General features: G+C 53.1%; 50 protein-coding genes, 2 tRNA genes and 1 pseudogene (2 of these 53 cut by a window edge). 18 read left to right on the forward strand and 35 right to left on the reverse strand.

The features are described 5' to 3' along the window. The 6 genes from serS to lrp all read right to left on the reverse strand — a co-directional run. Positions 1 to 762 carry the 5' portion of a serine--tRNA ligase gene (gene serS, locus MJ923_RS08970; protein WP_240590777.1) on the reverse strand. It extends 525 nt beyond the left edge of the window, so 762 of the gene's 1,287 nt are visible here — the first part of the coding sequence; it begins with the start codon at positions 760 to 762; its stop codon lies beyond the left edge, outside the window. Between the two features lie 17 nt (positions 763 to 779). Continuing rightward, a complete protein-coding gene (gene crcB / locus MJ923_RS08975) occupies positions 780 to 1,154 on the reverse strand; it encodes a fluoride efflux transporter CrcB (RefSeq protein ID WP_240590778.1) in 375 nt (124 codons plus the stop codon). Then, a complete protein-coding gene (locus tag MJ923_RS08980; protein ID WP_240590889.1) occupies positions 1,147 to 2,424 on the reverse strand; it encodes a replication-associated recombination protein A in 1,278 nt (425 codons plus the stop codon). The genes crcB and MJ923_RS08980 overlap by 8 nt, the downstream gene beginning before the upstream one ends. 60 nt (positions 2,425 to 2,484) lie before the next feature. Further along, a complete protein-coding gene (gene lolA / locus MJ923_RS08985) occupies positions 2,485 to 3,096 on the reverse strand; it encodes an outer membrane lipoprotein periplasmic chaperone LolA (protein ID WP_240590779.1) in 612 nt (203 codons plus the stop codon). 23 nt (positions 3,097 to 3,119) lie between these two features. Further along, complete coding sequence (locus tag MJ923_RS08990) at positions 3,120 to 5,936, reverse strand: DNA translocase FtsK (RefSeq protein ID WP_240590780.1); 2,817 nt, start codon at positions 5,934 to 5,936, stop codon at positions 3,120 to 3,122. Positions 5,937 to 6,124: 188 nt separating this feature from the next. Continuing rightward, positions 6,125 to 6,628 carry a leucine-responsive transcriptional regulator Lrp gene (gene lrp / locus MJ923_RS08995; protein ID WP_126166932.1) on the reverse strand — a complete coding sequence of 168 codons (504 nt, stop codon included), beginning with the start codon at positions 6,626 to 6,628 and terminating at the stop codon, positions 6,125 to 6,127. 179 nt (positions 6,629 to 6,807) lie between these two features. Between lrp and ald the strand changes: the two genes are divergently transcribed. Together ald and trxB are read left to right on the forward strand one after the other, a co-directional pair. Then, on the forward strand, positions 6,808 to 7,920 hold the full coding sequence (gene ald, locus MJ923_RS09000; RefSeq protein ID WP_240590781.1) for an alanine dehydrogenase: 1,113 nt from the start codon (positions 6,808 to 6,810) through the stop codon (positions 7,918 to 7,920). Positions 7,921 to 8,104: 184 nt separating this feature from the next. Further along, positions 8,105 to 9,061 (forward strand): thioredoxin-disulfide reductase, encoded by a 957-nt coding sequence (trxB, locus tag MJ923_RS09005; RefSeq protein ID WP_126166930.1) that lies wholly within the window; start codon positions 8,105 to 8,107, stop codon positions 9,059 to 9,061. 210 nt (positions 9,062 to 9,271) lie between these two features. On the opposite strand, the gene rplT is transcribed toward trxB, so the two are convergent. From rplT to thrS, 4 genes are all read right to left on the reverse strand, one after another. After that, complete coding sequence (gene rplT, locus MJ923_RS09010; protein ID WP_126166929.1) at positions 9,272 to 9,631, reverse strand: 50S ribosomal protein L20; 360 nt, start codon at positions 9,629 to 9,631, stop codon at positions 9,272 to 9,274. A gap of 16 nt (positions 9,632 to 9,647) precedes the next feature. Beyond that, positions 9,648 to 9,842, reverse strand: a complete 195-nt coding sequence (rpmI, locus tag MJ923_RS09015; RefSeq protein WP_011759880.1) for a 50S ribosomal protein L35 — start codon at positions 9,840 to 9,842, stop codon at positions 9,648 to 9,650. Between the two features lie 88 nt (positions 9,843 to 9,930). Beyond that, positions 9,931 to 10,470: a translation initiation factor IF-3 gene (gene infC / locus MJ923_RS09020; protein ID WP_126166928.1), complete on the reverse strand. Its 540-nt coding sequence runs from the start codon at positions 10,468 to 10,470 to the stop codon at positions 9,931 to 9,933. Positions 10,471 to 10,473: 3 nt separating this feature from the next. Next, a complete protein-coding gene (gene thrS / locus MJ923_RS09025) occupies positions 10,474 to 12,402 on the reverse strand; it encodes a threonine--tRNA ligase (RefSeq protein ID WP_126166927.1) in 1,929 nt (642 codons plus the stop codon). A 276-nt stretch (positions 12,403 to 12,678) separates the two neighbouring features. Between thrS and MJ923_RS09030 the strand changes: the two genes are divergently transcribed. Together MJ923_RS09030 and MJ923_RS09035 are read left to right on the forward strand one after the other, a co-directional pair. Beyond that, positions 12,679 to 13,527, forward strand: coding sequence for an SDR family oxidoreductase (locus MJ923_RS09030; protein ID WP_240590782.1), 849 nt, complete (start codon positions 12,679 to 12,681; stop codon positions 13,525 to 13,527). 85 nt (positions 13,528 to 13,612) lie between these two features. Continuing rightward, complete coding sequence (locus MJ923_RS09035; RefSeq protein ID WP_126166925.1) at positions 13,613 to 13,813, forward strand: CPXCG motif-containing cysteine-rich protein; 201 nt, start codon at positions 13,613 to 13,615, stop codon at positions 13,811 to 13,813. Here the strand turns inward: MJ923_RS09035 and MJ923_RS09040 are convergent. Beyond that, on the reverse strand, positions 13,807 to 14,418 hold the full coding sequence (locus MJ923_RS09040; protein WP_240590783.1) for a riboflavin synthase subunit alpha: 612 nt from the start codon (positions 14,416 to 14,418) through the stop codon (positions 13,807 to 13,809). The genes MJ923_RS09035 and MJ923_RS09040 overlap by 7 nt on opposite strands. Before the next feature lie 37 nt (positions 14,419 to 14,455). Between MJ923_RS09040 and MJ923_RS09045 the strand changes: the two genes are divergently transcribed. The 4 genes from MJ923_RS09045 (at position 14,456) to MJ923_RS09060 (ending at position 19,102) form a co-directional block, all read left to right on the forward strand. Then, positions 14,456 to 15,817 (forward strand): MATE family efflux transporter, encoded by a 1,362-nt coding sequence (locus MJ923_RS09045; protein ID WP_240590784.1) that lies wholly within the window; start codon positions 14,456 to 14,458, stop codon positions 15,815 to 15,817. A gap of 167 nt (positions 15,818 to 15,984) precedes the next feature. Further along, positions 15,985 to 16,061: transfer RNA gene (locus tag MJ923_RS09050), tRNA-Val, on the forward strand. A 37-nt stretch (positions 16,062 to 16,098) separates the two neighbouring features. Next, a tRNA-Val gene (locus MJ923_RS09055) sits at positions 16,099 to 16,175 on the forward strand. A gap of 212 nt (positions 16,176 to 16,387) precedes the next feature. Next, positions 16,388 to 19,102, forward strand: coding sequence for a bifunctional acetate--CoA ligase family protein/GNAT family N-acetyltransferase (locus tag MJ923_RS09060; protein ID WP_240590785.1), 2,715 nt, complete (start codon positions 16,388 to 16,390; stop codon positions 19,100 to 19,102). Positions 19,103 to 19,167: 65 nt separating this feature from the next. On the opposite strand, the gene MJ923_RS09065 is transcribed toward MJ923_RS09060, so the two are convergent. From MJ923_RS09065 to MJ923_RS09085, 5 genes are all read right to left on the reverse strand, one after another. Continuing rightward, positions 19,168 to 20,193: a GGDEF domain-containing protein gene (locus MJ923_RS09065; protein ID WP_240590786.1), complete on the reverse strand. Its 1,026-nt coding sequence runs from the start codon at positions 20,191 to 20,193 to the stop codon at positions 19,168 to 19,170. A gap of 122 nt (positions 20,194 to 20,315) precedes the next feature. Further along, on the reverse strand, positions 20,316 to 21,926 hold the full coding sequence (locus tag MJ923_RS09070) for a phosphoethanolamine transferase (protein WP_240590787.1): 1,611 nt from the start codon (positions 21,924 to 21,926) through the stop codon (positions 20,316 to 20,318). 165 nt (positions 21,927 to 22,091) lie between these two features. Next, positions 22,092 to 24,185 (reverse strand): prolyl oligopeptidase family serine peptidase, encoded by a 2,094-nt coding sequence (locus tag MJ923_RS09075; RefSeq protein WP_240590788.1) that lies wholly within the window; start codon positions 24,183 to 24,185, stop codon positions 22,092 to 22,094. A 122-nt stretch (positions 24,186 to 24,307) separates the two neighbouring features. Next, entirely contained in the window at positions 24,308 to 24,739 is a 432-nt protein-coding gene (locus MJ923_RS09080) for a MarR family winged helix-turn-helix transcriptional regulator (protein ID WP_240590789.1), read from the reverse strand. Positions 24,740 to 24,759: 20 nt separating this feature from the next. Further along, positions 24,760 to 25,860, reverse strand: a complete 1,101-nt coding sequence (locus MJ923_RS09085) for a cation diffusion facilitator family transporter (protein ID WP_240590790.1) — start codon at positions 25,858 to 25,860, stop codon at positions 24,760 to 24,762. 238 nt (positions 25,861 to 26,098) lie between these two features. Here MJ923_RS09085 and eco point away from each other — a divergent pair, with 238 nt between their 5' ends. Continuing rightward, complete coding sequence (gene eco / locus MJ923_RS09090) at positions 26,099 to 26,656, forward strand: serine protease inhibitor ecotin (protein ID WP_240590791.1); 558 nt, start codon at positions 26,099 to 26,101, stop codon at positions 26,654 to 26,656. Positions 26,657 to 26,787: 131 nt separating this feature from the next. On the opposite strand, the gene MJ923_RS09095 is transcribed toward eco, so the two are convergent. Beyond that, positions 26,788 to 27,315, reverse strand: coding sequence for an LPXTG cell wall anchor domain-containing protein (locus tag MJ923_RS09095; protein ID WP_126166916.1), 528 nt, complete (start codon positions 27,313 to 27,315; stop codon positions 26,788 to 26,790). 10 nt (positions 27,316 to 27,325) lie between these two features. Next, on the reverse strand, positions 27,326 to 28,144 hold the full coding sequence (locus tag MJ923_RS09100; RefSeq protein WP_240590792.1) for a class D sortase: 819 nt from the start codon (positions 28,142 to 28,144) through the stop codon (positions 27,326 to 27,328). Between the two features lie 271 nt (positions 28,145 to 28,415). Here MJ923_RS09100 and MJ923_RS09105 point away from each other — a divergent pair, with 271 nt between their 5' ends. From MJ923_RS09105 to MJ923_RS09115, 3 genes are all read left to right on the forward strand, one after another. Then, complete coding sequence (locus tag MJ923_RS09105; protein WP_240590793.1) at positions 28,416 to 29,093, forward strand: tRNA/rRNA methyltransferase; 678 nt, start codon at positions 28,416 to 28,418, stop codon at positions 29,091 to 29,093. Between the two features lie 36 nt (positions 29,094 to 29,129). Further along, entirely contained in the window at positions 29,130 to 30,722 is a 1,593-nt protein-coding gene (locus MJ923_RS09110; RefSeq protein WP_240590794.1) for a S41 family peptidase, read from the forward strand. A gap of 255 nt (positions 30,723 to 30,977) precedes the next feature. Continuing rightward, positions 30,978 to 32,129, forward strand: a complete 1,152-nt coding sequence (locus MJ923_RS09115) for a DUF3080 family protein (RefSeq protein WP_240590795.1) — start codon at positions 30,978 to 30,980, stop codon at positions 32,127 to 32,129. A gap of 28 nt (positions 32,130 to 32,157) precedes the next feature. Here MJ923_RS09115 and MJ923_RS09120 read toward each other — a convergent pair whose 3' ends face one another. Further along, entirely contained in the window at positions 32,158 to 34,050 is a 1,893-nt protein-coding gene (locus MJ923_RS09120) for a S8 family peptidase (protein WP_240590796.1), read from the reverse strand. A 631-nt stretch (positions 34,051 to 34,681) separates the two neighbouring features. Between MJ923_RS09120 and MJ923_RS09125 the strand changes: the two genes are divergently transcribed. Next, the gene (locus MJ923_RS09125) at positions 34,682 to 35,353 is read left to right on the forward strand and encodes a chitosanase (RefSeq protein WP_240590797.1); all 672 of its coding nucleotides are present in this window, start codon (positions 34,682 to 34,684) and stop codon (positions 35,351 to 35,353) included. Here the strand turns inward: MJ923_RS09125 and MJ923_RS09130 are convergent. Further along, positions 35,350 to 35,661 (reverse strand): hypothetical protein, encoded by a 312-nt coding sequence (locus tag MJ923_RS09130; RefSeq protein WP_240590890.1) that lies wholly within the window; start codon positions 35,659 to 35,661, stop codon positions 35,350 to 35,352. The genes MJ923_RS09125 and MJ923_RS09130 overlap by 4 nt on opposite strands. A gap of 184 nt (positions 35,662 to 35,845) precedes the next feature. Here MJ923_RS09130 and MJ923_RS09135 point away from each other — a divergent pair, with 184 nt between their 5' ends. Continuing rightward, positions 35,846 to 37,912 carry a PhoX family protein gene (locus MJ923_RS09135; RefSeq protein WP_240590798.1) on the forward strand — a complete coding sequence of 689 codons (2,067 nt, stop codon included), beginning with the start codon at positions 35,846 to 35,848 and terminating at the stop codon, positions 37,910 to 37,912. A 114-nt stretch (positions 37,913 to 38,026) separates the two neighbouring features. On the opposite strand, the gene MJ923_RS09140 is transcribed toward MJ923_RS09135, so the two are convergent. From MJ923_RS09140 to MJ923_RS09150, 3 genes are all read right to left on the reverse strand, one after another. Next, the gene (locus tag MJ923_RS09140; protein ID WP_240590799.1) at positions 38,027 to 38,767 is read right to left on the reverse strand and encodes a tRNA-uridine aminocarboxypropyltransferase; all 741 of its coding nucleotides are present in this window, start codon (positions 38,765 to 38,767) and stop codon (positions 38,027 to 38,029) included. Between the two features lie 242 nt (positions 38,768 to 39,009). Then, positions 39,010 to 40,323 (reverse strand): CDP-diacylglycerol--serine O-phosphatidyltransferase, encoded by a 1,314-nt coding sequence (gene pssA / locus MJ923_RS09145; protein ID WP_240590800.1) that lies wholly within the window; start codon positions 40,321 to 40,323, stop codon positions 39,010 to 39,012. Positions 40,324 to 40,333: 10 nt separating this feature from the next. Further along, positions 40,334 to 40,660 carry a DUF1904 domain-containing protein gene (locus MJ923_RS09150; protein WP_240590801.1) on the reverse strand — a complete coding sequence of 109 codons (327 nt, stop codon included), beginning with the start codon at positions 40,658 to 40,660 and terminating at the stop codon, positions 40,334 to 40,336. Positions 40,661 to 40,881: 221 nt separating this feature from the next. Between MJ923_RS09150 and MJ923_RS09155 the strand changes: the two genes are divergently transcribed. Both MJ923_RS09155 and dacB read left to right on the forward strand, forming a co-directional pair. Continuing rightward, entirely contained in the window at positions 40,882 to 41,070 is a 189-nt protein-coding gene (locus MJ923_RS09155; protein ID WP_240590802.1) for a hypothetical protein, read from the forward strand. Between the two features lie 160 nt (positions 41,071 to 41,230). Continuing rightward, positions 41,231 to 42,868, forward strand: a complete 1,638-nt coding sequence (gene dacB, locus MJ923_RS09160) for a D-alanyl-D-alanine carboxypeptidase/D-alanyl-D-alanine endopeptidase (RefSeq protein ID WP_240590891.1) — start codon at positions 41,231 to 41,233, stop codon at positions 42,866 to 42,868. Between the two features lie 142 nt (positions 42,869 to 43,010). Here the strand turns inward: dacB and MJ923_RS09165 are convergent, their stop codons facing one another. The 10 genes from MJ923_RS09165 to aroA form a co-directional block, all read right to left on the reverse strand. Then, positions 43,011 to 44,750, reverse strand: a complete 1,740-nt coding sequence (locus MJ923_RS09165) for an acyl-CoA dehydrogenase (protein ID WP_240590803.1) — start codon at positions 44,748 to 44,750, stop codon at positions 43,011 to 43,013. A 132-nt stretch (positions 44,751 to 44,882) separates the two neighbouring features. Next, positions 44,883 to 45,428, reverse strand: a complete 546-nt coding sequence (locus tag MJ923_RS09170; RefSeq protein WP_240590804.1) for a DUF2058 domain-containing protein — start codon at positions 45,426 to 45,428, stop codon at positions 44,883 to 44,885. Positions 45,429 to 45,462: 34 nt separating this feature from the next. Then, positions 45,463 to 46,275, reverse strand: a complete 813-nt coding sequence (locus MJ923_RS09175; protein WP_240590805.1) for an SDR family oxidoreductase — start codon at positions 46,273 to 46,275, stop codon at positions 45,463 to 45,465. Positions 46,276 to 46,319: 44 nt separating this feature from the next. Further along, positions 46,320 to 47,021: an orotidine-5'-phosphate decarboxylase gene (gene pyrF / locus MJ923_RS09180; RefSeq protein ID WP_240590806.1), complete on the reverse strand. Its 702-nt coding sequence runs from the start codon at positions 47,019 to 47,021 to the stop codon at positions 46,320 to 46,322. A 27-nt stretch (positions 47,022 to 47,048) separates the two neighbouring features. Continuing rightward, on the reverse strand, positions 47,049 to 48,209 hold the full coding sequence (lapB, locus tag MJ923_RS09185) for a lipopolysaccharide assembly protein LapB (protein ID WP_240590807.1): 1,161 nt from the start codon (positions 48,207 to 48,209) through the stop codon (positions 47,049 to 47,051). A gap of 1 nt (position 48,210) precedes the next feature. Then, positions 48,211 to 48,513, reverse strand: coding sequence for a LapA family protein (locus tag MJ923_RS09190; RefSeq protein WP_240590808.1), 303 nt, complete (start codon positions 48,511 to 48,513; stop codon positions 48,211 to 48,213). Positions 48,514 to 48,634: 121 nt separating this feature from the next. Beyond that, on the reverse strand, positions 48,635 to 48,925 hold the full coding sequence (gene ihfB, locus MJ923_RS09195; RefSeq protein ID WP_240590809.1) for an integration host factor subunit beta: 291 nt from the start codon (positions 48,923 to 48,925) through the stop codon (positions 48,635 to 48,637). A 76-nt stretch (positions 48,926 to 49,001) separates the two neighbouring features. Next, on the reverse strand, positions 49,002 to 50,669 hold the full coding sequence (rpsA, locus tag MJ923_RS09200) for a 30S ribosomal protein S1 (protein WP_240590810.1): 1,668 nt from the start codon (positions 50,667 to 50,669) through the stop codon (positions 49,002 to 49,004). A 100-nt stretch (positions 50,670 to 50,769) separates the two neighbouring features. Continuing rightward, the gene (gene cmk / locus MJ923_RS09205; RefSeq protein ID WP_126166894.1) at positions 50,770 to 51,465 is read right to left on the reverse strand and encodes a (d)CMP kinase; all 696 of its coding nucleotides are present in this window, start codon (positions 51,463 to 51,465) and stop codon (positions 50,770 to 50,772) included. Between the two features lie 158 nt (positions 51,466 to 51,623). After that, positions 51,624 to 52,904, reverse strand: coding sequence for a 3-phosphoshikimate 1-carboxyvinyltransferase (aroA, locus tag MJ923_RS09210; RefSeq protein WP_240590811.1), 1,281 nt, complete (start codon positions 52,902 to 52,904; stop codon positions 51,624 to 51,626). A 469-nt stretch (positions 52,905 to 53,373) separates the two neighbouring features. Here aroA and MJ923_RS09215 point away from each other — a divergent pair, with 469 nt between their 5' ends. Both MJ923_RS09215 and tnpA read left to right on the forward strand, forming a co-directional pair. Beyond that, a complete protein-coding gene (locus MJ923_RS09215) occupies positions 53,374 to 54,564 on the forward strand; it encodes an amino acid aminotransferase (RefSeq protein WP_240590812.1) in 1,191 nt (396 codons plus the stop codon). 169 nt (positions 54,565 to 54,733) lie between these two features. Then, a pseudogene (gene tnpA, locus MJ923_RS09220) lies at positions 54,734 to 55,181 on the forward strand (IS200/IS605-like element ISSham1 family transposase). 77 nt (positions 55,182 to 55,258) lie between these two features. Here tnpA and serC read toward each other — a convergent pair. After that, a complete protein-coding gene (serC, locus tag MJ923_RS09225; protein ID WP_240590813.1) occupies positions 55,259 to 56,353 on the reverse strand; it encodes a 3-phosphoserine/phosphohydroxythreonine transaminase in 1,095 nt (364 codons plus the stop codon). Positions 56,354 to 56,464: 111 nt separating this feature from the next. Then, positions 56,465 to 57,671 carry the end of a DNA topoisomerase (ATP-hydrolyzing) subunit A gene (gyrA, locus tag MJ923_RS09230; RefSeq protein WP_240590892.1) on the reverse strand. Its footprint extends 1,499 nt past the window's final position, so 1,207 of the gene's 2,706 nt are visible here — the last part of the coding sequence; the start codon falls outside the window, past its right edge — the gene reads right to left on this strand; the stop codon is at positions 56,465 to 56,467.

A 57,671-nucleotide genomic window follows, 5' to 3' on the forward strand; every position in this document is an offset into this window, starting at 1 on the left:
CAAATCTGCCTCATCGATGATGGAATCACGCACCAGGTTGGTGACTGGAACTTCGGCAGTTGGAATAAGGCTCAGACCCTGACCTTCTTCAGTGGCAGGCTTGGTATGGAACAAATCTTCACCAAACTTTGGTAGCTGACCGGTCCCCAGCAAGCTTTCAGCGTTTACCAGATATGGAACGTAAGCCTCGGTATAACCGTGCTCTGTGGTGTGCAGATCCAACATAAACTGTGCCAGAGCGCGGTGCATGCGGGCTACCTGGCCCTTCATCACGATAAAGCGTGAGCCGGTGATTTTCACAGCCGATTTAAAATCAAGACCATTAAGGCCTTCACCGAGGTCAACATGATCTTTCACGTCGAAATCAAAGCTGCGTGGCTCGCCCCAACGGCGGATTTCTACGTTTTCAGTTTCATCCTTGCCAACAGGCACAGACTCGTCAGGCAGGTTTGGCACTGACATGGCAATGGCATTGATTTCTTCCAGCAGTGCGGCCAACTCAACCTTTTTGGCTTCGAGTTCGGCACCGAGGTTACCTACCTGAGCCATGATGGGAGCGACATCTTCACCGCGGGCTTTGGCCTGACCGATGGATTTGGAGATGGCGTTGCGGCTGGCCTGCAGCTCTTCGGTGGCTACCTGCAGCGACTTACGCTTTTCTTCCAGCGCTTTGAGATGGTCGATATCGAGCGCAAAACCGCGGGCGGCCAGACGCTCTTTGGTGAATTCCAGTTCATTACGGAGATATTTGGTATCTAACATACTTGTTGTCTTTTAAGTTAAACGCGGGAATAAATCAGCTGCTGCCCAAGATACACCACGGTCAGGCAAAGTATCAGGTTCAGAAGCACATTCAGGCTCGCCTTCACAAGCTCACCTTGCTGCATCAGCAGCAGAGTTTCGTTTGAGAAGGTGGAAAACGTCGTTAAGGCACCCAGAAGGCCAATACCTATCAGGGCTTTCCACTCAGGACTAATATGGCTGAGTTCCGCCAGGGCGTATATGCATCCCATCAAAAAGGATCCCGCCACGTTGACGATGAGTGTACCAAAAGGAAATCCACCGCCAAAGAGCTGCAACGTAAGAATCGAGATCGAATAGCGCAAAACTGCACCTATAGCACCTCCTGCGGCGACATAAAGCACATTATTCATAACGTTTTCGCCCACTTTGCTGGTTAAGCGCCTCAAGATTTTGCAGTTTATCTTTAATTCGTTTTTCAAATCCACGCTCAGTGGGCTGGTAAAAACGGCTGTGTTTGAGCGTATCGGGGAAGTAATTCTCGCCGGCGGCAAAGGCGCCCTCTTCATCATGGGCGTAACGGTAGCCTTCACCCATGCCAAGTTCACTCATCAGCTTGGTTGGTGCATTGCGTAAATGGTTGGGCACGGGTGCATTGCCGGTTTCCCGGGCAAGTGCCCGCGCAGCCTTAAAGGCGGTGTAAACCGCATTGCTCTTGGGCGCGCTGGCAAGATAGAGGACCGCCTGAGCAATAGCACGCTCTCCTTCAGCTGGTCCTACCCGATGGAAACAGTCCCAGGCATTCAGGGCGACTGTCATGGCATTGGGGTCGGCATTGCCGATATCTTCTGAGGCAATGGCAAGCAGCCTGCGCGCGACATATAAAGGATCGCCGCCGCCCTCAAGAATGCGACAAAACCAATAAAGTGCGGCATCGGGCGCCGAGCCGCGAATGGACTTATGCACTGCACTGATAAGGTCGTAGTACTGATCGCCGTTCTTGTCGTAACCCGCCGCCTGATGGCCAGCGACTTCACTGAGGAGCTCAACCGTATACTCGCCACCGTCTGGCAGCAAGTCGGCCATCAACTCAATTAAATTCAGCGCCTTGCGGGCATCTCCGTCACAGAGTCTGGCAATGGCGGCCTTAAGCTCCGTGGTCAGCTGTAAACCGCGTTTGCCAAGCCCCCTCGCCTCATCACTGTTAGCCTGCTCAAGAATTTGGCCAACAGCGTCATCATCAAGACGCTTGATAAGATAGACACGGCAGCGCGACAGCAGTGCGTTGTTGACTTCAAAAGACGGGTTTTCGGTGGTTGCGCCAATAAAAATCACAGTGCCGTCTTCAATAAACGGCAGGAAGGCATCCTGCTGACTTTTATTAAAGCGATGCACTTCATCGACAAACAGCAAGGTACGCTGTCCACGGGACTGGGCCACATTTTTGGCCTGCTCGATAGCGGCGCGGATTTCCTTAACGCCTGAGGTGACCGCGGATATGCGCTCCACATGGGCATTGGCATAACGGGCAACGAGTTCGGCCAGCGTAGTTTTGCCGGTACCGGGCGGCCCCCACAGCAGCATGGAGTGCACCTTGCCCGCCAGCAGCGCTTGGCGCAAAGGTTTGCCTTCGCCAAGCAGATGCGACTGACCTATGTATTCTTCCACCCTGGCTGGCCGCATTCTTGCGGCCAGGGGATTAAAGTCGGGGCTGAAATCAAAACTCAGTGACACAGTGCAACCTTAACGCGTGCGCTGATCGTCAATGCTGACGCCTTCAGGAATATCAAAGCTGAACAATTGGCTGTCAGCCTCGCCTATCTGCGCCTGAGCGGACAGCGCGAAATGGCTGGTGCTGCCCTGGCCATCGGTCAGACGGATGTCAGACAGGGTTTGGTTGACAAAGCACACTGATACGGTATTCACAGCGCTCTCTACGCCGGGACGCGGACTGATATCAAAGCAATCGCCTTTTTTATCAATTTGATATTCGCTCCAGCTTTTTTCGTCGCGGTGAACCAACAGCGCCATGGGCGAGGCCTTGAGGATATCTTCCATGTCCAGAATGCTGACTTCCTCGGCAAAGGGGTTATAGACCCAAACCGTGTTGTCCTTGGCCACAATCAGTGACTCATCGGGCGCGGTCAGATGCCAGTAGAAGGCATCCGGCTGATGCAAGGCAATAACGCCTGTGCCTTGCTGGATAAGCTTGCCATTTTGATCAGTGACCTTTTGGCTGAAGTTGGCCTTAATCCCCTGCATCGCATCCAGCCTGGCGGCGAGCATGGCGGCATCATCTGCCTGCGCTGCCAGTGGCAGCAATGCTGTCAAACAAACCCAAATCGATTTTTTCACAGACTAACCTCTTAATAATCCGATTAATTGCGTGGAGGTGGTGGCGCCAATACTTCACGGTTGCCATTATGGCCCTGGGCGCTGACCACCCCGGCCATTTCCATTTGCTCAATAATGCGGGCGGCACGGTTATAGCCAATCTTGAACTTGCGCTGCACGCTGGAAATTGAACCGCGGCGCGACTCAGTTACAAAGGCAACGGCCTCATCGTAAAGCGGGTCGTAGTCTTCATCACCATCTTCCGACACTTCGCCTGGCAACAGCACCTGCTCGCCTTCGCTTGAGCCCTGCAGAATTTCTTCAATATATTGCGGCTTGCCGCGGGCGTGCCAGTCGGCAACCACGCGATGCACTTCATGGTCGTCAATGAAGGCGCCATGAACCCGCATTGGCACCCCTGTGCCCGGTGGCAAATACAGCATGTCACCCATTCCAAGCAGGGTTTCAGCGCCCTGCTGATCCAAAATAGTGCGGCTGTCGATACGGGACGATACCTGGAACGCCATCCGGGTTGGGATGTTGGCCTTAATCAAACCGGTGATCACATCCACCGATGGACGCTGGGTCGCCAGAATCAAGTGGATACCGGCGGCACGGGCCTTTTGCGCGATACGGGCAATCAGCTCTTCAACCTTCTTACCAACAATCATCATCATGTCGGCAAATTCATCCACGACCACCACGATAGAAGGCAGCTTGTCGAGATCCGGCGCTTCTTCATCAAAGCTTTCGCTGGATTTCCACAGCGGATCCTTAATGGCCTCACCGGCCTGTTTGGCTTCGGCAATTTTGGCGTTGTAGCCCTTGAGATTGCGCACGCCCAGCGCCGACATGAGTTTATAGCGACGCTCCATCTCACCTACACACCAGCGCAGTGCGTTGGAGGCTTCCTTCATGTCGGTAACCACTTCACATAACAGATGTGGAATACCTTCATAAACCGACAGCTCAAGCATCTTGGGATCAATCATAATGAAGCGCACGTCATCGGGGCCTGACTTATAAAGCAGGCTGGTGATCATCACGTTCACCCCTACCGACTTACCCGAGCCCGTGGTACCGGCTACCAGCAAGTGCGGCATTTTACCTAAATCGACCACAACCGGCTCGCCGGCGATGTCCTGACCCAGCACCATCGCGAGAGTGCTTGGGTTTTGCTTGAACTTGTCAGAGTCGAGCACATCACGCATGTACACGGTTTCGCGAAACTTATTTGGCAGCTCCAGGCCTACATAAGCCTTACCCGGGATAACCTCAACTACCCTCACCCGCTCTGCCAGCAGAGAACGGGCCAGGTCGCTGGCAAGGTTACTGATTTTCGAGGCCTTCACCCCAGGCGCCAACTCCAGCTCAAAACGGGTAACCACAGGGCCTGGATACACACCCACTACATTGGCGGTAATGTTAAAGTCAGCAAGCTTCACCTCAACAAGACGTGCAACCTGATCCAGCTCTTCTTCGCTGATTGGGTTTTGCTTCCGGTTCGGCACGTTCAAAAGCTCAATACTTGGCAGTGGTGCCATCGGCTTGGCTGGTGCCTGGTCCTGTCCCGGCAAAACCACAATACCGTCAACTATCTTGGCGCCTTCAGACTTGGGCTGCGGTTTTTTAACCGCAGGTGCAAGAGCGCCGCTGGATGCCGACTCGTCAAAGGGAATGTCATCCCAGGGCGGAGTCTCATGATTGGCAGCCAGACTTTCCTTTTCTCTGCCATAAACAGAAATAGCCGGAGCTGCGAGCGCGTCATCATCAAAGTCTGTATCGGCCGCAGTCAGCGGCTTGCTGCGTAGTGCTTCACCGCTATGGCTATTTGTATCTGCATCTGCATGACCATTCACTGAACGTACCGACACTGTCTTGCCATTATGCTCTGCGACGGGGGCACCAAAGGCAGGTTCAACCCGGGTTTGGCCCTTGGCTTTGTTATCGAACTGTTCAGATCCAGTGTCTATATCCAAATCGTCCTGCTCGTCATCTTCATCCTCAAAGACGTCGTCCTGATCGGGCTCATTGCCCTTGCGACCGAAGAAAAAGAATTTACGCTTGGGCTTTTCAGTTTTGGCAGTGTTTTCGTCTGTTTCTTGAGCCTCAGAAACAGCGTCAAGTTGCGATTTTGCTACAGTAGTGGATTCATCTGCATCCGCTTCATTTTCCAGTGCATCGCTCTGCTTGCGCTTAAAGCCTGCAGCAATCGACATAAAGCCCTTGGTGTCTTCTGTTTCACGTGATTTGGCAAGCTTGGAGGGCAGATGATAGAGCGATACGAACAGGCCTGTGGTGCCGCGCCCTGTCATCTCGACAAGTGCAATTAAACTGATGCCGGTAAGCAGAGTAAAGCCGGTTGCGATACTGCAAAGTAGCAGTAAAGTAGTGCCTAACTGATTGAAATAAGGAAGCATTGCAGCGGCGATAACATCACCGGTGACCCCACCCGCAGAGAACTCATAGATGTCGTTGCCATTCATACTGGCCAGAGTCGAAACCCCGAATACAATCAGGATAAAGCCCAGCAGCCGCATGGATACGGAGAAATAGTCAATCTCAAGCAAGCGATGGGATTGTTTGAACAGCAACCAGCCGGTGCCGGCAACCACGAAGGGGGCCAGGAAAGCACTGTATCCGAAGAAATAATAAAGAATATCGGCAATCCAGGCACCAACGGCGCCGCCGAGATTTTGAATGTGGCCCTGATAGTTGCTCTGGCTCCAGCCGGGATCCGAGGCGCTGAAACTGGTTAACGCCAGCAGTATATAGATAGCCAGCATGGAGCAAATGATGAGTCCGCCTTCCAGCAGCCTTTGTAGTCCGCTTAGCGAATGAACGCGATTTCCCTGAGACAAACGAAAAGATCCATAGCAACATTAAAAACAGGTGAAATTAAGATACCAGAATCCTTCGGAAAGTGGAGCACAATTGGGGGTTTTATGGGCAGTTGCACCTGATTGTGAGCAAAAATTCATTCGAGTTCTGAAAAAGCCAACAAAAAAGGGAGCCAGGCTCCCTTTTTATTTGACGGACAGTAACTTAGTTACTTGTCGCCAATATTGTTTACCGCCACTTTGTTGGTCTGCTTCACTTCTTCCATTACCACGTAGGTACGGGTATCGGAAACGGAAGGCAGCTTCAACAGGGTTTCACCCAGAAGCTTACGGTAAGCAGACATGTCGGATACGCGGGTCTTGAGCAGGTAGTCAAAATCACCGGAAACCAGGTGACATTCCTGAATATCGTCCAGCAGTTGAACGGCGCGATTAAAGCGGTCGAACACTTCTGGAGTATCCCGATTCAGGGTGATTTCAACAAAAACCAACAGTGATGCGCCCAAGTAGTGCGGGTTAACCAAGGCGGTATAGCCGTTGATATAACCCTGCTTCTCGAGTCGTTTTACCCTTTCTAAACAAGGAGTTGGACTAAGCCCTACTCGCTTTGACAGCTCGACGTTTGAGATTCGACCATCAATTTGCAGCTCATTAAGGATATTACGATCAATGCGATCCAAGTCTTTTACTGGACTCTTTTTATTATATGCCATATTTTTGACCTTGTTTTATCACTAAAACAACATTTAATTTTACGTATGTCGAAAGTTCAGCAGCATAAACTGCATCAGGAATACTATACTAGATATCCCTGAAATAATCACGTTCAGGTCGCGACAAAATAACAATTATGCCCGCAAAACACGGGTAATTATGCAATTGAGGCTCGAAGATGATAATTGGTGTTCCAAAGGAAATCAAAAACCACGAATATCGCGTTGGCATGGTACCCTCCAGCGTGCGTGAACTGACCCTGCGTGGTCATCAGGTTTTTGTTGAGACCAGTGCCGGTGGTGGTATTGGCTTTTCTGATCAGGACTATATCGATGCCGGCGCCAGCATCCTGGCTACCGCCGAAGAAGTCTTTGCAAAATCCGACATGATCGTGAAGGTGAAAGAACCTCAGGCCGTTGAGCGCGCCATGCTGCGCCACGATCAAATTCTGTTTACCTATCTGCACCTGGCTCCGGATTTGCCACAAACTGAAGAGTTGGTGGCCTCTGGTGCTGTGTGTATCGCATATGAAACCGTGACTGATGACCGCGGCGGCCTGCCACTGCTGGCCCCTATGTCAGAAGTAGCCGGTCGTATGTCTATCCAGGCCGGTGCCATGGCACTGGAAAAATCTGCCGGTGGCCGTGGTATGCTGCTCGGTGGTGTACCGGGTGTTGAACCTGCCAAAGTGGTTATCATCGGTGGCGGTATGGTTGGTACCAACGCTGCGCAAATGGCCGTGGGCATGGGCGCTGACGTAGTGGTTCTGGACCGCTCAATCGATGCACTGCGTCGTCTGAACGTTCAGTTCGGCTCTGCCGTTAAAGCCGTTTACTCTACTGCTGATGCCATTGAGCGTCACGTACTGGAAGCTGACCTGGTTATCGGCGGCGTCCTTATCCCCGGCGCTGCTGCTCCTAAGCTGGTAACCGCCGATATGATCAAGCGCATGAAGCCTGGCGCTGCAATCGTTGACGTTGCCATCGACCAGGGCGGCTGTGTTGAAACCTCACACGCCACCACTCACCAGGACCCAACCTACATTGTTGATGACGTAGTTCACTACTGCGTAGCCAACATGCCAGGTGCCGTTGCCCGCACTTCAACCTTCGCGCTGAACAACGCTACCCTGCCCTACATCCTGAAACTGGCTGACAAGGGTTACAAGGAAGCGCTGCTGGCTGACAAGCACCTGCTGAACGGTCTGAACGTGATGCACGGTAAGATCACCTGTAAAGAAGTTGCCGAAGCCCACAACCTGGCTTACGTACCTTCTACAGAACTGCTGTAATCCAGTCAGTGTTGGAAGACTAAGGGGAGCTTTGTGCTCCCCTTTCTTTTTGGCTGCGGATTGTGCTGGAAACTCTAATAGACATCTTAGATTAGGATCATCTAAGCAGTCGGTAGCTGAACCCTTTACCCCCGTTCGCAAATTTCCTACAATCCCAGCAATTTGCAAAGGCACGGAGAACAAAATGAGCCAAGCCAAACACAGTCAACTGCTGATCCTCGGCTCAGGTCCAGCAGGCTACACCGCCGCAGTATATGCGGCTCGCGCAAACCTGAATCCAGTGATGATCACAGGTTTGCAGCAGGGCGGTCAGCTGACCACCACCACGGAAGTGGAAAACTGGCCCGGCGATCCTGAAGGCCTGACCGGCCCAGGCCTGATGGCACGTATGCAAGAGCATGCTGAAAAATTCAATACCGAAATTCTTTTCGACCACATCAACGAAGTGACCCTCACCGAGCGTCCATTCCGTTTGAAGGGCGACAACGGTGAGTACACCTGTGATGCGCTGATCATCGCCACCGGCGCTTCAGCCAAGTATCTGGGTTTGCCCTCTGAAGAAGCATTCAAAGGTCGCGGCGTGTCTGCCTGTGCCACCTGTGATGGATTCTTCTATCGTAATCAAAAGGTTGCTGTAATTGGTGGTGGTAACACCGCAGTGGAAGAAGCTCTGTATCTGTCGAATATCGCTTCTGAAGTGCACCTGATTCACCGCCGCGACAGCTTCCGCTCAGAAAAAATTCTGATTGACCGTCTGATGGACAAAGTGGCTAACGGCAACATCATCCTGCACCTGGACAAGACCCTGGATGAAGTTGTGGGCGACAACATGGGCGTGACCGGCGTTAAGCTCAAGTCCACCAAAGATGACTCAGTTGAAGAGTTTGACGTGGCTGGCGTGTTCGTAGCCATTGGCCACAGCCCCAACACTGGCATCTTCGAAGGCCAGCTGGAAATGAACCACGGCTATCTCAAGGTACAGAGCGGTCTTAACGGTAACGCCACCCAAACCAGCATCGAAGGCGTATTCGCCGCCGGTGATGTGATGGATCAGCACTATCGTCAGGCCATTACCTCCGCCGGTACCGGCTGTATGGCTGCACTGGACGCTGAGCGCTACCTGGATGCCAAGCACGGCTAAACCTGAGTTTACTGAAGAAAAGCCGGCACCTGCCGGCTTTTTCATGCCTGAATGTTCGCCTGGAGCAGTAGCCCAACTCAGCTAACAGCTGATGTTATTCATCGCAGGCAACAACCTACAATAACGCCCAACGCACAATAAAGCACAGCGTAAAACACAGGCACAAAAAAAGGGACCCTGAGGTCCCCTTTTCACTTACTCAAAAACCAATTACTTGGTCAGAGCTTCTTTAGCCTTTTCAACCAGAGTTGAGAAAACAACTTTGTCGAATACAGCGATGTCGGCCAGGATCTTACGGTCGATCTCGATAGAAGCCTTCTTCAGACCGTTGATGAAACGGCTGTAAGACAGACCATTCTGACGAGAAGCGGCGTTGATACGCGCAATCCACAGTTGACGGAATTGACGCTTCTTCTGACGACGGTCACGGTAAGCATACTGACCGGCTTTGATCACAGCCTGTACCGCTACGCGGTAAGTACGTGAACGGGCACCGTAGTAACCTTTGGCGAGTTTCAGAACCTTTTTGTGACGGGCACGTGCGGTCACACCACGCTTAACTCTTGGCATTATTCAATCTCCTCAATTAAGCGTATGGCAGTTGACGCGCGATTGCTGGAACGTCGACCTTGGCAACAAGACATTTAGCGCGCAGATGACGCTTACGCTTGGTGCTCTTTTTGGTCAGGATGTGACGCAGGTGGGCTTGCTTGCGCTTGAAACCATTGGCGGTTTTCTTAAAACGCTTCGCAACGCCGCGGTCAGTTTTCATTTTTGGCATTACTTCTACTTCCGCATTGGGGGGTTATAAAAAACGTAAGGCGAGCGGCCGCTCATTGCTGGGCGGCCGCTACTTTCGGATTGCCCTACTATTTCTTTTTGGGTGCCAGCACCATGATGGCTTGACGACCTTCCATTTTCGGGAAGGATTCGACAACCGCATACTCTTCCAAATCAGCCTTGATACGGTTCATCAGATCCATACCCAGGTTTTGGTGTGCCATTTCGCGACCCCGGAAACGCAGCGTAACTTTCGCTTTGTCACCGTCTTCAAGAAAACGAATCAGGTTGCGTAGTTTTACCTGATAGTCGTTTTCGTCAGTTCCAGGACGGAATTTGATTTCCTTAACCTGAACCTGTTTTTGCTTTTTCTTCTGCTCTTTCTGGGCCTTAGCCTTATCGAACAGGAACTTACCGTAATCCATTATACGACATACTGGAGGCTCGGCATTGGGGCTGATCTCTACGAGATCGACTCCGGCTTCATCGGCCAACTCCTGAGCTTCACGGATACTGACAATACCGATAGCTTCACCATCGAGACCGCTTAAACGTACCTGTGGAACACCGGTGATTTCATCATTAATTCTGTTCGGGGCCGATTGACGCCCTGCTTTCTTGATCTTTATGACCTATTCCTCCAAGAGTTTTAGACTACGGTGCGAAATTTGCTCTTTTACGCTCGCAACGAAGGCATCGATGGACATCTTGCCCAAATCCTTTCCGTCACGGGTACGCACCGCGATTTCCCTGTTTTCCATCTCTTGGTCACCTACAACCAATAGATAAGGGACACGCCTTAAGGTGTGCTCGCGTATTTTAAAGCCAATTTTCTCATTCCTCAAGTCTTGAGAAGCTCGAATTCCCTGTTCTTTGAACAATTTGACTACTTCTTCAACGTAATCAGCCTGTTTGTCGGTGATGTTCATCACAACAGCCTGCACTGGAGCCAGCCAGGTTGGGAAGCGGCCAGCGTATTCTTCGATAAGAATACCGATGAAACGCTCCAAAGAGCCCAAAATGGCGCGGTGGATCATCACCGGAGTCTGACGGGCATTATCTTCGGCCACATAGGTGGCGCCCAGACGGCCAGGCAAGGCATAGTCGAGCTGCACAGTACCGCACTGCCAGGCACGGTCGAGGCAGTCATGCAGGGTGAATTCAATTTTAGGGCCATAGAAGGCACCTTCGCCCGGCAGAATTTCAAAGGCAATGCCGTTGGCGTTCAGGGCTTCAATCAGTGCTGATTCGGCGCGGTCCCACATAGCATCGTCACCAATGCGCTTTTCAGGACGGGTCGACAGCTTCACCACGATGTTTTCGAAACCGAAGGTGGAGTATGTGTCATACACCATCTTGATACAGGCACTCACCTCTTCCTGCACCTGTTCTTCGGTACAGAAAATGTGGGCGTCGTCCTGAGTAAAGCCGCGTACCCGCATCAGACCGTGCAGCGAGCCTGATGGCTCGTTACGGTGACAGCAACCGAACTCGGCCATACGCAGTGGCAGATCGCGGTAGGACTTGAGGCCCTGGTTGAAAATCTGTACGTGACCCGGGCAGTTCATCGGCTTGATGGCGTACTCGCGGTTTTCACTGGCGGTGGTGAACATGGCTTCTGAGTACTTGTCCCAGTGACCAGAGCGTTCCCACAGCACGCGGTCCATCATGAATGGGCCTTTTACTTCCTGATAGCCATACTGCGACAGCTTGTGGCGGATAAAGGTTTCCAGCTCACGGAAAATGCTCCAGCCGTCGTTGTGCCAGAACACCATGCCAGGCGCTTCTTCCTGCATATGGTACAGGTCGAGCTGCTTACCGATTTTACGGTGATCACGCTTGGCGGCTTCTTCAAGACGCGCAAGGTGAGTATTCAGGGCTTTTTTGTCGCCCCAGGCAGTACCGTAAATACGCTGCAACATCTTGTTGTTTGAATCGCCACGCCAGTATGCACCCGCCACGCTCATCAGACGGAAGTGATGGCAAAAACGCATGTTGGGCACGTGAGGACCACGGCACATGTCAACATATTCTTCGTGATGGTACAGCGCTGGCGTCGCATCTTTGCTGATGTTTTCATCCAGAATGGCCATCTTGTAGCCTTCGCCGCGGCCTTCGAAAGTGTCGCGGGCTTCTTGCCAGCTCACCACGCGCTTCACCACGTCGTAGTCTTTCTTGGCAAGCTCCAGCATACGCTTCTCGAGCGCAGCTATGTCTTCGGCGGTCAGCTTGTGGTCCAAATCGACGTCATAGTAGAAGCCGTTATCAATCACAGGACCAATGGCCATTTTGGTTTCTGGCCACAGCTGCTTGATGGCGTGACCCAGCAAGTGCGCGCAGGAGTGACGCAGAATTTCCAGACCTTCTTCATCACGGGCGGTGATAATAGACAGGCTGGCATCGTCATGGATGAGATCGCAGGCATCTTTCAGCTCGCCATTCACACGACCGGCGATACAGGCCTTGGCAAGACCAGGGCCGATGTCGGCGGCAACGTCGAGAGTAGATACAGGGTTGGCAAACGCGCGTTGGCTGCCATCAGGAAGCGTAATTACAGGCATGTAAAATCCTTATCCAGTGGTGACCCACACCAAGGGCCACATGGGTATTAAAAGAAGAAACGCTCGGTGGGTAAGACAGTACAGGAGCCTTGAGCCTCATCCGGCGCGGTCAAATAGTGTATGTCATTGACGGTATTCATACAAGAAAGCAGCCCCGCTCGGCGGCAATATTCGCTTTGCGGCGCCAAAAAGCCACGTTACCCTTGGGCAAAGACATCACTTAACGTGAACAAGCACATGCTCGTTCAGGGGCAATCACAATCAGGGGCAACCACAATGGCGTTAGCTCAGGCCGTCGACAATAAGGCCACTCAAAACAATCACCAGCATCAATCCCCAAGCGCATCACAGCCGCATCAATGGGCATTGGTCACCGGCGGTGCCAAGCGCATCGGCGCCGCTATTTGTAAAAAGTTGCACTGTGATGGTTTCAATATTTTTATTCATTGCCACCACTCAAAGGCCGAAGCAGACGCCATGGCATTGGAGCTGAACCTATTGAGGCCAAGCTCAGCTGCTGTATTACAGGCAGAGCTTGGCTCAGAAGTGGGGCTTAAGATGTTGGTTGACGGCGTAACTCAGCTACTTGCAGACAAAGCCGGCGTGCTTACTGCGCTGGTCAATAATGCCTCTGTGTTTGCACCTGAAGATGCAGCATGCATTGATGTCGATTTTCAGGGCCCTGCATTTGATGCGATGGCCTCTGTGCTCCAAGTCAATGCCCTCACCCCTTATCTGCTGACCAAGCGCCTTTATTCACAATTGGCTATAAAAGGCGGCGCTGTTGTGAATCTTTGCGATATCCATGGCCGGCGCCCGCTTAAGCGCCATGGGGTATACTCAATGTCAAAGGCCGCGCTGGAAATGGCAACGCTTTCTTTGGCGCAGGAGCTGGCTCCAAAGGTGCGGGTAAATGGTGTTGCGCCGGGAGCAATCCTCTGGCCAGAGAGCCCGGACAGCAATGCCGATGCCGTGGTAAAGCAAATCCCCCTTGGCCGCGCAGGTGAGCCGGATGATATTGCCACTACGGTGAGTTTTTTATTGAAAGCAGGCTACATCAGCGGCCAAATCATAGCCGTGGATGGTGGTCGCAGTGCCAGCGGCTACCTGGGGGCCGTCACCTGATACGACATCGGTAGCTATGATTGAGCAAGATATCGCAAAATAAAACGCATTCGCTAAGGAACGCTTTCACACAGGAGAGCCGTCCATGAGGATAAAGCAGCAAACCATTGCCTGCCCACACTGCGGGCATCATCAACGGATTGAATTGGATGCCACTGCAGGCGATCAGGAGTTTTACGACGATTGCCGCATTTGCTGTAACCCCATCCACATCCGCCTGCATGTGGATGAGGCCAATCGTAAAATCGAGCTATGGGTCGATGGCGATGACGAGCAGCTTTACTGAGCACGCGCCGCCAAGACCCGCTCCACCGTATCCACAATGGCTTGAGTCTGACTGTCGATTTCGATATTCAGTTCAGTACCAACCAGTGCCTGTTTAAGGTTGGTCAGCCTCAAGGTTTCCGGGATGAGGTGCAGCATAAAGCCATCATCAAACACCTCGCCCACCGTCAGACTGCAGCCATTTACTGCAACGAAGCCTTTATAAAGCACGTATTTCATCAGCTCCCTGGGCAGCGTTAACCGTAAGTCACGCTGCTCACCCACATCGGCAACTTCGATGACCTTTGCCTTGGCATGCACATGACCAGACAGTAGATGGCCGCCAATTTCTTTGCCGAAGGTTAAAGAACGCTCAATGTTGATTTGGCTCCCGACCTCCACATTCCTCAGGTTAGTCAGGCGCAGGGTTTCTTCCATTACGTCGAAAAAGACCCTATCATCGACCGTCCGGGTTGCGGTGAGGCAAACGCCATTATTGGCAACACTCGCCCCCGGAATGAGTCCTTCCCTCAATTCTTCTGGCAGGCTCACTGCGAGTGTGTGCATTCCCTCGCGCTTTTCCAGCGCCACCAGTTCACAGGTGGCTTGTACGATACCGGTAAACATTCTTTTTTCGATTCCTTTAAGGCTAAGGCGTTTTTCTATGCTCAATTCGGGCTTTCAGGCCAAACGACTCATTCAACTGGCAACTCCGGTGCTGGTTGCCCAGATAACCCAAACCATGATGGGCTTTATCGACACCCTGATGGCAGGCCGCGTCAGTGCGGTGGATATGGCCGCGGTGGCCGTTGGTACCAGCTTGTGGCTACCGGCACTGCTGTTTGTGCAGGGGCTGCTTATGGCCTTCACGCCGGTGTTTTCCCAGCTGCATGGCGCCAATGACGAAGCGGCAATTCGTCCGCTCGCCTGGCAGGCAGCTTATATTGCCATAATTGGCGCCCTTGGAGTGATGCTGTTTCTCAGCCTGTCGTCACATATTCTGTCCTACATGGAGCTGGAGCCAGAACTAAGGCGACTGTCAGAAGGCTACCTGTTCGGCTTTATGTGGGGGGTACCCGCCTTTGTGCTGTACCAGGTATTAAGAGGCATGAGTGAAGGCATTTCCTACACCCTGCCAACCATGGTGATTGGCTTCGTTGGCCTTGCGGTGAATATTCCGGCTAACTACATCTTTATTTACGGTCATTTTGGTATGCCTGCCATGGGCGGTGCCGGCTGCGGCGTGGCGACCGCTCTGGTGTTCTGGGCCATGTTTGTTGCCATGCTGATTTACATGGCCTGGCATCGCAAGTTTGCCAATCTCTCGCCCCATAAAGGAGTGGACAAACCGAGCGCCTCGACCATGTGGCGCATGACCAAACTGGGCGCACCTATTGCCATGGCGCTGTTTTTCGAGGTCAGCCTGTTTGCGATTATTGCGCTGCTGCTGGCCCCGCTGGGTGCCAATGTGGTGGCCGGACATCAAATCGCGCTCAATTTTTCATCGATTGTGTTTATGCTGCCACTGTCGATAGGGATTGCCGTCTCTATCCGTATCGGTTATTACCTTGGGCGCGATCAGGCCGACGTTGCCGCACTGGTGGCTAAAGTCGGCCTGGCGCTGGCACTCTTTATGGCCTCCATTACCGCGGTGATAACCGTGGTGTTTCGAGTCGAAATCGCAAGGCTTTACAACACCGACCCTGCGGTGGTGACGCTTGCTTCCAGTTTGATGTTTATGGCCGCTTTGTATCAATTATCAGACTCGGTGCAGGTGGTGGCCGCCGGTGCCCTTCGTGGTTACAAGGATACCCGCAGCGCCTTTTACATCACCCTGGTGTCTTACTGGGCCATCGGCATGACCCTGGGTTATACCCTCGCCTACACAGATATTCTGGTACCGGCCATGGGCGCGCACGGATTTTGGTCGGGCCTTATCGCAGGGCTCACCACGGCGGCAATCCTGTTCGCCATCCGATTGAGATATATCCAGAAAAAAGCGCCAGTGTTTAAATTGGCCGACTGACGCGCCAACGGGCTGGATTTGCTGCCCAGCAGCCCCTAAGTTGCGCAGCAAATCACCATTTGAGGCGCTTTGCTGATATTTTTACTTGCATGGCGCCCTTGGCGCCCCTTAATATAGCGCTCGTTCGTTACTGCCCTTGTGTATCAACAGGGGCATCACAACATAATACACCCGTAGCTCAGTTGGTTAGAGCACTACCTTGACATGGTAGGGGTCGGTGGTTCGAGTCCACTCGGGTGTACCACTCTTTCACAGAGTCTAAAAAGTGAAACTCATACAATACACCCGTAGCTCAGCTGGTTAGAGCACTACCTTGACATGGTAGGGGTCGGTGGTTCGAGTCCACTCGGGTGTACCATTTAAACCTGCCGCGGCAGGTTTTTTTGTATCCCGGTTTTATCTCCTACCCGTGCTTGGTACCGATTTCAGCTGGTTTGCAAAGCTGCGACACTCCCCATTGCGTATTAACATCATAATTTCATGATATTTCTCAAGTGAAGCAGACCTTAGCTTAATGTAGACTGTTCACTATACATTGGTCGTCCGCAGCGCCATTAGGATGGAGTCTTCATGAGTCAGCGCACCCTCAATACCCTGTTCAAGCCCTCCTCTATCGCCATCATAGGTGCATCCAACGGCCATAAGCGTGCCGGTAACGTGGTGATGAAAAACCTGCTCGCAGGCGGATTTGCCGGACCCATTATGCCGGTTACGCCAAAATATCAGGCGGTGATGGGCGTACTGGCCTACCCGAGTATCGAGGCGCTGCCAATCAAGCCGGACCTTGCCATCATTTGCACCCGCGCAAGCCGTGTCCCCGGCATTGTTGAAACTCTGGCTCAGTTTGGCTGTAAAGTGGCGATTATCATGGCCTCCGGCATGGCGCAGGAGTTCGATGGCGACGGCCGCAATCTGCTGGAGCTCACCTTAAACAATGCCAAACGCTATGGCATGCGTATTCTTGGCCCCAACAGTTTGGGCATGATGCTGCCAAACGTTGGGCTCAACGCCAGCCTGGCGCACACCTCAGCCCAGGGCGGCAAAATCGCTTTTGTCAGCCAGTCGGCTGCGGTGTGTACCACAGTGCTGGATTGGGCCAATAACAAGGGCATTGGCTTTTCATCTTTTATCTCCCTTGGTGATGCCAGCGACATTGATTTTGACGAGCTGCTGGACTTCCTCGGCCGTGATGGCCGCACCAGCGCCATCATGCTGTACATGGACTCCATCAACGAAAAACGCCACTTTCTTTCTGCTGCCCGAGCCGCAGCGCGCAACAAACCTATTCTGGTGATCAAATCCGGTCGCAGCCGTGAAGGTGCAGGTGCGGCTAAATTACACACCGGCGGTATAAGCGGCAGCGATGCAGTATACGAGGCTGCCTTCAGGCGTGCCGGTATGCTGCGGGTGAATGATTTGATTGAACTTTTTGCCGCCCTTGAGAGCCTGAATCACGGCAACGATCTTAAAGGTGAACGCCTTGGCATTATCAGTAATGGCGGCGGCCCGGCGGTATTGGCGGTAGATGAGCTGATTGGCCGCGGTGGCAAACTGGCGGAGCTTTCCGCGCCCACCGTTGCCGCGCTGGATAAGGTATTGCCGCCCACCTGGTCCGGGCAAAACCCTATCGACATCATTGGTGATGCCGGCGCCAAACGCTATGTGGACGCACTCAATATTTTGATGGACAGCGGCGATGTAGACGCCATTTTGGTGCTGCACTCGCCTTCGGCCCTCGGCGAGAGTGAAGAGATTGCTGAAGCCCTGAGTGATGCCATTAAAAAGCATCCCCACCGCAGTAAACTCAATATTCTCACCAACTGGAGCGGCGAAGATTCCGCCTACCGTGCCCGCAAGCGTTTCACCAAGGCCGGGGTTTCCACTTACCGAACCCCCGAAGGCGCCGTGGGGGCTTTTATGCACATGGTGGAGTATCGCCGCAACCAGAAACTACTGCAGGAAGTGCCTCAATCGATTACCGACAAAGTGCCCCACGATGCCGTGCGAGCCCGCATGGCGATAGGCGCAGCGCTCGCCAAAGGAAAATCTGTGCTGGAAACCCATGAAGCCAGCCCGATTTTATCGGCCTATGGCCTCAACACCATAGACACCTGGTTTGCCAAAGACGATGACGAAGCGGTCGCTATTGCCAGTCGCATCGGTTATCCGGTGGCATTGAAAATTCAGTCGCCGGATATTTTGCACAAATCCGATGTGCATGGGGTCATGCTGAATCTGAGCTCAGAAGAAGATATTCGCCATGCCGCCACGGCCATGATGCAGCGGGTGCATCAGTCCGATCCTGACGCCAAGATAGAAGGTCTGATTGTACAGCGAATGGCGCTGACGGCCGGCGCCCAGGAGCTGCGGGTTGCGGTGATAAACGATCCTGTATTTGGCCCGGCTATCTGCTTGGGTGAAGGTGGCTCTGAGTGGCAGCCCACCAAGGATGCCGCGGTTGCTCTGCCCCCGCTGAATATGGCACTGGCGCGCTACATGGTGATCCAGGCACTCAAGACCGGCAAAATGCGTGACCGCCATCTGCCGGCAGGACTTGATATGCAGGCCCTGTGCCTGATGCTGACGCAAATCTCGCATCTGGTTATCGACTGCCCACAAATTCAAACACTGGATCTCAATCCTGTGCTTGCCGCCGGGGAAACCATTACCCTGCTGGATATTAACCTCAGACTCGATGCCAGCAGCACCGACAACAACAGTCGGCTGGCAATTTTGCCCTATCCCAAGGAGCTTGAGGAAACCGCCACCCTGAAAAACGGCATCGAAGTCATGCTCAGGCCCATTTTGCCCGAAGATGAGCCAAAGCATCTGGCATTTGATAATTCACTGTCCGATGAAGACAGATACAAGCGCTATTTTGGTGCCCGCCAGCGGATGACCCACGAAGAAATGGCGGTACTCACCCAAATCGATTACGCCCGCGAGATGGCCTTTATCGCCACTGCCAGTGACGAGAACGGCGAAGAGTACACCCTTGGCGCGGTGCGGGCCTCCATTGACCCGGACAATACCGAGGCCGAATTTGCCATGGCGGTGCGAAGCGACCATCAGGGCATGGGGCTGGGTAAACTGCTTCTGGAAAAGCTTATTCGCTACTACCTGCAAAACGAAACGGCAGTGCTGACGGGCTTTACCATGATAGAAAACCGTAATATGGCGAATCTGGCACGAAGCCTTGGCTTTACCGTGACCTTCGACATGGACGAGCACCTAATAAAAATGCACATGGATTTGAACAGTTTAAGAAACCAAACCAGCGAATAGCCCGCGCGTTTGCCCATAAAAAAGCCCTCGATTGAGGGCTTTTATTTTGAAAAACACAGAACGCGTTAGTCCCGCGCCAGCTTCACCAGATTGCGGCCGCTGGTTTTGGCATGATACAGCGCCCTGTCGGCCCGGTCGAACAGGGCTTCACCGCTTTCACCGGAGCGAAGCTCTGCTACACCGATGGATACGGTGATTTTACCCAAATCGACCTGTTCTTTGCCCAGGGTCAGCTTTTTGGTGGCGATGCGCTCACGAAGGCTTTCGGCCACCAAACAGGCATTGCTGGCCGAAGTGTCTCTGAGCAGGATCACAAACTCTTCGCCGCCATAGCGGGCCACCATATCGTCGCCTTTTACGCCCATCTTCAGATTGTGGGCCACATACACCAGCACCTTGTCGCCGGCGTTATGGCCCCAGCTGTCGTTAAAGTGTTTGAAATGGTCGATATCAATCACAAGCAGTGAACCTTTGGGTTCATCCTGCATCAGCTGCTGGGTGATTTCCTCTTCGTAGGCGCGGCGGTTATAAAGTCCGGTGAGTTTGTCAGTAACCGAGATCACCGACAGTTCGTTGATTTCAGAGCGCAGATGATCCAGCTCATCGTTCATGCTCTTGAGGCTGGTGTTAATAGAGGCGTGGTCGGTTATCACCTTGTCCACTTCAACCAGCACCTGCTCCACCAGGTTATGCAGTACCTTGGGGTCGCTCTCGTGCTGCAACTGTTGGCCAAACTCTTCGATATTGTGCTGAAAGCTTTCAGAGCCCAGTGACAACTGGCTGATTTTACTGAGCAGGCTGTTAATCAGCATCACGGTTTCAAGCTGGACGTTTTCCAGCACTTCAGGAGCGTTGTTCAGAATGAAGTTGTTGTACAGGCCAACGCACACGTCTTGGGCAAAGGCTACCCTGTTGGCTATCAGGTTGTCGATGGCACTCACAAGGGCCAGATCCTGGCCTAAATAGTACTGATACCAAACGGCATAGTTTTCGGGGGTCACCGGGATCCCGAGTGCCGACATTTGCGGCACGGCCTGGCGCAAAATGCGCGCTGACTGTTCAAGATGTTTACTGTGGCTGGCTGTTGTCATTGTGTAGGTGTCTTCAGTGTCGACCCGGCGCTGCTGTATTACATCATCACAAAGTGTTGGCGGCCGCGGCGTAAAAATCCAGCCTGCGGCGCCAAAAAACCACCCTTATTTTGACGTGTTTTTTACTGGGCACGGCAACGGGCAAAAATGTCCATATCCTGTTGGTAGACGTCCGTTTTCACATTCATCCAACCAAGTAAGCTGTCGAACAGATTGTCATGGGACCAAGGCCCTTTCAAGCCCCTTAAACAATCTTCATCAATTTGATTTTCCTTGATGAATCCTGGTGAGTGCCACACAAACCAGGGAATGCTGATCTGCTCTTTGGGGGCAAACGCATAAGGCGCGCCATGCAGATACAGGCCTTTTTCGCCAAGTGATTCACCGTGATCGGAGATATACATGAGTGCGGTGTCGGCACGGCTCTGCGCCTCAACCAAACGCTTCATCACTTCGGCGATAATGTAATCGCTGTAACGAATGGTATTGTCGTAGGTGTTTACCAGAGCCTCGTTACTGCAGTTCTGAATATCACTGCGGGGGCAGTCCGGTGTGTAAGCCCGGTGTGCCTCGGGATAACGCTGGTAATACGTTGGCCCATGACTACCCATTATGTGCAGCACTACCAGGGTGTCTTTCTCCACGCCCTTTTCAAGCAGGGAATCGAGGCGGCGCAGTAACACTTCATCCAGACAGGATTCGCCGTCGCAAAGCTCAGGCGTATCGTTAAGTGCAATCAGTTCATTGCTGACCCTGTCACATACGCCCTTACAGCCGCTGTCGTTGTCAATCCAGTTAACCTGTATCCCGGCGTGGCTAAGCACATCGATGGCACTATCCTGCGCGCGGGCTCGTCTGGCATCGTACTCTTCACGGCTCATGCGGGAAAACATGCATGGTAGCGACTGAGCGGTGGCCGTGCCGCAGGAGCTCACATCATCAAAAACCACAGGGTTGTAGGGTTTAGTGTGGGCATTGGTGTCTTTTTGATAGCCGTAATACTGATAATTCATCGAGCGGGCGGTTTCCCCCACCACCAGCACAGTCAAGAGCGGCTTTTGATTGCTGTCGATGGTTTCGTTTTTGGCATCTTCCCCCAGAGGCTGATACACCAGTGGGGTTTCAAAGTAGCGCTGATTGAGATACTTACCCGCCGCGCCCATAAAATAAGTCGGCACTATCAGCTGTTTCATATCATCGTTGTTGCGCCCGAACGCCACATAATCCTGATAATAGACGCCAAGAATGGCACCGGCGCAGGCCAACATGGCAGCCATAAACCCAAGCTTGTGTAACAGCTCTTTCCACCACACCCGGTATTCAATGGGCGCTTTGAATATCAGCACCGCAGGCAATATTCCAAGTAAGGCAAAGCCGATGATAGACTCGGCGTTCACGTACATCAGGGCTTCAGCGCTGTGGGTTTCGAAGATGTTTTCCATCATGGCACGGTCAAACACGATACCGTACTTGTACATGCCATAAACCACTGAGGCCGACAGCAGAGTCAGCCCCATGAAAAACGGCTTGGCGAGGTATTTGAAGCTGAACAGCGAGAAGATAAACGCCAGCAGACAGGTCAGCAGAACGGGTAAACTGGCTACAAACAGCCAGTCGATGTAAGACAGCGCCTTGAGCCCTTCGGACGCCCTGATATACAAGGGAATGTTAAGAATTAGCGCGTAATACAGGGCGACAAAAAACGTAAAACGATTTAAACCGATGGACTTCAAACTGACTCTCCCCCAAATAAAGCCCGACAAAAGTGTGCCTATTGTAAACGTGACATTAAAAAATAAAACAAAAGTCTCAGCCCATGGGACAAATGCCCAATAAAAAACCACCGGGCCGACAGCAGCCTCGGTGGTTTTGTTTAGGTGTGAGCCGATCCCCGGCTATTACAACTTAAGCTGCTTCAATAAGTAGGCATACGCCAGGCTATTAAGTTCCGCAGTTTGTTTATTATCTGCCGCGCCGGCATGGCCGCCTTCCATGTTTTCGAAGTACAGCACTTGGTAACCCATGTCTTCCATTTTGGCCACCATCTTACGGGCATGGCCTGGGTGCACGCGGTCATCACGGGTAGAGGTGGTAAAGAACACTTTTGGATATTGAGTGTCTTTCTTCAGGTTGTGGTATGGCGAGAAGGTTTTGATGTAATCCCACTCGGCAGCCACATCCGGGTTGCCGTACTCACCCATCCAGCTGGCGCCGGCAAGCAGTTTGTTATAACGCTTCATATCCAGCAGTGGCACCTGACACACAACGGCATTATACAGGTCCGGTCTGCGGGTAAAGGCGGCACCCATCAGCAGGCCGCCGTTACTGCCACCCTGAATACCCAGGTGTTTAGGCGAGGTGATTTTGCGCTTAATCAGATCTTCAGCAATGGCTTCAAAGTCTTCATAGGCCTTATGACGGTTTTCCTTCAGCGCAGCCTGGTGCCAACCTGGACCGTATTCACCACCGCCACGAATGTTGGCAAGCACATAAACGCCGCCCTGCTCCAGCCAGTTCTTACCTGTGGTGGCAGAGTAGAAAGGACGCAGCGACACTTCAAATCCGCCATAGCCGTACAGCAGAGTTGGGTTGGTGCCATCGAGCTTGATGTCTTTGGCCATCACGGCAAAGTAAGGCACCTTGGTGCCATCTTTACTGGTGGCGAAATACTGTTTGGCTTCAAATTTTGATGCATCGAACTGGGCTGGCATCGCCTTGAGTGACTCACGCTTGAGACTTTCGGCGTTCACACTGTAAAGCGTGGAGGGTTCGAGGAAGCTGGTGTAGGTAACAAACAGATCGTCTCTGTCGCGGCTGCTGTCGAACACGCTGATGCTGCCGTTGCTTGGGAAACCCACGTTTTCACCCTGCCACGCTCCCTTGGCATCTTTACGGTAGCGCACCAGCTTGCTCTTAACGTCTTCAAGCCAGTTCACCAGCACCGCATTGCGGGTAAAGGTAACCTGACTGATAGATGAATTGGCGTCGGGTTTAACAAACAGCGCAAATTCAGGCTTACCGGCCAGCAGTTTGTCGGCCTTGGTATAAACAATGGCGCCCTGCGGGAAGCTCATTGCGCCTTGCTTCATTTCGCTCTTAAGCTCAACAAAGATATCACCTTTAAAGAAGCCCTTGAGCTCGGCATCCTTTGGCAGCGGCAGATCCACCAGCTTGCCATCGACCAGCGCCTTATAGCTGGCTTCATAGAAGGTTTCAGCTTCAGACACCAGCTTGAGCGGCGTTTTATCGTCCCAAATCACGTAGCCAGACGAGGCAACGGAAGCCTTGTTACCGGCATAAACTTCTTTGGCGTCTTTAATGTCGGTTCCACGGGTCCATACTTTCACTTTGCGTGGGTAGCCGGAGTCGGTCCAGGCATCGCCTTCGGCAAAATCGGTACCCACAAACAGGGTGTTCTCGTCAATCCAGCTGGTGCTGGACTTGGCTTCCGGCAGGAAGAAACCCTGCTTGTCGGCGGGGACGAAACTTAAACTGGAGAGGTCAAATTCACGGATTTCAACGGCATCGGCGCCGCCACGGGACAAAGACACCAGGCAACGCACGTTCTTCGGATACTGACAGTCCATGCCCTTGAACACCCAGTTCACCCCTTCGGTTTTGCCCAGGGCATCGATATCCAGCACAGTTTCCCACTTGGGCGCGTCTTTGACGTATTCGGCCATGGTGGTACGGCGATAGATGCCGCGAGGATTGGCTTCATCTTTCCAGAAGTTATACAGGTGATCGCCGATACGGCCGGCATAGGGAATGCGCGCCTTATCGTTAAGAATATCCAGCGCATTGTCTACCAAGGCGTTGTAGCCAGGCACGGCTTTGAGCTCTTCCAAAGAGCGATCGTTTTGGGTCTTTACCCAGGCCAGGGCTTTTTCACCCTCGACATCCTCGAGCCAGATAAAGGGATCGTCGCCTTCGGCGGCAACGTTGAAGGCGAGCAAAGAGGCTGCACCAAGAAGCAATATCCGTTGTTTCATTGTTAGTCCTTATGATGTTGCGGTCGCAATAGTTGTAATAAGGACACTAAATTATCGGAATTTCCGGCAGGCGCAACCGCCTGCCGGGTTCAAGTGTAAAGGTTTGTTTCAATGAGGGCTGGTCAGGCCAGCGTATCGAACTGTTCGGTGAGTTGCCCAAGTAGCCGCTGCAGCGTGGCCTTATCATCGGCGCTGAGGTTGCTGGTCAGTTTGGCAGTCATATCCAGATGTGCGCGGTCGTGCTCTTTAAAGATCTCAAGCCCCTGCGAGGTAAGCGATATCAGCAGTGAGCGCCTGTCCTGTGGATTTGCGATACGCTCAACCAGGCCATCACTTGCCAGCTTATCGACCCGCACTGTCAGGGTGCCGGTACTGATACAGAGTTTCTCGGCCAGATCCGTCATGCGCATCGGACCGTAGAGCCCCAGCAGCTCCAGAGTGTGCATCATCGGCAGTGGCAAACCGCTGCCTTCAACAATATGGTGCTCCCAGGCGGAAAAGCGCTCATAAAATTCAACCAGCAGCTTATTGATGTCCATCTCTTTTGTGCTCATGGGCTTATCCTTGTTTAGGCCTAGTGGCTGCCGCGTGCTTCACAATCGCAGCGATGCACTTCCACGGTCACATGGTGAAAGCCCAGCTCTGATTTAATCCGATTAACGAAATAACTGGCGTCTTTTGGTGTATGGCTCACCACCCCCAGAATACAGGCTTTATGGTCGGCACTAATGCGCCAGATATGCAGATCGCTTATCCCATGGTCCGGCACACTGGCCACCAACGCCTTGATGCGATCGCGCTGGGACTTGCTGCCAGTGGCGTCCAGCAGCACAGGCGCCGTATCACGCACCAAACCTATGGCCCAGCGACCAATGATCACCGCGCCCAGGATGCCGATAAGCGGATCGAGCCAGGTCAAGCCGAGGAACTTGCCTGCCAGCAAGGCACCGATGGCGAGCACCGAGGTCAGCGCATCGGCCAGGACATGCAGATAGGCAGCACGCAGATTGTGATCATGGTGATGGCCGTGATGTTCATGTTCGTGTACATGATGCTCATGACCCTGTGCATCATGGTGATGTGAGTGAGCATGGCTGTCGGCATCGGTGTGGGCATGCAGATGTTGATGCTCGTGCTCGTGCTCGTGCTCGTGTTCATGGGCATGCCCGTGGTCATCAGCGTGGTCGTGATGATGACCATGATGGTGATGGTGATGATCTTTAAGCAAAAATGCACTCAGCAGATTTACAGACAGACCTATGATGGCAACCAGAATGGCTTCATCGAAGGCAATTTCATGGGGTGAAATAAGTCGCATCCCAGATTCAATCACCATAATCAGCGCCACCAACCCCAGAGCCACGGCACTGGCAAAGCCGCCAAGCACCCCAACCTTACCTGTACCAAAGGCAAACGATGGATTGTCTTTGTGTTTAAGCGCATAACGATACGCAAACAGGGTGATTAAAAACGCCGCCGCATGGGTGCCCATGTGCCATCCGTCGGCCAACAGTGCCATAGAGCCATACACGGTACCGGCGAGGATTTCGGCCACCATGGTAACCAAGGTCAGGATCAGCACGATGCGAGTACTGCGCTCGCCGGCATCGTTATGTTTGAAAAAATCGTGGGGGTGCTGCCAATCGGCAACGGAATGGAAAGGATGCGTGTTCATAATTTCACTGCTTGTTGTAGGTTTGACGGCAAAAGGTTAGCGTGGTTTTAGTGTGGATTAAATTAGTTTGAACATCAAACTATTTGAAACGTGAAATAACTCACAGGCTGCAACAGCCAAACAAAATAAAAATTTTTTTCGTGGGCTTTAACCCTTTTTCCGATTAGCCTCGTTTACAGGAATACAGCGGGTATGAATCCCGGCTATTTTTGGGGTCTCCCCTTATCAAGGAGTTATTATGCAAAAAGCCTTTTCTGTAAAAAATCTGATGCTGACCGGCCTTTTTTCTCTGGCAACCCTGTCTGTGGCTAACGCCACTTCCCCTGCCCATCCGGATGGAGTTAATCAGAATATGATCACTGCAGAGCACTTTAATGCCGCCGATTATCAGGCCCGGGACGCCAGCAAGATGTTTCCGGTGCCCGCAGCAGGTATGGTTCAGCACATTCTGACCCTGCCACAGCTTGAAAACGAACAAAACTACATGGTTGAGGTTCAGGTTGGACAAACCAAACTGGTCGACTGCAACAAACACGGCCTGCGCGGTGAGCTCAAAGCCGTTAACCTGCAAGGCTGGGGTTACACCTACTACGAAGTGAACGACATCGCCGACGGCCCAAGCACCATGATGGCCTGTTTCGATAAGGCCAAAACCGAAGCCTTTGTGCGCATTCCCGGTGACCATAAATTTGCCTATAACAGTAAGCTGCCAATGGTGTTTTACATCCCAGAAGGCGCCGAGCTTAAGTACCGTGTATGGCGCGCCGAGACAGTATTCAACACCTCAGGCAACTGAGCATTTAGGCCTGGCACTTAAAAAAGGCCAATAAACAAAAGAGCCGCCCTGGGGCGGCTTTTTTACAGCTGTAATACCAGCCACTTTTACAGACGACGGCAACAAGTACCATTTAAACCGTCGATAACCCCTTATTGGCCGCGGCGACGACGGCCGAAAAGCTGGCCCAATCCAAGCAGCAGCAAACCTGCTGCGCCAAGTGCCGGTACCCAGGAGGCCGTTTTTGGTAACGCTGCAGGTTGGGTTTCTGGCTCAACCGGCGCAACCGGGGTCACCATGGTCACTTCATCCACTTCGAATCGATCGCTCGGTACGTAGAACTCCAGCTCATAGCCACGGGGCAAGGCATCCCAACCAATCATATTGCCGCCGGCATTCACAGTGGCGTTGGGTTTGAGTGATACCGTCTGGCGCTGTTTTGAGCCGTCAGTTTCATACACATCCAGCATGGCTTTATGTGGCTCGCGGTAACGCACGAACTCAGCCTTGAGTTTCACAAACTGTTTGCCGTCTTTTTCAATCACTTCCTGACAGGCGTTGGCCACGCTGGGATACTGAGCCAGCACATCCTGATGCCATACCACGTCACTGCAATCGGCCGCCAGTGCGGGGCCCGCAACCACAGAGGCCAACAGGCCAGCGGCAAGTGTTTTTTTCATGGTTCTTTCCTTATTGTTGGTGGGGGGAAACCTTTTTGGCCCGCACTATGTATCTCTGGGGTGCGCTGCCAACAAAGTAGAATGGATAACAGGTAATGAGGGTGAGCACATCGCTGCTGACGGGCGCCATCACCCAGGTATCCTCGGGCGTGACTATCCAGCTGTCGGTCATTTGATAACGGTGCAGCTGGCCATCTACTGACATCACTTCGATGCTCGCGCCTTTTTTGAGCTGGCCAAGCTTTCTGAAAAAGGAATCCCTGTGACCGGCAATCACCAGATTGCCCTGCTCGCCAAGCCCGGCGGTATGACTGACCCTGGCGACTCCCTTGTTGAGATTGAGCTCTGAGTCGCCATCAAACAGCGCCGCTTCGACATCGATATCATCAATACGGATTTTGCCAATTAGCGCTGGGGGCATCGCCAACGACGTTGCAGAGGATTGGCTTGGTTCGGCGTACCCTTTTTTGCGCGCAGCCGACCAATCGGTCATATCGGGCGGCTTTACAGACGGCGCCGCGGACAGTGGCTTTGAAGAGAGGGCTAGTCCAGAGCTCGCTGTCTCAGACAAAGACTCCGGCTGGCGGGTTCGCTGTGCCCAGGTCTCTAATTCGGTCGGAGTTTCCGAGACGCTTGCCTTAGCTTCAACGTCCGGCAGCGTTTGCATTGCCGCAAGCCGGGCGTTGACCTCATCCAGCGCCGACTCCCCTGCCACCGCTTGATGCAGCTTTGCCGCACCGAACACCAGCAGGCAGCCGATGCCAGCAAGATTGAGCAGCAGCGGCAGCTTGTTCGTCAGAATGTCTGATCCGTTTTTTCTGGCGGTCATATAAAGGCTATTGGGCTAAGGTGCTGTGTTTGTGGGGAATAACTATAAAATTTCACATTTCCGCACAATATGCGCTAACCCGTGGGTTGGAAATCTCATCGCCCACTACATCCGAAAGGAGTAAGTCCTGATAATGAACTGAGCCTCAATACTGAGTCCGGTTTGGATGGCGCGGTTTGGATGATTGGACCCACTGAAAACGCTCGGGCTGGCAGGTGTTTACCGCTATACTCGCTGCCAGGCTTTATTTGTATCGGAGTAAATGCGTTTTATGTTGTCCATTGTACTGGTTGAACCTGCCCGCGCCGCCAATGTAGGCGCCGCCGCCCGAGCCATGAAAACCATGGGATTTAATGAGTTAATTCTGGTTGGCAGTCAGGTTCATTTGGAAGAAGAAGCTCGCTGGGTTGCCCATGGCGCCACCGACATATTGGATAACGCCCGCTGCTACGACAGCTTCGAAGCCCTGAGACAGGATTTTGATCTGCTGATTGCCACCACCGCCAGGGAGCGCGGTAGCCCCCGGACCTTCCTTGCACCCGATGAGCTTGCCACTACCTTAAGTAACAGTGGCGCCGGCTCTCGGGCGCTGGTATTTGGCCGCGAGTCGAGTGGCCTGTCGAATCAGGAACTCGACGCCTGCGACCTTTTCAGTTACGTGCCCCTTGCCGGTGAGTACCCTTCTTTAAACCTGGGTCAGGCGGTCATGGTATACAGTTACGCACTCTCAGGCCTGTCGGGCACCATAGGGCTTCAGCAAGCCGTCGCCGCCGAAGGCCAAATTCAATCGCTCAAGCAAAAAGCGCAGCAACTTGCCGATCTGTTGGCGCTGTCTGAGCAGGATAAACTCAGACCCTGGCTACAAAATGGTATCGGCCTGTTATCAGATCGTGACTGCAAGATGGCGCATCAGTTGATAAGTGATATTATGAAGAAAATAACTAGCTGATTTAAATCGGCAATCGTACGAAAAAGGAGTTTTGAAATGCGGTACTTTACAAAGCATGCGCTTACCCTCGCCCTGCTCGCCGCTGTTGGCGCCTGTTCAGGCGGTGGCGGCACCTCGGATTCAGGAAATAGCGGTAACTCGGGCAACAATGGTAATTCAGGGAGCGACATTACCTGGGTGCAAGGCAGCTTTGCCAGCGAGGATATTTACAAAAACTTCTGCGCCAATCCACGCAGCGGCACAGCCGATAAGTCCGGCAGCGCCTTGCATGAAAAAATGTGGCTGCGTTCCTGGACCAACAACACCTACCTCTGGTACAGCGAAGTGCCTGATAACGACCCCAACAGTTTCGGCGCAGTGATTGATTATTTTGCCCAGCTAAAAACTCCGTTGACCACGCCAAGCGGCGCCAAAAAAGACAGATTCCACAGCGCCATGTCCACCGCTGAGTGGGAAGCCCTGTCCAACTCTGGTGAGGCTGTGGGTTATGGTGTTGAATTCCAGCTACTGTCTGCCAGAGAGCCAAGAAAAATTGTCGCCGCCTATACCGAGCCTGGTAGTGTTGCCACAGCCGCCGGTATTGTCCGTGGCACCGAGTTTCTTGAGGCCAACGGTGTCGTTGTCGCAAACGGCGATGATGTGAATACTCTCAACGAGGCCTTCTTCCCCAGCACCAGTGGTAAAACCAGCACCTTTAAAGTGCGCGATCCCGATGGTACTGAACGCCCTATCTCCATGACCGCAGGTACTGTGGTGCAGGATCCGGTGCAAAACGTGAAAACAGTGGCCACCGCTAGCGGCAAAGTGGGCTATCTGCAGTTCAACAGCCATATCGCCACCTCAGAAAAAGAACTGGTTGATGCCATCAGCACCCTCAAAGCAGAAGGCATTAACGATTTGGTGCTGGACGTGCGCTATAACGGCGGCGGTCTGCTGGCCATCGCCAGTCAGTTGGGTTACATGATTGCCGGCCCGGCTCGTACCAGCAACAAGATATTTGAAAACACCACCTTTAACGATAAGCACGCCAGCACCAATCCGGTGACCGGCCAAGCCCTGGTGCCAATGCCGTTCATTGATACCGGCATCGGCTTTTCCTACACCCAGGGCGTAGCTTTGCCACATCTGGATCTGGGCCGGGTATTTATCCTAACCACATCGGGCACCTGCTCGGCATCGGAGGCCATTATCAATGGTCTTCGCGGTATCGACCTGGATGTGGTGCAAATAGGTAATCGTACCTGCGGTAAGCCTTATGGCTTCTATCCAACCGACAACTGCGGTACCACCTATTTCAGCATCCAGTTCCGTGGTGAAAACAACAAGGGTTTTGGTGACTATGCCGATGGCTTTGAACCTGCCAACACCCCTGTTATGGGCGGTGAGCAGGTGACCGGCTGTTATCTGAACGATGACTTCAGCCATCAGCTTGGCGATCCGAACGAAGCCCTGTTTGCGGCGGCGCTGCAATACCGGGTAACCCAAAGCTGCCCCGCCCCGGCTGCCGCCAGTTTCGCTGTGCAAAAAGCGCCTGCCCAAGACAGCGGCGAAGCCATGAGCGACACCCGTGAAGTGAACCTGTTCAAGACCAACCGCGTATTGACCAAGGTAGAGACCCTGCAGCAGTAACGCGTGTGGTTTGGTACCCTTAAGGTGCCATCAACAAAAGGCAGGGTTTCCCTGCCTTTTGTTTTGGTGAAAGCTGACCTTTGAGTGACACGTTATCTTTAAGTGACACGAATAGACTGGTTTTTAGAACCTTAACTTGGTTCAGGAACCTTGAGTCTGGGGACTTTATTTGGACAAAGTATGATGGCCTTGGCTGGGTTATACACCACACGCTTACGCAAACTATCCGCCTGCTGGCTGGCGTGGGGTATATACATGCCAGTGCTGCTTCTTGTTGGCTGCAGCCCGGCAGATCAGGCGAAAGCGCTCTGGCAGGACTATGAAAATCGCCTCGCCAATGTGTTGGAGGCCGATTTATCAGCGCCAATGCCTAACACAGACAATTCAAACACAACAACGGCTTCAGAAAGCACCCAAACCATATTCAGTCAGCCCAAGTTTAGCCTGCCCATGTTTAGTCAGCCCAGGTTCAGTCAGCCAAGTCGCAGCGAATGGCACGGCGGCATCTCATCCCAAAGCGACTCACCAGACAATGTGGCCAAGCGCATCAGTCCCAACAGCATTGGCCTTTTGGATCTGGCGGCGCTGAACCATTGCCGTCTGGGCGGCCTTATTGCCAATCACAACAGCAGTCTGGGCAAGGTTGCTCAGCCATCCAACCTTGTTATCTACCAGCTTGAATTTATCAAAGCCGCTCCGGACTGCATTAAAACCCTTGGCGATAGTGACCTTAAAGCCGTCTTAAGCGCCGAACTTGCATTTAAGAAGCAAACCGCTGCCAGGCTTTTTGTGTGGTTTTTGGAAAATGAACCCGTTATCCGTAAACGACTTTTTATCGGCAGTGCAAGCCTTGGGGCAAGCAGTGCTAAGGCTGGGCTTATTGAAGCAGAGACTGCCTTTAACCGCTTACTTAAAATCCAGACTCTGATAGCGGATGGTGATTTTGCAGCCTTTAATGGCGAAGAACTGAACCATGCGCTCAACTCGCTGAACCAAAACGAGTTCGGCGTGCGTTATATGGCTGGCATGAAGATGAATATTCAGGCATTGCAGCAACTGAATAGCGTTCTGTCCACCCATCCACTGATGCGCTGTAAACCTGGGCATAATCCAGCAAAGCAGCAAATATTGCTCAACGTGCTGAATAAGTTTTTTATCGGCAAACTGCAGCCCTATCTTGGCGTTTACAGTGAAGCTCAATTCAGACTGGAGCCGACCGTCACGGCCCTATTTAAATCCAGCGCCTGGCAACCACAGATTGATTACTACTTCGGTGAAGATGGCGCACCTTTGCAGCTCAAAACGCTTATCAGGCGCCACATTGGCATTTGGCAGACATTGCAGCAAAGCTGTGCACTCGAAATAAAACCCGGCAGCGCAGGACGCCGGCCGGGTTTGAGTCAATGAAAGTAGCCGTTATAAAAACGGGGCACTATCAATAGTTTGCTTGCAGAGTCACTCCTGAATAGGCGCTGTAACCACGCAGCATCACATGGTAGAAGCCAGACTGGCTGACACTGATGCTGCAGCTTTCGCTGTTTCCGTTTTTGTACGGACGGCAATCATAGGAGCTGGTTGTGGGCTGGCTACCTGCTTTCACGTACAGATCCGCATCGCCACTGCCACCGGCTATCGAAACTGTCAGGCTGCTGCCGGCAGTGGCATACAGCTTGTAGTAAGCCGACGAGCCGGAAGTGCCAGAGAGGTTGGATACAGGTACACCACTTTGCAGGCAGTCAGCATCTGAACAGCTGCCACCGCCGCCACCGCTTGAGTAGCTACCGGTCAGGGTTGCGCCGCTGTAGCTAGAATAGCCACGTACCATCACATACCAGCGTCCGGCCTGAGGGTTACTGAAGTTACAGCTTTCATTGTTGCCATTGAGGTATGGACGGCACTGATAACTGGTGGTGGTGGGTGCCGTACCGTAGCTGACGTACAGATCCCCATCACCGCGGCCACCGGCAAGGGCAATAGCCAACGCCGACTGACCGGCAGGCACATCGATGTAATACTGATTTTCACTGCCCTGGGCACCACTGACACTGACGCCCTGGCCGTTACTGAGCTCGCCACCGGTAGGTGGACAGTTGCTGCCACAGCCGCCATCATCACCCGCCAGTGAATACAACAGCTTGTTTGGCGAACCGGTTTTGGCATCGCTGACCTTGCTGTCGGAGGCACGGCTGGTCAAACGGCTGACCACCTGTGACGGCGACAGCGAAGGGGTTTCATCCAGATACAGGGCCACTACACCGGCCACATGGGGTGACGCCATGGAAGTACCACTGATGGTGTTGGTGGCGGTATTGGAGGTATACCAGGCCGACTTGATGCTGGAACCTGGCGCGTAGATATCCAGGCAGGATCCGTAGTTAGAGAAGCTTGAGCGGGCATCCGAAGAGGTGGTTGAACCCACGGTTACCGCGTTGGCCGCCCGGGCTGGCGAATAGTTACAGGCGTTGGCGTTATCGTTACCGGCAGCGACCACGAAGGTAATGCCCGCCGCTACAGCACTGTTCACCGCATCATCGGTTGCCTGGGAGGCGCCGCCCCCCAAACTCATGTTGGCAACCGAAGGTCCGCTGGCGTTATTTTTCACCCAGTTAATGCCGTTGATCACTCCTGAGTTACTGCCGGAGCCGCTGCAACCGAGCACCCTCACCCCAACCACATTGACGTTTTTGGCCACACCGTAGGCGCTGCCGCCAATAGTACCGGCAACGTGGGTACCGTGACCGTTACAGTCGGTGGCATCCGAGTCGTTGTCGATAAAGTCCCAACCGTGGCTGGCACGGCCGCCAAACTCGTTATGGCTGGTCAGCACACCGGTATCGATTACGTAGGCGGTTACGCCGCTGCCATCGTAGTCATAGTGGTAATTGCTGTTAAGCGGCAGATCGCGCTGATCGATACGATCGAGCCCCCAGGTAGCACCGCCTTGATCCGCCTGCGCTTCAACGGTCGGTTCAACCGACATCAGCTGATCCTGCTCGATGTACTTAACACTTGGGTCTTTAAGCAACTGCTTCACCTGCCCCGGTGTCGCCTTAACCAGTACCCCGTTTAAGGCGCTGCCAAAATGGCTTTTTACCGAGATGCCATAATTGTTCTCAAGACCAAGGGCCTGAGTCATGGCGAAGGATTCAATTGCACCTTGCTGCTGAACATTCAGCACCGAAGGCGTGTTGAAGACCACGATATAGTTGTCCTTGATGGCTCGCTCGCTTGGTACCTGGACGAGCTGGGCCTGATAGTCGTTGGCATAGGCCAATTGACCGGATGCCAAACCCGCGACCAGTATTGCGAGTGCATGTTTCTTATACATTTGACTTTCTCCTTGTTATGTTTTTTGCCTCAGGGCATCAACCAACTTAGAGCAAAAATCATCCACCTCCAGCCTGGAGGCTGTGCTAAAAAGCCAAAAATCGAAACAAGATGTAACACTTGCGTTACAGTTAAAGGTATGACGCACCTATTGTGTGGTTATGTGAATTCAATATGCATTTCATGGGCTTGATGTAGTGCGTTTAAAAGCGTTAGAAAATATTCCCGCTGGGCAAATAGTTACACTCGGGCTTCTGTTAACGTAATATTAACATGCCATTTTGGAATAAGCGTGGCGTTCAGCCTTAGGTTTTAGAATACCTGGCGCTGTTGCTACCAAGGAATGGAATTAGTGGAATTTCACCGTTTTGCCATTATTGGCGCCAAGGTTTCAGATTGGCGGGGATTGGCTTCCGGGCGATGAGGTTACTTCAACGAGCCGCTTGCCCCTTTTGAGGCTGAACTTGGGAAAAGGATTCAAGCGTCTTAAGGTTATCGCTATTATCTTCTGCGGCAATGACTAACATTGATGACCAACAACGATTTACATCAATCATCAGCACAAAGGCCTGCATAAGATGGCCTGAACACAGATTGTCAGGCGTACAAGCCCTTACAGAACAAGGATGAACATGAGTATCCCAAAGTCATTGATTATTAGGATTATCAATCAGTTTGAAACCGGCACCCCGGATGGGAGCTACGATAAGCTGACCATTCAGGATGACGGCATCAATGGCACCTTTCAGATAACCTATGGCCGCACTCAAACCACTGAACAAGGCAATCTCAGGTACCTGCTGGAAATGTATGTGGAGGCCGAGGGCGCCTACAGTAACGACATCCTGCCCTACCTTGAGCGGGTGGGTCGTGAATCCCTGGTGACCGATGGCGAATTTCATGACCTGCTGGTGGCCGCTGGTCGGGAAGATCCCGTGATGCGCGATACCCAGGACAGATTCTTCGATACCTTTTATTGGCAACCTGCCAATGCCTGGTGTCAGGCTCACGGGATCCAAACTGCGCTTGGGCATCTGGTGGTATACGACTCTCAGGTACACTCAGGCGGCATACCGCTGTTTTTACGCAAGCGCTTTACCGCAAGGCCACCCAGTAAAGGGGGCGATGAAAGACGTTGGCTGTGGGCCTATGTGGAAGCACGCCATCAGTGGCTTAAATACCATAAGCGGCCCCTGCTCAGGGCCTGTGTGTATCGCACTCAGTGCTTTATGAATGAGATGAGCCGCAACAATTGGGACTTATTGCAGCGGCCGATTGTCGCCAATGGCCGCGAGATAAGCTAACCCTTGCGGGCCAAATATTGGTTGATGAGCTGGGTCAGCTTGGCATGGAAACGCTCCTCAAATTCGTCAATTTCGAGGGAGAACATTTCAAGGTAACGGTCGGTTTGCTCTTTGGTAAGTTGTTTACTGCCAAGAAAGTAACTCATTTCCGGCAGCGATTTATCGAATCTAGGCACCAACTGCCACTGGCACACTTCCGGCGCCAGAGCCTGAATGGCCTTTTCAGCCAGTTGACAGAATTGCTCCACATGGTCAGCGCCATCCGGGCCCAGGCAGCCGGGCTCCAGCCGGTGAAGGATCAGTAACATCACGTTTGAATCCTGACTTGCCATTGGGATCTCTCCAACTATTTCGGGTCTTTATCCAGTATAACCGCTTTATTTGCACAAGCTCGTTTCATCCAACCGTCATACTCATTACACACAACTGTCAACTGCGGCCATTAGTTTGTCCCTTCAATCGACCAGCCGTTAACCTTTCGTTGGAGTGAACATGAGCAAGGCGACCTTTGACCCTAAATGTTATAACCAGAGCAACAATACCCCATTTGCCGAAATTCTCGAAAAGCACCTGTCCCGTCGTCACTTTGTAAAGAGTGGTCTGGGCCTGGGCGCCATGACGGCCTTTGCCGGTCTGGGTCTTGCCGGTTGTGGCAGCGACAGCAACACCACTGTGCCAGCACCTGTTACACCAGTGCCGCCTACGCCGGTTCCACCTACTCAGTCCAGTGTAAAGCTTGGCTTTGAATCCGTCTCAGGCTCTCTGACTGACTCTGTGGTGGTACCAAACGGTTACCGCGCTCAGGTGCTCGCGCCCTGGGGCACGCCGCTCAACAGCAAAGCCGCCGCCTGGAAAGACGATGGCAGCAACACAGCGGACGACCAGGCCAATTCTGTTGGCCAAAACCACGATGGTATGCACTTCTTCCCGCTCAATGAAGCAGGCGACGACGGCCTGCTGTGTATCAACCACGAATACATCGAACCCGATGCCCTGCATCCCAATGGTCCAACCTTCGATGAAACCAGCGGCCTTCGCAGTGTCGTGGATGAAGTGCGTAAAGAAATCAACGCCCATGGCGTGAGTGTAGTGCGCATTAAGCGCGTAAGCGGCATCTGGGAAGTGGTAACCGATGATGAGCACAACCGCCGCTTTACCGGCGCCACTGTGTTCGATATGGCAGGCCCGGTCGCATACAGTGACCATCTGGTAACAGCATTCTCCCCCGATGGCAGCCAAAGCCGCGGTACACTCAACAACTGCGGTAATGGTTACACTCCCTGGGGTACTTACCTGACCTGTGAAGAAAACTGGCCCGGTTACTTCGTTAATAAAGGCGAAATGAGCGCCGCCGACAGCCGCATTGGTGTGGCGAAATCCGGCACCCGTTATGGCTGGGACCACCTGGCTGGCCACGGTGAAGAACGTGCAGACGAATTTGCCCGCTTCGATGTGACCCCAACCGGCACCACCGCCCAGTACGATTACCGCAACGAAGCAAATGGCCATGGCTATATCGTCGAAATTGACCCCTTCTCACCCCGCGCCCGCGGTGTTAAGCGCACTGCACTTGGCCGCTTCCGCCATGAAGGTTGTACCTTTGGCAAACTGGAAGCCGGTAAGCCGCTGGTGTTCTATTCGGGTCACGACTCGCGCTTTGAATACCTTTACAAGTACGTATCTAACACCCCATGGGACGAGGCCGATGCAAACAGCAGCAACCGTCTGGCCACCGGCGACAAATACATGAATGACGGCACCCTGTATGTGGCCCGTTTCGATGAAGATGGCAAAGGCGCCTGGTTGGCGCTGACCCCGGACGCCATGACCACAGATGGCAAGACGCTCGCCGATCACCTCGGCAGCCAGGCCGATATCATCATCAACACCGCCGGTGCTGCTGATCTTCTCGGCGCCACCCCAATGGACCGCCCTGAGTGGTGCGCGGTTGACCCCTTCACCGGCAGCGCTTATCTGACCCTGACCAACAACAGCAAGCGTACCGAAGCCAACCCAGCCAACCCACGCCTGAAGAATAACTTCGGCCACATTATCCGTTGGGATGAAGGTGAGTCTGCTACCGAATTCAGCTGGGATATCTTTGTGTTTGGCTCGCCCGCCGATGGCGATGCTGACACCAATCTGTCTGGCCTGACTGAACTGAACCAATTTGCCAGCCCCGACGGCCTTGCCTTCGATAAGCGCGGCATCATGTGGGTGCAGACCGACAATGGTGCCAAGGAAGTGACCTCCCACACCAACGATCAGATGCTGGCCGTTGTGCCATCCACCTTGCTGGACTCTGACGGCAAGCAGCAAACACTGGGTTCGGCCAACCAGATGGAGCTGCGCCGCTTCTTCGTTGGCCCCAATGGCTGTGAAGTAACGGGTTTTGCCATCAGCCCGGATTACACCAGCGTATTTGCCAACATCCAACACCCGGGCAACTGGCCATACAGCAATGACGCTGCCGTTGTCACTCCCGCCGGCACCAGCATTCGCCCGCGTGCGGCAACTGTGGTGATCAGCAAGATTGATGGAACTGAAGTCGGCGTGTAACAGCCCGACTTAAACTAAAAAACCGGCCAATGGCCGGTTTTTTAGTTGTCTCGGTAAATTCACATCATGTCTATCGTGTGCTTGGTCAACTTACTGAGCCGGGTTTCAGCACAGTTAATCTGCAACAAAGGCGGCTATCAGGCGCTCCCTTTCAGACAAGGTGGTATTGGGCCTGCGGTTACGGCCAAGCAGCGAGGATTCAACAAACAAATCAAACCAGGTCGACAACCGGGCGGCATTGCCCTCCTCGCCCATGGCGCCAATGGCCATGGCGGCTACCTCGGCGGTACCAAACTGAAATTCGCGGGTGCCTTTTCGAAGCGCATATTTGGCAATGGTGCCTGCATCAAAGGACAAAATCGGCAATCCGGCCAGGTACGGGCTTTTACGAAACATCTTGATAGCTTCACGCCAGCGACCATCTAGCATAATAAACAGCGGCCGCTTACCGTTAAGCTCATCGGTTGTAACCTGGCCAATCACGCGCTGGCCGTCGTTGGCATATTCCCCCGGGAACACTACAAACGGCTGAAATCTGTCGTCGTTAAGCAGCGCCAGCACCTCGTCACTCACCTCGGTGCGGCTCCAGAGGAAAGCCCAGGTATCCGGCACCAAATCGGCAATCAAGCGGCCGCTGTTAGTGGGCTTAAGCACTTCATCGTCGTACATCAGCAGCATAAAGGCTGCATTCGTTTTTAGCTGTGAACGAAATTCACAGGTGCAATACTGCTGTGCCAGCAGACACAGGTTGCAGCGCACTAAATTCTTTCCCCTGGCACCAAATGGTTTGGTCGAAAGCGATTTACGATACTCATAGAGTTTGTGGACCGTATGGGGAGGTAAAGTCGCTGTCATTTATCGCCGTTCCTGAATACCAAAATTTAAATAGCCAACCAAAGTCAGCAGCACTCATTTAGTGGGGCACACAGGAGGAGTAGCTGAGGATGCCGACTTTCAAAAGCGCGCTATGATACGCCAAGGGCCGTGCCAACGCCAAGATTAGTGCAAATCAGAGCAGAAGCCCTGTAGCTGTCATGAAGCAAAGGAAAGCTGTCCACAAAAAAGCCGGCACTGGCCGGCGTTTTTATTCAATCGGATCAGAGGATCCGTTTCAGGAAGATATCGGCCTTAAGGCGGCGAATACGATTCATGATCTTTTTCACCGGCACCGGATAGTGATGCAGGGTATCTACCTGACTGTAGTGGTAGAGCCGCAGGCTATGCTCAAGAATATGGGCCTGCTCAGCGGCAAAACCTTCAACCCAGGCACCGGTTTCATCCTGCAGCAACAGGCCGTTTTCCAAATCCAGCGCCCAGGCACGTGGATTGAGGTTTGAACCTGTGATGAGATGGCGACGGCCGTCGGCACTGATCCCCTTCAAATGGAAACTGTTGTTGTCGTGCTTCCACAAATGAATATTGAGCAGCCCCTCATCAATCGCCCACTGCTGACGCTTGGCAAATTTGCGCAGCGACTGCTCATACAGGTACGGCAAGGCACCTATGGTGTTAAATTCACGCTCGGGCGGGATGTAAAAGTCGTTTGCGGTCTTATCGCCCACAACTATGTCAACCTTCACCCCCTGGCGCAGCTTTTTCACCAGCGCCCGCACCAGCACCCGAGGCGGGTTGAAGTACGGAGTGCAGATAAACAGCTCTTTGTTGGCGCTTTCGACCAAAGACACCACGGCTTTATTCAGCGCATTGTGCTTGCTGCCAAGGCCAACCAGGGGCGTGACCCGGTTACCGAGCTTTACCCCTTCAAACTGGTAATGGGCTTCGCCAAGACGCTGCTTAAAGGTACGGATATCCATTTTTTCCGGCAGCACTTCATCGCTGGCAGCCTGAGTGAGCGAGCTTACCGCAGGATCCTGCACCAAATAGTGCTCAATCATATCGCGCATACTGCGGGCCAGTTCGGCATTTTCAATCAGATGGTAGCGATCGAAGCGGTATCTGTCAGCTTGATGTAGATACACATTGTTCAGGCTGGCGCCGCTGTAAATCACCGCATCATCAATCACAAAGCCTTTGAGGTGCAGAACACCCAAAAACTCTTTCGCCTTGACTGGCACACCGAGAATATCAAATGCGGCGGGATTATTTTCCATCACCCTGCGGTACATCAGATAGTTACCGCTGTCGCCCTTGTGGCCAATCAGACCGCGACGGGCGCGGTGAAAATCCACCAGAACCTTGATTTCCAGCTCGGGTTTGGCCGTTTTGGCCGCAACCAGTGCAGCCATGACTTCCCTGCCCGCCTCATCGTCTTCGAGGTAGAGGGCAGCCAGGTAAATTGACCGGGTCGCAGAGGCAATCCGCTCCAGCAGACAGGCTTTGAATTCGCTGGGTGTCAGCAGCCATTTGAGCTGCTGAGGTTGAAGGGCTATGCCTTGCAGCTTCTCAACCAAGGTGTCCTCCTTAGAAGTGCCGGCCATCGCGGTAATATCCCCGCTTATCCAGCGCAATGAAAACAATGGCTATTCCCTGTTGGGTATAGGCCATCAGCTGTTCACGAATGCAGGCTTCCATGGCGTCCTGCGTTGCTTCATTCCGTTGAAACCAAAGCACCTCCGCCATCACTGTGGGGTGGCACGCTTTTCCCTGTTGGAAAAACTGACTGGGGATCCACTCGGTGGTATAGGCCGATTCATCGGTGTGGGTGAGCCTGGAAAGTGCCGCTGGCAGTGTTTCGCTCAGACGGGCAACCTCTGCTTGCTCAAGCCCTCGAATACGAAGATGGGGCATAAAACCGGGGTTCCTTGTTCGATTAAGGGCTAGAAATTACCGACATCGTCGTACTTGGGCAAGCTCTTTTACACCCAAGGCACGCTAATGACGTGAATTTTGTTCCTTTTTTGTACGTTTCTGCACCAAGTGCAAACTTTGGTGCCCCGGGCAGGTGTTTGCACCCGGCATTTGCTATAGTGGCCCAAAACGTATGCCTGACACCAACCGAGACACAGCACATGGGTTCAAACAAAGGTATTTTAGTGACACTGGTTGTGGCATTACTGGCCGCAGCGGCGCTGTTTCATTTTAAAGGCACCTTGGGGATCCTGGTGCTGCCACTCTTTATTGCGCTGGTGCTGTTTGTTACCTTAAAGCTCTATCGGCTGATGGAAAAAGACAATCCCGGCGAACCAGATGACAGATAAGCTCGTTTTTATGCCGATTTGGGATTGTCTGCACTAGTACTGCAGCAGGATTGTCCTCGCCGTTCTTACAGACAATGCCGAACGGAGCGAAAGGCATCTTATCGTCAATTGCCGAAACACCACCAAGGCCAGGTGACACAAATAAGGATTACCCGTGAATATGGAACTGTTCACCTCAAACGCCAGCCTGACGTGGCAATTGGCAACCTCTTTTTGCAAAATCAAATTCAAGCTAAAACCGAAACTCCTAGCCGCCTTTGCCATAGGAGGTTGCAGCGCCCTCGTCGTGCCAGTGGCTGTAGCTAAGGCTCTAACGGCAGCGGCAGTAACAGCAGCCCCAAACGCCGAGCTTACATCCACCCAAAGCAATCAGTTCCGGCCGCTGCCAAATGAGGATGTCTTGCCGGACTGGTATCTGGCTATTAAACCAAAACACTCAACGCTGGGGGTGATTGCCTGGGATCTGACCCACAACCAACTGCTGGTGAGTGACAATGCCCGCCGGGCCATGTTACCTGCAAGTGTTCAGAAATTGCTGCTGGCCACCGCCGCCAGCCATCGGCTGGGCAATGAGTTTCAATTCAAAACCCGACTTTATGCCAAGGGGATGTCGCCCGCCAGCAAGTCGCCAGCCACTGATGGCAAGGCAAACAACAAGGGCACGGCAAACAACAAGGGCACGGCAAACAGCAAAGGCAAGGTGGATTCCCTTTACCTTGAGTTCAGTGGCGACCCAAGCCTGACCCAGGCGCAGCTGAATGAATTATTGGCGCCGCTCAAAGGCCTTGGCATTGCCAGCATTGGCTCGCTGACGCTGGTTGGCGCCAAAGAAGCGAGCACCAAGGCCCGCGGCTGGGTATGGGACGACCTGGGGGTTTGCTACGCCGCGCCCGTGTCTGAATTTGTCATCGATGAAAACTGCATCCGGGCATACCTGGTACCGGCAAAGGATGGCAAGTCCAGCCAGGTGCGCTTGCCCAAATCCGGCGCGGTCAGCATAGATAACGCCCTAACCCTCGATATTGGTGCATCCCCCGATGCCTGCCGTCCAGAGCTTGAAGTTACGGGCGAAAATCAGTACCGGCTTTATGGCTGCTGGCATTCGCTGAACAGGTTGCCGCTGTCCATCGCGGTCAGCGAGCCCAATGCCTGGGCCCGCAGTAAAGTCACTGCCGCCATAGACAAATTCGGGATCAGCATAGGGCGTGTCAGTTTTGCCAATGAGGTGGCAAGCGGTGCCCATCTTCTGAGTGAACACAGCTCCTTGCCGCTGCCCGCGCTTGTTACCAAGATGCTGAAAGAGTCAGACAATCTGATAGCAGACGCCTTTTTCAAGACCTTGGGCAAGCTTGAAACTAACGGCGCCGACTTTATTGGCTCCAGCCAGGCGATGGAGGCAAGCCTTGCCGAGCTTGGGCTTGAACTTGACCACAGTCGACTGCTGGACGGCTCGGGACTGTCCCGCTACAACCTGCTGAGTGCCCAGACCCTGTTTAACACCCTCGAGCTTATCCACGACAGGCCTGAGCTTAACAGCCTGATTGAAGCCCTGCCCATTGCGGGCAAAGATGGCACCCTGGCCTACCGACGGGGTTTTGGCGCGCCGCCTTTGAAAGACAAGGTATTTGCCAAAACCGGCTCAATGCAGGGCGTTGCCAATCTGGCGGGCTTTGCCACAAGCAAGGACAGTGAGATAGCTTTTGTGGTGATTGAAAACGGTCTGGTGGAAAAAGCGGAAGGCAAAACACGGGAACCGGGCTTCAGCGCCGTGTTTCTCAAAGCCCTGCTATCACGTTGAAATAAAAAGTTTTCGTGCTGATATTGGAGGATATAGCGCTGAGATATAGTGCTGAGATATAGCGGCCTTTTTCATATAAACGCTTAGCCGTTAATCCCAACAACAATAAAGCCGCCCAAGGGCGGCTTTTCGTTATCAGATATCAGAGCCAATCGTCATTGATGTCCATCACTGCATCATCGCCGCTTCGCGCTGAGGCCAGCAGCGCCTGATAACGTGGCATAACCTTGGCAAAGTAAAAGTCGCAATATGCGGCTTTGGGCTTGGCAAGCTCGCTGCCAACCTCAGTAGCAACTTTCGTCATCCACAGATGGTAGAAGCCGTACAATAAGTAACCGAAGGCATCGAGCATTTCAACGGCCAGGCTGTTAATCAGAGTTGGTTTGGCAAGCTTGTGCTCGTTAATCCATTCAGCAACCTCGATAAAGTCAGCAAAACCACGGCGAAGCGCTGCGGCCTGCTCGCTGGTGTCAGCTTCAATCAATGCCAACTGCTCGGCGATAAACTCTTTTACGGTTGCGAGATTATCACCGGCCACTTTGCGGCCGAGGAAGTCAATCGCCTGAATGCCGTTGGTGCCTTCATAAATCTGCGCAATACGGGTGTCACGTACCAGTTGCTCTATCCCGGTCTCACGAATATAGCCATGGCCGCCAAACACTTGCTGCGCCATGATGGTGATATCCAGACCTCGGTCAGTCAAAAAGGCTTTGGCGACCGGCGTCAGCAGGCCCACATAGCGCGCAGCTTTGGCTTTCACGGCCTCATCATCGGCGAACTTGGCCAAATCGAGTTGCTTGCCCGTGTGTACGGCAAGGGCGCGGCCAGCATCCGTTAGGGTACGGGTGGTAAGCAGCATCCGGCGTACATCGCCATGAACCAAAATGGGATCAGAACTGTTGCTGCTGCCAGGCGCGTTGCCCTGCATCCGCTCTTTGGCGTAGTCGGACGCCATTTGCACCGCAGCCTGCGCACTGCCAAGCCCCTGAATACCAATGGCAAGGCGCTCGTAGTTCATCATGGTGAACATACAGGCAAGCCCCTTGTTTTCACGGCCAATCAGCCAGCCACGGGCGCTGTCGAAATTCATCACACAGGTGGCAGAGCCTTTAAGGCCCATCTTGTGCTCAATACTGCCTACGGTAACGCCGTTGGCTTCGCCCACCTCGCCACTTTCAGTCACGGCATACTTGGGCACCAAAAACAGTGACAGGCTGTTTGAGCCGGCAATTTTCGCCAGCACCAGATGCACGACGTTTTCGGTAAGATCCTGATCGCCACCGGTAATAAAGATTTTACTGCCACTGATAAGGAAACTGCCGTCTTCCTGCGACTCGGCGCGGGTGCGGATATGGCGAAGGTCGGAGCCAGCCTGTGGCTCAGTCATGTCCATGGCCCCTGCCCACTCGCCGCTGTAAAGCTTTGGCAAATAGGTGGCCTTGAGCTCTTCAGTGCCGTGGGCGTTGATGGCGAGCGCAGCGCCTGCGGTCAGTGAACCATAAAGGTTAAGCGCATTACAGGCGCTGTAGCCCATTTCATCCACCAGAACACCGAGCATCTTGGGCATGCCCATGCCGCCATACTGCGGGTCGCCACAAAGGCCAATCCAGCCGCCTTCAACAAAGGCATCGTAGGCTGCTTTGTAGCCCGCCGGCGTTGTTACCTTGCCGGAATCAAAGGCCACGCCTTCCTCGTCACCTGGTCGGTTAATGGGATGCACCAGTTCGCGATTTAGCTTGGCGGCTTCGTCGAGGATGGCAAGGGCTGTGTCCAAATCGACCATGCCTTCCAGGCTTGGCAAAGATTGCCAGGTCGCGTCGGCATCAAACAGGTGTTCCAACAAGAAACGCATTTCACTGAGGGGCGCTTGGTAGGGATTCATGGCTATTCTCAAACAGTGGATTTAAACAGTTGTTTCAATTTAGCGAATAAACAAAGGAAACTCAATCCATTCGCTAAGCATAGCCATAAAAAAGCCCCGGTCTGTTAACCGGGGCTCGTTTTGTGGATGCGATCACCACATCAGATCGTCAGGGATCACATAGTCGGCATAGGGATCCTCTTCCTCCAGCACCTGTGCGGTGCTGTCATTCGCCTGCCACAGATAGCCGCACCATTCAGGTACCAGCAGATTAACCCGCTCAGCCAGCTTGTGTGGCACCAAATAGCTGGTGTCTTCGTGACGAACAATCCCCAGATGGCCGCCAAGCAACTGTCCCTGGATTTTGTCATTGATGTACACGCTGTGAATTTTGCTGCCAATGGTGTAGTTGAACTTCACATCGGCGCGCTCAGGCAGGCCGATGGCAAGGCGCTTAAGCTCAGTGATCAGGCTGCGCACCTGGCCCTTGGCTTCGGCTTCTTTAAAGCGCTTTTCATTAAGCGCTTTATCCTGGGCAGCCTGGGACGCCTTTTGCTCGGCAATACTTTGCTTAAGCGCCGCAGAGCCGTCATCGACATTGCTCTTGCGGTCGCGGCGCTTTTTGGTCTTCACATCTTTAATTTTTTGTTTGCTGGTCAGCCCAGCCTTAAGCAGCTGCTCTTGTAATGCGTTTGCCATGGGTGTTTTCCAAATTTGTCACTGTAAATTCTGTTTAACGGCCGCCCTGATTTGCGATCAGTTGCCCAAGCTCTGTCATCGCCATGCTGGCGCCACCAAGGGACCAGCCACCATCCACCGGCAGCACCACGCCATTGATATAGCTGGCAAAGTCTGATGCCAAAAACAAAGCACAGTTGGCGATATCCGAAACCTGGCCATTGCGACCAAGAGGGACGCTTTGCGCCACCCGCGCTTTAAGTGCATCCGCAGGTGCCAAACGGTCGAAGCCTTCAGTGCCCTCGATTGGGCCGGGTACAATGGAGTTAATACGAATGCCTTCGGGTGACCACTCCATCGCCAGGGTGCGGGTCAACATGTCGACGCCGGCCTTGGCGGCGCACACATGGGCCTGCATCGGCATAGGCACATAGGCCTGGGGGGCCGAAATCTGCAGCACTACACCGGGGCGCGACAACAGCGGATAGCAGGCTTTTAGCACCTGAAAGCTGCCGAGTAAATCTATATCCATCACCGACTTAAAGCCATTGGCACTCATGCCAGCAGCAGGCGCTGGGAAGTTACCGGCTGCGCCGCTGACAAGAACATCTATGCTGCCAAGCCCCTGATGCAAACCGGCAATGCCGGCAAGCACAGCTTCATTGTCGCGTACATCAAAACTGGCACCAAGCGGGGTCACATTAGGATTATCTTCGCCAAGCAGTTTAAGCGCGGCGTCAATTTTATCCTGGCTGCGACTGGCAACCGCGACCCTGCCGCCGGCGCAGGCAAAGGCGCGGGCAATACCTAAGTTAATGCCGCTGGTACCGCCAACCACCAAAATGTTTTTCCCGTGAAAGTCGAACATCTTATCTCCTTGTCAGCGCTGGTGCCTGCTATCTTGCGGGTGGATTAGATCCCGCGAATAGATTGATGAATGTCAGTCAGAGCCTTGAGCGGATCGGCCGCCTTGGTAATGGGGCGACCAATCACCAGGTAATCGGAGCCTGCCAGCAGCGCCCGCGCTGGGGTCATCACTCGGTGCTGATCGCCAACCTCACTGCCCTCAGGGCGAATACCCGGGGTGATGAGTTTAAAATCCTGACCACAAAGGTCTTTAAGCATAGTGGCTTCCTGAGCGGAGCACACCACACCATCGAGGCCAGCATCGCGGGTGAGTTTGGCAAGACGCTTCACATGCTCGGCGGCGCCAACATCAATTCCCAGAAGCTTAAGGTCATCATCGCTCATGGAAGTGAGAACCGTGACGGCAATCAGCAGCGGCGCATTGTCACCGTATGGCAGCAAGGCTTTGCGCGCGGCTTCCATCATGGCAAAACCGCCTGAAGCGTGCACGTTTACCATCCACACCCCCAGCTCAGCTGCTGCGGCAACGGCTTTGGCCACGGTGTTGGGAATGTCGTGAAACTTAAGGTCCAGGAACAAATCAAAGCCGCGGTTCTGAATGTCTTTAACCAGCTCAGGGCCAAACAGGGTGAACATTTCTTTGCCGACCTTGAGTCGGCACATGGCCGGATCGAGTTTATCTACCAACTGCAACGCCGAATGTTTGTTGTCAAAATCAAGGGCAACCAGAATGGGCTTGTCTCTCATGGGATCTCCGATGCAGTGGGATTAAAGTTATTCGCCGTCCAGCCCTTTCACTCTGGCAATGCTGCCCCAGGACTTACAGGAGGGGCAATGCCAGTAAAGTGCGTGTGACGGAAAGCCACAGGACTTACAACGATAGGCGGGACGGAATTTTATTTGTTGTTCTACCAATTGTTCAAGCAAAGAAAGGCTCTCTTTTGCCTGCCCTTCTTCAGCCTGGCGCAAATGCAGCTTCATCAGCTCAGAAAAGCCCTTCATGGTGGGCTGGCGATAAAGGTTATCGAGCAGCATTTTTTCGGCCATTTTGATTTGACCGCGGCTGACCATTTCTTCGGCAAGGGCCACCACCACGGACGCTCCGCCGCCATCGGCCAAAGCCTGAGCCAGCAATTCGCGATAGCCTTCGCTATTGTCGAGCCTGGCATAGAGTTCGCGGGCAAGCTTGATACCGTCGGCAAACAGCAGCACATCGGCCTTAGCCAGTTTGGCGATGGCATCGGCGGCATCCTGCAATTTGCCGGCATCCAAAAACAGTTTTGCCTGGGTCAGCAAGGCGCGGCCACAGTTAGGGTCCTGTTTAAGCGCCTGAGTCAGCAGCTTTTGCCGCTCGTCAGCTTCATTGGTTTCATCGGCGAGCTGGCAATAAAAATGGGCAATGGTGGGTTTTAACACCTGCTGGCGCTTTTTATCGAGCCGCTTGGTGATGTCGATGGCCTTCTGCCACTCTTTGATGATCTGATAAATAGCGATGAGCTGGTTTTCGGCTTCTTCGCTGTGGTCTTCTTCCTTGATGAGTGCGAGGAAAATCTCTTCCGCCCTATCATAAAAACCGGCGGCCATATAATCCTTGCCCAGTTCCATCATGGCAGCATCACGCTGCTCTGTGGTCAGGCTTGGCCGGGCAATCAGGTTTTGATGAATGCGGATAGAACGGTCAACTTCGCCGCGCTTTCGAAACAGCGCACCGAGAGACATGTGGGTGTCGATGGTTTCATCGTCAACGTCCAACATGCTGATGAAGAGATCAACCGCCTTGTCAGATTCGTTGGAAAGCAGGTAGTTCAGTCCGGTGAAATAATCACGGCTCAACTTTTTACGTTGATGGTGCTGGTTCTGGCGTAAACTGCGACGACCCATGTACCAACCGTATCCGGCGGCAATGGGCAGCAGCAGAAACAGGATTTCCAGCATATCAGGACTTCACTTCACCCGCCTCGGCCGACACCTGGTCACCGCTGTCGGCGGTGGCCTGTAGCTTTTGCAGTTTTCGGTTGGCGCGGGACAGCGCGTACTTGAGTTTACCGATGTGATAGATGGCAAAACACCAGCACAGCAGGAATCCGGCGAAGAATACACTGGCAAGTACCACCGGCAGGCGGAAATCACCCTGTGCGACAAAATAGTTAATGGTGACCAGTTGCTCGTTGCGTGAGCCGAGCAGCAGTGCCAGGACAAACAACAAAGCGATGACCAAGGCTATAAAAAATCCCTTCACGTCTCACTCCTTTACCCATGTCAATGGGCTGATTATCCAAGAATTTCGGCGGCCTGACCAGTGCATTGATGCGGGATAAACAAAAAAGCCCCCTTGCGGAGGCTTTTTTAATCAACGTTTATCAGGCGACGTTGACTGCGTCAACGCGCTCGCGCAGCTCTTTGCCGGGCTTAAAGTGCGGAACGTACTTGCCTTCCAACTCAACTGAAGTACCAGTCTTTGGATTGCGGCCAACACGTGGCGCACGATAGTGAAGTGAGAAACTGCCAAAGCCGCGGATCTCGATACGCTCACCGGTTTCCAGCGTGGTGGCCATCTGTTCCAACATTTCCTTGACCGCACTCTCTACTTCTTTCGCCGACAGTTGCGACTGCCTTGTGGCGAGTTTTTCGATCAGTTCGGATTTAGTCATCCTAGCTACCCCTATTATCAAGCCAAACACAGCCGCGATGAGGGAGCGGAGTGTCCAACTCCCTCATATTTGGCAATTACTTACGAGCGGCCTTAAACGCTTCGGCCATAGCATTACTAATAACAGCGTCGTCAGACTTGTTCAAGTTTGCCATAACTTCTTTTTCGTCAGCTTCGTCTTTCGCACGGATAGACAGGCTCACGGTGCGGTTCTTACGATCCACGCCCATGAACTTGGCTTCAACCGCATCACCAACTGCGAATACGGTAGAAGCGTCTTCTACACGGTCACGGCTGATGTCGGATACACGGATGTAACCTTCAACGCTGTCGGCCAGTTCAACGGTAACACCTTTGGCATCAACAGCAGTAACGGTACCGTTAACGATAGCACCTTTCTTCTTGTCGGCCAGGTAAGCGTTGAATGGATCGTCTTCAGTCTGTTTAACGCCCAGGCTGATGCGCTCGCGCTCTGGGTCAACAGACAGAACAACGGCTTCGATTTCGTCGCCTTTCTTGTACTCGCTAACGGCTTCTTCGCCAGCAGCGTTCCAAGAAATGTCAGACAGGTGAACCAGACCGTCGATACCGCCGTCCAGACCGATGAAGATACCGAAGTCAGTGATAGACTTGATCTTACCGGAAACCTTGTCGCCCTTGTTGTAACGGTTAGCGAAGTCTTCCCATGGGTTGGTCTTGCACTGCTTGAGACCCAGAGAAATACGACGACGCTCTTCGTCGATGTCCAGAACCAGAACTTCAACTTCGTCACCCAGGTTAACAACCTTGGATGGGTGGATGTTCTTGTTGGTCCAGTCCATTTCAGACACGTGTACCAGACCTTCAACGCCTTCTTCGATTTCAACGAAGCAGCCGTAGTCAGTCAGGTTGGTTACGCGACCGGTCAGACGAGTGTTTTCTGGATAGCGCTTGCTGATTTCCAGCCATGGATCTTCACCCAGTTGCTTCAGACCCAGAGAAACGCGAGTACGCTCACGATCGTACTTCAGAACTTTCACATTGATTTCATCACCAACGTTCACGATCTCAGAAGGATGCTTAACGCGCTTCCAAGCCATGTCAGTGATGTGCAGCAGGCCGTCTACGCCGCCCAGGTCAACGAATGCACCGTAGTCAGTGAGGTTCTTAACGATACCTTTAACGGCTTGACCTTCTTGCAGGTTCTCCAGCAGAGCGTCGCGCTCAGCGCTGCTCTCAGACTCGATAACTGCACGACGAGAAACAACAACGTTGTTGCGCTTCTGGTCCAGCTTGATAACTTTGAATTCCAGCTCTTTGTTTTCCAGGTGAGCAGTGTCGCGCACAGGGCGAACGTCAACCAGAGAGCCTGGCAGGAACGCACGGATACCGTTCAGTTCAACGGTGAAGCCGCCTTTAACCTTGCCATTGATGACACCGATAACGGTCTCAGCATCTTCGTAAGCTTTTTCCAGAACGATCCAGGCTTCATGGCGCTTGGCCTTTTCGCGAGACAGTTGAGTCTCACCGAAACCGTCTTCTACAGAGTCCAGAGCTACGTCTACTTCGTCGCCAACGGCGATTTCCAGAACGCCTTGGGCATTCTTGAACTGCTCAGCAGGGATTGGGCTCTCAGACTTCAGACCGGCGTCAACCAGTACCAGGCCGTTTTCGATGGCAACTACAGTACCACGAACGATAGAACCTGGACGGAATTCCAGTTGTTGAAGGGATTGTTCAAACAGATCAGCAAAAGATTCAGTCATGTTAAGTTACTTTAAGTAATAAACCAGCGACCTTCCTGGCCGTTGGAGTCAGTCGTCATATCCGCATCGTCCCTGTTGCGGATTCCTATACGCCCCCGGCTCAGAAGCCAGAAGCGGATAATTTCTCGTCGATATGCGCCACGCAGCGGGCGAATACCTCTTCAATGCCAATGCCAGTGGTGTCAATCACCAGAGCATCGTCAGCCGGTACCAAAGGTGCTACAGGACGGTTCATGTCCCGGTCATCGCGTTCCTGGATCTCGGCTAAAAGGCGGTCGATTTTAACATCGAAGCCCTTGTCCTGCAACTGATTATAGCGCCTTTGCGCCCTTTCCTCTGCAGAAGCAGTCAGATACAGTTTTGCCGGTGCCGATGGGAAAACCACAGTGCCCATATCGCGGCCGTCAGCAATCAAACCCGGTGCCTTGCAAAAGGCACGCTGACGACGAAGGAGTGCTTCACGCACCCGTGGGAAAGCCGCAACCTTGGAGGCGGCATTGGAGCACTCCTGGGTACGGATGGCAGTGGTAACATCTTCGCCTTCAAGCACGACTTTAATGGCGTCTTTGTCATTACCGGTCAGAAACTGCACGTCCAGGTGGGCCGCTAACAGGGTAATGGCTTCTTCGTTATCGAGCTCAACATTATGGTGCAGCGCCGCGAGCGCCAGCACGCGATAGATGGCACCGCTGTCCAGCAGTTGCCATTCGTAGTGCTTCGCCAGCAACTGGGCAATGGTGCCCTTGCCTGCGCCGCTTGGGCCATCAATTGTAACTACAGGAGCCCTTTCAGACATAAATTCCTCCGCAATAGACATTTCATCTTCCATGAATGCTTTGGGTTCACCGAAAATGAGCGGGCGGCATTATACATCAAGGACCGCTAAAGATCCGTGTAAATTTTCGGCAAAAGAATGGGCTGTCAGATGACAGCCCATTTTTACGGCATTCAGACTTATTCAGCTAAGTTAGCGAAGCGATTGAAATAATCCGGAAATGTTTTTGAGGTACAGCCGGGGTCGTTAATGGTCACACCGCAATCGGCGAATGCCAGCAGTGAAAAACACATGGCCATGCGGTGATCGTTATAGGTATCGATTTCGGCATGGACAGGCTTGGCCGGTGGCGTGATATGGATGTAATCGTGCCCCTCTTCCACAACAGCGCCGACCTTTCGAAGCTCAGTCGCCATAGCGGCCAGACGGTCGGTTTCCTTGATGCGCCAGTTGTAGATGTTGCTCATCCGGGTTGGTCCCTCGGCAAACAGCGCCGCTGTGGCTATGGTCATGGCTGCATCGGGAATGTGGTTCATGTCCATATCGATGCCGTGAAGCTTACTGCCGCGAGCGATAATATAATCGTCACCCCATTCGATGTCGGCGCCCATGGCGGCAAGGGCATCGGCAAACTTCACATCGCCCTGCACCGCCAAACGGCCAACGCCTGTGACCTTGACTTCACCGCCACTAATGGCACCGGCTGCAAGAAAGTAAGAAGCAGATGACGCGTCGCCCTCTACCAGCACCTTACCGGGTGACACATAGCGCTGTCCGGCGGCAATTTCAAAGCGCTGATAGTTGTCGTTGCTGACGTTAACCCCGAATTTAGCCATCAAATCCAGGGTGATATCGATATAGGGCTTGGAAACCAGCTCGCCTTTTACCGCGATGGTCACTGAGTCCTTCGCAAGTGGCGCCACCATTAAAAGCGCGGTCAAAAACTGGCTGGAGAGGCTGCCATCAATTTCCACCACACCGCCGGCAAGCCCGGTGGCATTGATGGTAAGCGGTGGAAAGCCATCGTTTTTTAGGTAACGGATATCGGCGCCAAGCTGACGCAGCGCATCCACCAGATCGCCAATGGGGCGCTCTTCCATTCGTGGCTCACCGGTCAGGGTAAATTCGCCGGTTCCCAGAGTCAGCGCAGCGCACAAAGGTCGCATCGCCGTGCCGGCATTACCTAAAAACAGCTCAAAGGCTTTATCGGCATGGATAGGGCCGCCAAGGCCCTTAAGGGTGCACAGGGTCTTGTCATCTGACAGGGTGAAGCTTACGCCGAGGCTTTCAAGGGCACTCAGCATATGGCGGATATCATCAGAATCCAGCAGGTTTACCAGGGTAGTTTCACCGCTTGCCAGGGTTGCCAGCAGCAAGGCGCGGTTGGAGATACTTTTGGAGCCGGGGATGTTAACCTCCCCGTTGACCCGGGATACGGGCTCAAGACGTAATTGGTCCATTTCTCGTACTTCTCATTAAAAGCGAGTGAAGGCCAGATTGGCCGAAGTTGGCAAGGCTGCGCTACAACGCTGTAAGCCTCGCGTTACGTTTGAGGAAAAACGATCCCTTTTGAGTCTTCGTGGTAATTAAATTACTGATCCCCAGCCGCGATTCAACCGTTTTTCAGTAAAAAATGGCGGATTGATGCTGATTTTTGTTCAATCAACACAAAATCTGCAAAAAACTGCTCCAAAAGTCGCTCAGGATTGCAAGATTTGTTGCCAATCGGGCAATGGCCTTTTCAATCACGGCGGGATTTGCGCTCAGGGCTCTTTTTCCCGGCAACCCTTTCAGGCTATGCTAAGGCATTCGGGTCATGCTTGGCACAGGCATCCGGCTTGGCATCAACCAGGCTACAACGCTCCCGTGCAAGCAGTTACACCTTATCCCTGCGGCTTTACCAACAACGATTACAAGGTAGAAGGAATTATGTTTGAGCATCTTTCGGCGTTGCCTGCCGATCCTATTCTGGGTCTTTTAACCAAATACCGTGAAGACAGCCACCCACAGAAAGTCGACCTGGGCGTGGGTGTGTATAAGGATCCCGTCGGCAACACGCCTATTCTTGACTGCGTTAAAACCGCCGAGAAACTGCGTACCGATTCTGAAACCACCAAGGTCTATATTGGCCCGACCGGCTCAGCACCTTTTAACGAGTTGATGAATGAGCTTGCCTTCGGCGCAGATCATCCCGTGGTTCAGACACGCCGCATTCGCACCGTGTCTACCCCGGGCGGTACTGGCGCCCTGCGCGTAGCCGCTGAATTCATCGCCAAATGCAAACCCGGCGCCACCATTTGGGTGAGCGACCCAACCTGGGCCAACCACACCGGGCTGTTCCAGGCCGCGGGTTTAACGGTAAAAACCTACCCTTACTACGATTATGACAATAAGTGCCTCAAGTTTGATGAAATGCTTGCCGCGCTTAAGCAGGTTGGCGCAGAAGATGTCGTGCTGCTGCACGCCTGCTGCCATAACCCATCCGGCCAGGATTTGAGCACAGCGCAGTGGGATGCTGTGGTCGAGGTTGCCAAAGACAAAGGCTTCCTGCCCTTTATCGACATGGCCTATCAGGGCTTTGGTGATGGCGTGGATGAAGATGCCTACGGCGTGCGCGCCATGGCAGCGGCTGTCGATAACATGGTGCTCGCCTCTTCCTGCTCGAAGAACTTTGGTCTATACCGCGAGCGCATCGGTGCCTGCTCCATTATCGGTAAAGACAGTGCCCAGGCAGACGTGTCGCTGTCGGTGCTGCTGTACGTTGTGCGCTGCATCTACTCAATGCCACCGGCCCACGGCGCTGCCATTGTGGAAACCATTCTGGGCTCAAGCGAGCTTAAGGCCCAGTGGCTGGATGAGCTCAAAGTGATGCGCGATCGCATCAATGGCAACCGCGCCATGCTGGTCGACAAACTGCACGCACTGGGTGCCAGCCGCGACTTCTCTTTTATCGCCCGTCAAAAAGGCATGTTCTCCTTCCTTGGCATCAACGAGGCCCAGGTCAACACCCTGATGAAGGACTACAGCATTTACATGGTGGGCTCGAGCCGGATCAGCATCGCCGGGATCAGCGAAGATAACGTGGATTATCTGGCCAAATCCATTATCGCCGTGCTGTAACCAACAAAGAATGCGATAACAAAAAGGACTGCCGAGGCAGTCCTTTTTTATTGTCACCCTAAAACCACCTCCTATGGAGGTGGTGATCGTTCTAGTGGGGCTTTGCCCGTAGAATGCCCATGCTAAATACTCCCTCGGTTTGTTACCAGCAAATCAAGGAGTAAGTAGCATGAGCAGATATGAATCCGCGTCTCACGTGTTCTATCGCTGTCAGTATCACCTCGTTTGGACACCGAAGTACAGGTACAAAATCCTAAAAGGTAATCTTGGCAAAGAGCTTTATCGAAGTATTTATGTTTACTGCAACATGAAGAAATGCAGAGTCAGTAGAACTGAATGTGCAGGAAGATCATGTTCATCTAGTAGTTAGAACTCCACCGAGTCTAAGCGTGTCGGACTTAATGGGTTTTGTAAAAGGAAGAACGGCAATCAGAATGTTTGCGAAATTTCCGTATTTGAGAAAGCAAAAGCTCTGGGGGAATCACTTTTGGCAAAGAGGCTATTTTGTTGACTCGGTAGGAGCGAACGAAGAGATAATCCGCAGATATGTACGGCACCAAGAAAAGACAGCCAAAGAAGAAGAGAAACGGCAGATAGCATTGGGGCTTGAAGGTTAGATTTTAAGCCCCCTTTTAGGGGGCAGTGTCAAAGCCACCTGCTATGCAGGTGGATTTTTACTCGTGATTAAAACTGATTAGCTGCTGTGCTTGGCAGCAAAGGCCTGCATAAAGCTCACCAGTGCATCAACGCCTTCCAGCGGCATGGCGTTGTAGATGCTGGCACGCATGCCGCCCACAATGCGGTGGCCTTTGAGCGCAACCAGCCCCAAGGCTTCGGCTTCTTTAAGAAAGTCTTTATCCAGCGACTCATCGGCGAGCTGAAAGGTCACGTTCATCTGCGAGCGGTTTTGCGGCGCCACACCGTTTTTGTAGAAATCCAGACTGTCGATACAGGCGTAGAGGCGACGCGCCTTTTCAGCGTTCACCTCGGCCATACCCTTGACGCCACCAACAGACTTGAGCCATTTGAACACTTCGGCAGCCAGATACCAGGCAAAGGTTGGCGGCGTGTTGTACATGGAGTCATTTTCGGCGGTCAGGCGATAATCCATGATAGAAGACTGGGTCAGCTGCGGCAGCTCCAGCATGTCTTTACGCACAATCACGATAGACAAACCCGATGGACCAATGTTCTTCTGGGCGCCGGCATAGATAACAGCAAAGCGACTGACATCAATCTCGCGGGACATGATGTTGGACGACATATCTGCCACAATCGGCCAGGGACTGTCGATATCATCAAAAATTTCGATACCATCTACTGTCTCATTGGGGCAGTAGTGTAAATAACGGTATTCGCTGCCGTTGCCGCTGAGCGCTGGAATAACTACCTGATTAATTCCATTTACTTTTTCAACGATATCGATGACATCAATATTGTCATCGCCAGCAAGCTTTTTCGCTTCTTCAGTGGCGGCTTTTGACCATTGACCACTGACGAGATACAGGGCTTTGCCGTTATCGCCCAAAAAATTATTCACAACAGCAGAAAACTGACCGCGACCACCACCATGCATAAACAGCACATGGTAGTTGTCGGGGATATTCATCAGCTCGCGCAAATCGGCTTCCGAGTCTTTGGCCAGTTGAATGAAAGGCGCACCGCGGTGGCTCACCTCCATCACAGACACCCCCTGCCCGTTCCAGTCCAGTAACTCAGCTTGTGCCTTCTTCATCACGGCAGCCGGCAACATCGCCGGTCCGGCACAGAAATTATAAACCGCGCTCACTCATGATCTCCTTGCTAGCCTTTGGTGATACCCATTGGTAGTCACACGTTTGGAAAAATAAAAAATCTGTTTGGCAAAAAAAACGAGCGCCCATTGGGCGCCCGTCTTCAATTATGCCTCGTCGTTGGCATCATCTGTCGGCTGTGTATCGGCTTCGGCGATTGCATCGCCCTCGGCTCCTTCAACACCCTCTTCCAGATATTCGCTGCCGTCATCCTGTATTTCATCGATGCGCTGCAGACCAACCACGGTTTCATCGTCAGCGGTACGTATGATGGTCACACCCTGAGTGTTTCGGCCGATGATGGACACACCAATGGCAGGAGTACGCACCAGGGTACCCTTGTCGCTGATGAGCATGATTTCATCGTTCTCGCCCACCTGTACGGCGCCAACCACAGGGCCGTTACGCTCGGTGACCTTGATGGACACCACGCCCTTGGTGGCGCGGCTCTTGGCCGGGTATTCAGCAAGCTCAGTACGCTTACCAAAGCCGTTGGCGGTCACGGTCAGAATGGCACTGTCGTCTTTCGGTACAATCAGCGACACCACACGTTGGCCTTCTTCCAGGGCAATACCACGCACACCTGTGGCACCGCGGCCCATTGGGCGCACGCCTTTGAAGTTGATTTGTGGCTTGCCTTCTTCATCAACCACAGGGTTGCCGTTTTCATCGACTACGGCAACTTCTTCGCCTTCTTTGAAACGCACCACTTTACCGGCATCAGAGAACAGCATGATTTCGCTGCTGCCATCAGTAATATCAACGCCAATCAGCTGGTCACCGTCTTTGAGGTTCACAGCAATAATACCGTTGGAGCGTGGACGGCTGTACTCGGTCAGGGCAGTCTTCTTCACGGTACCGTGAGAGGTGGCCATCAGGATATACTTGCCTTCTTCGTATTCACGCACCGGCAGAATCGCGGTAATGCGCTCACCTTCCTGCAATGGCAGAAGGTTAACGATGGGGCGACCACGGGCCTGACGGCTTGCCAGCGGCAGCTGGTAAACCTTAAGCCAGTAGAGCTTACCGAAGTCGGAGAAGCACAAGATGGTGTCGTGGGTGTTGGCAACCAGCAGTTTTTCAACGAAATCCTCGTCTTTCACCTTGGTGGCGGCCTTACCCTTACCACCACGGCGCTGGGCCTGGTAGTCGGTCAGCGGCTGATACTTGGCGTAGCCGAGGTGCGACAGGGTCACTACCACGTCTTCTTCGTTGATCAGATCTTCGAGACTGATGTCCACGGCAGACGCGTTGATTTCAGTGCGGCGGTTATCACCGAATTGCTCAAGAATCAGCTCAAGCTCTTCTTTGATG

This window comes from Shewanella zhuhaiensis, from assembly GCF_022484835.1.
Lineage (GTDB): Bacteria > Pseudomonadota > Gammaproteobacteria > Enterobacterales > Shewanellaceae > Shewanella > Shewanella khirikhana.

Bases quoted from the DNA above. Each gene is read 5' to 3' on its own strand.
- crcB (WP_240590778.1), bottom strand. From the start codon at position 1,154: ATGAATAATGTGCTTTATGTCGCCGCAGGAGGTGCTATAGGTGCAGTT.
- MJ923_RS08980 (WP_240590889.1), bottom strand. From the start codon at position 2,424: ATGCGGCCAGCCAGGGTGGAAGAATACATAGGTCAGTCGCATCTGCTT.
- lrp (WP_126166932.1), bottom strand. From the start codon at position 6,628: ATGGCATATAATAAAAAGAGTCCAGTAAAAGACTTGGATCGCATTGAT.
- ald (WP_240590781.1), top strand. From the start codon at position 6,808: ATGATAATTGGTGTTCCAAAGGAAATCAAAAACCACGAATATCGCGTT.
- trxB (WP_126166930.1), top strand. From the start codon at position 8,105: ATGAGCCAAGCCAAACACAGTCAACTGCTGATCCTCGGCTCAGGTCCA.
- rplT (WP_126166929.1), bottom strand. From the start codon at position 9,631: ATGCCAAGAGTTAAGCGTGGTGTGACCGCACGTGCCCGTCACAAAAAG.
- rpmI (WP_011759880.1), bottom strand. From the start codon at position 9,842: ATGCCAAAAATGAAAACTGACCGCGGCGTTGCGAAGCGTTTTAAGAAA.
- thrS (WP_126166927.1), bottom strand. From the start codon at position 12,402: ATGCCTGTAATTACGCTTCCTGATGGCAGCCAACGCGCGTTTGCCAAC.
- MJ923_RS09030 (WP_240590782.1), top strand. From the start codon at position 12,679: ATGGCGTTAGCTCAGGCCGTCGACAATAAGGCCACTCAAAACAATCAC.
- MJ923_RS09035 (WP_126166925.1), top strand. From the start codon at position 13,613: ATGAGGATAAAGCAGCAAACCATTGCCTGCCCACACTGCGGGCATCAT.
- MJ923_RS09040 (WP_240590783.1), bottom strand. From the start codon at position 14,418: ATGTTTACCGGTATCGTACAAGCCACCTGTGAACTGGTGGCGCTGGAA.
- MJ923_RS09045 (WP_240590784.1), top strand. From the start codon at position 14,456: ATGCTCAATTCGGGCTTTCAGGCCAAACGACTCATTCAACTGGCAACT.
- MJ923_RS09060 (WP_240590785.1), top strand. From the start codon at position 16,388: ATGAGTCAGCGCACCCTCAATACCCTGTTCAAGCCCTCCTCTATCGCC.
- MJ923_RS09065 (WP_240590786.1), bottom strand. From the start codon at position 20,193: ATGACAACAGCCAGCCACAGTAAACATCTTGAACAGTCAGCGCGCATT.
- MJ923_RS09075 (WP_240590788.1), bottom strand. From the start codon at position 24,185: ATGAAACAACGGATATTGCTTCTTGGTGCAGCCTCTTTGCTCGCCTTC.
- MJ923_RS09080 (WP_240590789.1), bottom strand. From the start codon at position 24,739: ATGAGCACAAAAGAGATGGACATCAATAAGCTGCTGGTTGAATTTTAT.
- MJ923_RS09085 (WP_240590790.1), bottom strand. From the start codon at position 25,860: ATGAACACGCATCCTTTCCATTCCGTTGCCGATTGGCAGCACCCCCAC.
- eco (WP_240590791.1), top strand. From the start codon at position 26,099: ATGCAAAAAGCCTTTTCTGTAAAAAATCTGATGCTGACCGGCCTTTTT.
- MJ923_RS09095 (WP_126166916.1), bottom strand. From the start codon at position 27,315: ATGAAAAAAACACTTGCCGCTGGCCTGTTGGCCTCTGTGGTTGCGGGC.
- MJ923_RS09100 (WP_240590792.1), bottom strand. From the start codon at position 28,144: ATGACCGCCAGAAAAAACGGATCAGACATTCTGACGAACAAGCTGCCG.
- MJ923_RS09105 (WP_240590793.1), top strand. From the start codon at position 28,416: ATGTTGTCCATTGTACTGGTTGAACCTGCCCGCGCCGCCAATGTAGGC.
- MJ923_RS09110 (WP_240590794.1), top strand. From the start codon at position 29,130: ATGCGGTACTTTACAAAGCATGCGCTTACCCTCGCCCTGCTCGCCGCT.
- MJ923_RS09115 (WP_240590795.1), top strand. From the start codon at position 30,978: ATGCCAGTGCTGCTTCTTGTTGGCTGCAGCCCGGCAGATCAGGCGAAA.
- MJ923_RS09120 (WP_240590796.1), bottom strand. From the start codon at position 34,050: ATGTATAAGAAACATGCACTCGCAATACTGGTCGCGGGTTTGGCATCC.
- MJ923_RS09125 (WP_240590797.1), top strand. From the start codon at position 34,682: ATGAGTATCCCAAAGTCATTGATTATTAGGATTATCAATCAGTTTGAA.
- MJ923_RS09130 (WP_240590890.1), bottom strand. From the start codon at position 35,661: ATGTTACTGATCCTTCACCGGCTGGAGCCCGGCTGCCTGGGCCCGGAT.
- MJ923_RS09135 (WP_240590798.1), top strand. From the start codon at position 35,846: ATGAGCAAGGCGACCTTTGACCCTAAATGTTATAACCAGAGCAACAAT.
- MJ923_RS09140 (WP_240590799.1), bottom strand. From the start codon at position 38,767: ATGACAGCGACTTTACCTCCCCATACGGTCCACAAACTCTATGAGTAT.
- MJ923_RS09150 (WP_240590801.1), bottom strand. From the start codon at position 40,660: ATGCCCCATCTTCGTATTCGAGGGCTTGAGCAAGCAGAGGTTGCCCGT.
- MJ923_RS09155 (WP_240590802.1), top strand. From the start codon at position 40,882: ATGGGTTCAAACAAAGGTATTTTAGTGACACTGGTTGTGGCATTACTG.
- dacB (WP_240590891.1), top strand. From the start codon at position 41,231: ATGGAACTGTTCACCTCAAACGCCAGCCTGACGTGGCAATTGGCAACC.
- MJ923_RS09165 (WP_240590803.1), bottom strand. From the start codon at position 44,750: ATGAATCCCTACCAAGCGCCCCTCAGTGAAATGCGTTTCTTGTTGGAA.
- MJ923_RS09170 (WP_240590804.1), bottom strand. From the start codon at position 45,428: ATGGCAAACGCATTACAAGAGCAGCTGCTTAAGGCTGGGCTGACCAGC.
- MJ923_RS09175 (WP_240590805.1), bottom strand. From the start codon at position 46,275: ATGTTCGACTTTCACGGGAAAAACATTTTGGTGGTTGGCGGTACCAGC.
- pyrF (WP_240590806.1), bottom strand. From the start codon at position 47,021: ATGAGAGACAAGCCCATTCTGGTTGCCCTTGATTTTGACAACAAACAT.
- lapB (WP_240590807.1), bottom strand. From the start codon at position 48,209: ATGCTGGAAATCCTGTTTCTGCTGCTGCCCATTGCCGCCGGATACGGT.
- ihfB (WP_240590809.1), bottom strand. From the start codon at position 48,925: ATGACTAAATCCGAACTGATCGAAAAACTCGCCACAAGGCAGTCGCAA.
- rpsA (WP_240590810.1), bottom strand. From the start codon at position 50,669: ATGACTGAATCTTTTGCTGATCTGTTTGAACAATCCCTTCAACAACTG.
- cmk (WP_126166894.1), bottom strand. From the start codon at position 51,465: ATGTCTGAAAGGGCTCCTGTAGTTACAATTGATGGCCCAAGCGGCGCA.
- aroA (WP_240590811.1), bottom strand. From the start codon at position 52,904: ATGGACCAATTACGTCTTGAGCCCGTATCCCGGGTCAACGGGGAGGTT.
- MJ923_RS09215 (WP_240590812.1), top strand. From the start codon at position 53,374: ATGTTTGAGCATCTTTCGGCGTTGCCTGCCGATCCTATTCTGGGTCTT.